Annotated in this window: 38 protein-coding genes and 1 pseudogene (1 of these 39 running past the window's edge); 20 read left to right on the plus strand and 19 right to left on the minus strand. The window is 48.6% G+C overall.

Going from position 1 to position 57,671, the window contains the following annotated elements; translation table 11 throughout:
- The 7 genes from JMW05_RS00005 to JMW05_RS00035 all read left to right on the plus strand — a co-directional run.
- The coding region (locus JMW05_RS00005; RefSeq protein WP_201503390.1) for a beta strand repeat-containing protein at positions 1 to 4,114 on the plus strand (4,114 nt) is incomplete at its 5' end.
- Between the two features lie 123 nt (positions 4,115 to 4,237).
- Complete coding sequence (locus tag JMW05_RS00010) at positions 4,238 to 5,902, plus strand: TolC family protein (protein ID WP_201503391.1); 1,665 nt, start codon at positions 4,238 to 4,240, stop codon at positions 5,900 to 5,902.
- A gap of 75 nt (positions 5,903 to 5,977) precedes the next feature.
- Positions 5,978 to 8,161: a type I secretion system permease/ATPase gene (locus JMW05_RS00015; RefSeq protein ID WP_201503392.1), complete on the plus strand. Its 2,184-nt coding sequence runs from the start codon at positions 5,978 to 5,980 to the stop codon at positions 8,159 to 8,161.
- A 58-nt stretch (positions 8,162 to 8,219) separates the two neighbouring features.
- Complete coding sequence (locus JMW05_RS00020) at positions 8,220 to 9,389, plus strand: HlyD family efflux transporter periplasmic adaptor subunit (protein WP_201503393.1); 1,170 nt, start codon at positions 8,220 to 8,222, stop codon at positions 9,387 to 9,389.
- A 110-nt stretch (positions 9,390 to 9,499) separates the two neighbouring features.
- Positions 9,500 to 10,105 (plus strand): DUF411 domain-containing protein, encoded by a 606-nt coding sequence (locus tag JMW05_RS00025; RefSeq protein WP_201503394.1) that lies wholly within the window; start codon positions 9,500 to 9,502, stop codon positions 10,103 to 10,105.
- Between the two features lie 220 nt (positions 10,106 to 10,325).
- Positions 10,326 to 10,802 carry a DUF305 domain-containing protein gene (locus tag JMW05_RS00030; RefSeq protein WP_227691374.1) on the plus strand — a complete coding sequence of 159 codons (477 nt, stop codon included), beginning with the start codon at positions 10,326 to 10,328 and terminating at the stop codon, positions 10,800 to 10,802.
- A 427-nt stretch (positions 10,803 to 11,229) separates the two neighbouring features.
- Complete coding sequence (locus JMW05_RS00035) at positions 11,230 to 12,093, plus strand: universal stress protein (protein WP_201503395.1); 864 nt, start codon at positions 11,230 to 11,232, stop codon at positions 12,091 to 12,093.
- 65 nt (positions 12,094 to 12,158) lie between these two features.
- On the opposite strand, the gene JMW05_RS00040 is transcribed toward JMW05_RS00035, so the two are convergent.
- Positions 12,159 to 12,707, minus strand: coding sequence for a cysteine hydrolase family protein (locus tag JMW05_RS00040; RefSeq protein ID WP_201503396.1), 549 nt, complete (start codon positions 12,705 to 12,707; stop codon positions 12,159 to 12,161).
- A gap of 206 nt (positions 12,708 to 12,913) precedes the next feature.
- Here JMW05_RS00040 and arfB point away from each other — a divergent pair, with 206 nt between their 5' ends.
- Entirely contained in the window at positions 12,914 to 13,324 is a 411-nt protein-coding gene (gene arfB, locus JMW05_RS00045; RefSeq protein ID WP_265090587.1) for an alternative ribosome rescue aminoacyl-tRNA hydrolase ArfB, read from the plus strand.
- Between the two features lie 615 nt (positions 13,325 to 13,939).
- The gene (locus tag JMW05_RS00050; RefSeq protein WP_201503397.1) at positions 13,940 to 15,436 is read left to right on the plus strand and encodes a SulP family inorganic anion transporter; all 1,497 of its coding nucleotides are present in this window, start codon (positions 13,940 to 13,942) and stop codon (positions 15,434 to 15,436) included.
- Positions 15,437 to 15,475: 39 nt separating this feature from the next.
- On the opposite strand, the gene JMW05_RS00055 is transcribed toward JMW05_RS00050, so the two are convergent.
- Positions 15,476 to 16,624, minus strand: coding sequence for a glycerate kinase (locus JMW05_RS00055; protein WP_201503398.1), 1,149 nt, complete (start codon positions 16,622 to 16,624; stop codon positions 15,476 to 15,478).
- Positions 16,625 to 16,902: 278 nt separating this feature from the next.
- On the opposite strand from JMW05_RS00055, the gene JMW05_RS00060 reads away from it, so the two are divergent.
- Positions 16,903 to 17,775 carry a universal stress protein gene (locus JMW05_RS00060; RefSeq protein ID WP_201503399.1) on the plus strand — a complete coding sequence of 291 codons (873 nt, stop codon included), beginning with the start codon at positions 16,903 to 16,905 and terminating at the stop codon, positions 17,773 to 17,775.
- A gap of 165 nt (positions 17,776 to 17,940) precedes the next feature.
- Here the strand turns inward: JMW05_RS00060 and JMW05_RS00065 are convergent, their stop codons facing one another.
- The 12 genes and pseudogenes from JMW05_RS00065 to JMW05_RS00120 all read right to left on the minus strand — a co-directional run bounded on the left by JMW05_RS00065 (position 17,941) and on the right by JMW05_RS00120 (position 34,228).
- The gene (locus JMW05_RS00065; protein ID WP_201503400.1) at positions 17,941 to 18,390 is read right to left on the minus strand and encodes a GFA family protein; all 450 of its coding nucleotides are present in this window, start codon (positions 18,388 to 18,390) and stop codon (positions 17,941 to 17,943) included.
- Between the two features lie 46 nt (positions 18,391 to 18,436).
- Positions 18,437 to 19,198, minus strand: a complete 762-nt coding sequence (locus JMW05_RS00070; RefSeq protein ID WP_201503401.1) for a glutaredoxin family protein — start codon at positions 19,196 to 19,198, stop codon at positions 18,437 to 18,439.
- 333 nt (positions 19,199 to 19,531) lie between these two features.
- Positions 19,532 to 19,633: pseudogene (locus tag JMW05_RS12125) on the minus strand (CatB-related O-acetyltransferase); the annotation flags it as partial.
- A 543-nt stretch (positions 19,634 to 20,176) separates the two neighbouring features.
- Positions 20,177 to 20,566 carry a hypothetical protein gene (locus tag JMW05_RS00080; protein ID WP_201503403.1) on the minus strand — a complete coding sequence of 130 codons (390 nt, stop codon included), beginning with the start codon at positions 20,564 to 20,566 and terminating at the stop codon, positions 20,177 to 20,179.
- 328 nt (positions 20,567 to 20,894) lie between these two features.
- Entirely contained in the window at positions 20,895 to 21,668 is a 774-nt protein-coding gene (locus JMW05_RS00085; protein ID WP_201503404.1) for a DUF2345 domain-containing protein, read from the minus strand.
- A 1,030-nt stretch (positions 21,669 to 22,698) separates the two neighbouring features.
- On the minus strand, positions 22,699 to 23,196 hold the full coding sequence (locus tag JMW05_RS00090) for a hypothetical protein (protein ID WP_201503405.1): 498 nt from the start codon (positions 23,194 to 23,196) through the stop codon (positions 22,699 to 22,701).
- 9 nt (positions 23,197 to 23,205) lie between these two features.
- Positions 23,206 to 24,309 (minus strand): DUF6402 family protein, encoded by a 1,104-nt coding sequence (locus JMW05_RS00095; RefSeq protein ID WP_201503406.1) that lies wholly within the window; start codon positions 24,307 to 24,309, stop codon positions 23,206 to 23,208.
- Positions 24,310 to 24,313: 4 nt separating this feature from the next.
- A complete protein-coding gene (locus JMW05_RS00100) occupies positions 24,314 to 26,974 on the minus strand; it encodes a DUF2345 domain-containing protein (RefSeq protein WP_201503407.1) in 2,661 nt (886 codons plus the stop codon).
- Between the two features lie 63 nt (positions 26,975 to 27,037).
- A complete protein-coding gene (locus JMW05_RS00105; RefSeq protein ID WP_201503408.1) occupies positions 27,038 to 27,871 on the minus strand; it encodes an OmpA family protein in 834 nt (277 codons plus the stop codon).
- A 59-nt stretch (positions 27,872 to 27,930) separates the two neighbouring features.
- Positions 27,931 to 28,881 (minus strand): type VI secretion system-associated protein TagF, encoded by a 951-nt coding sequence (tagF, locus tag JMW05_RS00110; protein WP_201503409.1) that lies wholly within the window; start codon positions 28,879 to 28,881, stop codon positions 27,931 to 27,933.
- A complete protein-coding gene (tssM, locus tag JMW05_RS00115) occupies positions 28,878 to 32,816 on the minus strand; it encodes a type VI secretion system membrane subunit TssM (RefSeq protein WP_201503410.1) in 3,939 nt (1,312 codons plus the stop codon). The genes tagF and tssM overlap by 4 nt, the downstream gene beginning before the upstream one ends.
- 95 nt (positions 32,817 to 32,911) lie before the next feature.
- A complete protein-coding gene (locus JMW05_RS00120; protein ID WP_201503411.1) occupies positions 32,912 to 34,228 on the minus strand; it encodes a hypothetical protein in 1,317 nt (438 codons plus the stop codon).
- Positions 34,229 to 34,776: 548 nt separating this feature from the next.
- On the opposite strand from JMW05_RS00120, the gene JMW05_RS00125 reads away from it, so the two are divergent.
- From JMW05_RS00125 to betT, 8 genes are all read left to right on the plus strand, one after another.
- Complete coding sequence (locus JMW05_RS00125; RefSeq protein WP_227691375.1) at positions 34,777 to 35,790, plus strand: M15 family metallopeptidase; 1,014 nt, start codon at positions 34,777 to 34,779, stop codon at positions 35,788 to 35,790.
- A 27-nt stretch (positions 35,791 to 35,817) separates the two neighbouring features.
- Positions 35,818 to 36,492: a hypothetical protein gene (locus JMW05_RS00130; protein ID WP_201503412.1), complete on the plus strand. Its 675-nt coding sequence runs from the start codon at positions 35,818 to 35,820 to the stop codon at positions 36,490 to 36,492.
- Between the two features lie 9 nt (positions 36,493 to 36,501).
- Positions 36,502 to 37,842 (plus strand): type VI secretion system baseplate subunit TssK, encoded by a 1,341-nt coding sequence (gene tssK, locus JMW05_RS00135; protein WP_201503413.1) that lies wholly within the window; start codon positions 36,502 to 36,504, stop codon positions 37,840 to 37,842.
- Between the two features lie 44 nt (positions 37,843 to 37,886).
- Positions 37,887 to 38,699, plus strand: a complete 813-nt coding sequence (gene icmH / locus JMW05_RS00140) for a type IVB secretion system protein IcmH/DotU (protein ID WP_201503414.1) — start codon at positions 37,887 to 37,889, stop codon at positions 38,697 to 38,699.
- 425 nt (positions 38,700 to 39,124) lie between these two features.
- Complete coding sequence (locus JMW05_RS00145; RefSeq protein WP_227691376.1) at positions 39,125 to 39,685, plus strand: TetR/AcrR family transcriptional regulator; 561 nt, start codon at positions 39,125 to 39,127, stop codon at positions 39,683 to 39,685.
- Between the two features lie 86 nt (positions 39,686 to 39,771).
- A complete protein-coding gene (betB, locus tag JMW05_RS00150) occupies positions 39,772 to 41,274 on the plus strand; it encodes a betaine-aldehyde dehydrogenase (RefSeq protein WP_201503416.1) in 1,503 nt (500 codons plus the stop codon).
- Positions 41,275 to 41,386: 112 nt separating this feature from the next.
- Entirely contained in the window at positions 41,387 to 43,081 is a 1,695-nt protein-coding gene (gene betA / locus JMW05_RS00155; protein ID WP_201503417.1) for a choline dehydrogenase, read from the plus strand.
- A 316-nt stretch (positions 43,082 to 43,397) separates the two neighbouring features.
- Positions 43,398 to 45,419: a choline BCCT transporter BetT gene (gene betT / locus JMW05_RS00160; RefSeq protein WP_265090588.1), complete on the plus strand. Its 2,022-nt coding sequence runs from the start codon at positions 43,398 to 43,400 to the stop codon at positions 45,417 to 45,419.
- 193 nt (positions 45,420 to 45,612) lie between these two features.
- Here the strand turns inward: betT and cysE are convergent, their stop codons facing one another.
- The 5 genes from cysE to ggt all read right to left on the minus strand — a co-directional run bounded on the left by cysE (position 45,613) and on the right by ggt (position 53,686).
- The gene (gene cysE, locus JMW05_RS00165; protein ID WP_201503419.1) at positions 45,613 to 46,533 is read right to left on the minus strand and encodes a serine O-acetyltransferase; all 921 of its coding nucleotides are present in this window, start codon (positions 46,531 to 46,533) and stop codon (positions 45,613 to 45,615) included.
- A gap of 205 nt (positions 46,534 to 46,738) precedes the next feature.
- A complete protein-coding gene (locus JMW05_RS00170) occupies positions 46,739 to 47,563 on the minus strand; it encodes an RNA methyltransferase (RefSeq protein ID WP_227691377.1) in 825 nt (274 codons plus the stop codon).
- Positions 47,560 to 47,931 carry an Hpt domain-containing protein gene (locus JMW05_RS00175; protein WP_201503420.1) on the minus strand — a complete coding sequence of 124 codons (372 nt, stop codon included), beginning with the start codon at positions 47,929 to 47,931 and terminating at the stop codon, positions 47,560 to 47,562. The genes JMW05_RS00170 and JMW05_RS00175 overlap by 4 nt, the downstream gene beginning before the upstream one ends.
- A 56-nt stretch (positions 47,932 to 47,987) precedes the next feature.
- Entirely contained in the window at positions 47,988 to 51,650 is a 3,663-nt protein-coding gene (gene dnaE / locus JMW05_RS00180) for a DNA polymerase III subunit alpha (RefSeq protein WP_201503421.1), read from the minus strand.
- A gap of 236 nt (positions 51,651 to 51,886) precedes the next feature.
- Complete coding sequence (gene ggt / locus JMW05_RS00185; RefSeq protein WP_227691529.1) at positions 51,887 to 53,686, minus strand: gamma-glutamyltransferase; 1,800 nt, start codon at positions 53,684 to 53,686, stop codon at positions 51,887 to 51,889.
- A gap of 540 nt (positions 53,687 to 54,226) precedes the next feature.
- On the opposite strand from ggt, the gene JMW05_RS00190 reads away from it, so the two are divergent.
- Positions 54,227 to 56,245 (plus strand): hypothetical protein, encoded by a 2,019-nt coding sequence (locus tag JMW05_RS00190; RefSeq protein ID WP_201503423.1) that lies wholly within the window; start codon positions 54,227 to 54,229, stop codon positions 56,243 to 56,245.
- 47 nt (positions 56,246 to 56,292) lie between these two features.
- Positions 56,293 to 57,671, plus strand: partial view of a hypothetical protein gene (locus JMW05_RS00195; protein WP_201503424.1) — the 5' portion only. 391 nt of this gene lie beyond the right edge of the window; only the first 1,379 of its 1,770 coding nucleotides appear in the window; its start codon is at positions 56,293 to 56,295; the stop codon falls past the right edge of the window.

Below are 57,671 nucleotides of genomic sequence, written 5' to 3' on the forward strand. Positions count from 1 at the left end.
AGATACCGTGACCACAGTGACCATCGACACCCCAATTGCTGCTGACGACATCATCAATGCCGATGAAGCGGATGCGGTCAGTATCAGTGGTACTGGCGAAGTCGGTGCAACGGTGGTGCTGAGCGCCAACGGGGTTACCTTAGGCAGTGCGGTGGTTGGCGCTGACGGTAACTGGAGCGCCGTGGTGGATGCCAGCGCTTTGGCAGAAGGCGATGTCACGGTAACCGCAACCGCCACCGATGTGGCAGGTAACGTGGCGGTGGATACGGCTTTAGTCACGGTAGATACCTTAGCACCTGATGTCATCACCCCAGTGGTTACCGACAACGTGGCGAATGATGGCGGTCTGTTAGACCCAGCCGAGCAAGTGTTTAATGGGGACAGCACCAACGATGCCACCCCAACCCTTACTGTCGCTGCTGCCGCTATCGAAGCGGGTGCCACCTTAACCTTACTGGTGGATGGCGCGCCTGTTGCGGCTGACATCATTACCAATGCCGATGGCAGTGTCAGCCTGACGCCAGTCACACCTTTGGCCGATGGGGACTACAGCTTGGGCTACCGCATCACTGACGCTGCAGGGAACAGCACTGACTCACCTGTGGTTGATGTGACGGTAGATACTTCAATTATGGCAAACGACGATTTAGCTTTTGTTGACTTGGGCGCATTACAGACCACAACCTATCCTACAGTCACAGACTCTGACTTCGATCTTGTCGGTCTGGCTGAAGGTACGGGCGGCGTGGAAAACCAGCTCTCTTTTACTATTAATGAAGGCACGACAGGTTCAGTGGATATCGTGGTGTCGCAATCAGCCTTAGTGACGGTCGCCGATGCCATTAACGTTGAGGTATATAATAGTAGTGGCGATCTGGTCTATGTCGGTACAACAGGCAACGACCCCTTGGTCGGTAACGCCCTTAACATTGAACTGCTTGGCTTGACAGGCACGGATACCTTGACTGCCACAGTCGATGGGCTTGCACCAGACACCTATACCATCGTGGTACGTAATGATGAAGGCGCGCTGGCAGCCTTGGTGAATGACTTGACCTTGACAGAGCTTGGCGAAGCGGGCGTCGTGTTGGGTGCGGACAATCAAGCAGCGGTGCTCAATGCCATTGAGACCGCACTGAATGCCGACTCAGGTTTATTACAGCTGGGCACTGCGGTGCGCTTATTACTAGAGCCTGTATTGGATGGCACCACAGACATCGGTGCAGGGGAGCTGACAGGTCTTGTGAGCGATGTCTTGTTAATTGGTGGTCTTGGCAGTCAGCTTGATGTCGTCCTCGATGTGATTGCCACAGAGCTGTTGTCTAACACCTTAACCTTGCTTGAGACGACAGAAGTCAGTGCAACTGTGAGTGAAACAGGCTACGCTGCGGACAGTGAGGCGACAGGCAATGTCATTGATCCAAATGATGCGGTCTATGATGAGCCAGGCGAGGATATCGTGACCTTGGATACAGCGCTGACCGCCATTACCAATGCAGACAACGCAGCTGTGACGGTAACGCAAGTCAATGGTGTACAAACCTATACCATCGAAGGTCAATACGGCGTATTGGTAATAGATGCCAATGGTAACTACACCTACACGCCAAATGGTGCGACCGCGACGCCAGGCGCGACAGACAGCTTTACCTATACCTTGTCCGATGGGGTCACCACCGACAGCGCGGTACTTACCATTACCTTGTCCGGTGAGCCAACGGCGCCGCAAGTGGATGATATTAACAACAACTATTCAGCAGAAGGTGTCTTACTCAGCACCACCATTATTGGTACGGCGCAAGCAGGCATTATTGTCAATGTTGATACCAATAATGACGGCGTGTTTGAAGCCACCACCACCGCAGATGCTGACGGACAGTTTAGTGTCACACTAACGCCCGCACTAGCAAACGCGGCGGACGCTGAGCTGACGGCGACCGATGGTCTGGGTAACACGTCTGTTGCCACACCTGTGGTCGGTGACACTGTCATTGATGTCGCACTAAATAGCGTCATTAATAATGCCGATACCAATGCCGATAATATCGCGGACAGCAGTAGCGTCAGTGGTACGACCGAAGCCAACGCTACCGTTGATGTACTGGTGGACGGCGTTGTGGTCGGTAGTGGGTTGGCGGACAACTTGGGCAACTTTAGCATTACCTTTGCCCCAAGCTTACTTGCTGGTCAAACACTGAGTGTCAGTGCGACCGACAGCTATAACAACAGCGCGACCACCGCACCCGTGGTCGGTACCGGTATTCTTGCCAATCTGGATACAGACCAGCTGGATTTGGGCGCATTGGTCACCACGACGAATGTGGTGGTGGATGCCAACGATGTTCAGCTGCTTGGACTGCTCGAAGGCAATGAGAGCCCAGTCAGTAACACCACCTTTACCGTACCAGAAGGTACAAATGGCGATGTGGTCATCACCGTAGAGCAAACCGCGCTATTGGCAGTCGCTGACGCCGTCAATGTCGAGGTGTATAACAGCAGCGGTGAGCTGGTCTATGTCGGTACGACAGGGGGCAACCCATTGGTCGGTGATGTGCTTGGCATCGACCTATTAGGCGTGACAGGCAATAATACCCTAGTGGCGACCGTCTCTGACCTTGCGCCAGATGATTACACCATTGTGGTACGTAATGATGAAAGCGCACTTGCCGACTTGGTCAATGGCTTGACGCTAGAGCAGCTCAATAACTTAGGCGTGGTTATTGATAGTAGTAATGTCGGTGTTGTGACTGATGCAATAACGGCGACTTTGGTAAGTACGCTTGGTAGCACCCTTGGTAATACGGTTGGTGGTACAGTCGATACTGTATTGACGAACGCTGTTTCAGGCGGCGGTATCCTTAGCGTGAATCAGGCAGTTGCGCTGATTGAAACTGCGATACTACTACCATCACAAGAAACGGCGGCGATCAATGCATTAACCAGTGCCTTGTTATCCAACACCTTAACGCTGCTGGAATCTACTGACATCACGGCGACCCTAACCGCGTCTCAGTACGATGACACCACCCAAATCACAGGCAATGTCATCGACCCTGATGCTGCCGCAACTGGTGAAGCGGGTGAAGACGTGGCGCCAGCAGGTACGGCGGTAACGGAGGTCACGCTCACCACAGCGGATGGCAGTGAGATTGCCGCGACCACCACTGATGTCGGCGGGGTAACGCAATTTACCCTCGTAGGGCGGTACGGTACTTTGGTACTCAATGCCGATGGGACGTATACCTACACGGCGAATGGCGACTTTGACTCACTCGGTCAGACCGATGTCTTTAACTACACCATTGATGATGGGGTCAATCAGTCACAAACTGAGCTGGTGATTAATCTGGGTACCACCACAGCGACGCTCACCACCGATGCCATCGTCCGTAATGACACCGACACCATCAATGTCATCGGTCGCGCAGTCGGCGTCGATGTCGGTACGACGATTGCCATCAGTATTGCCGATACCAATGGCACGACCATCAATGGCGAGGCTGTCGTGCAGTTTGGCGGCAGCTACAGCCTTGCGGTCAATGGCTCGGCGTTAACTGGCAGCATCACCACCACGGCGACTGCTGTCGATGACAATGGCACTCCGCTGCTCGATGTGAATGGCAATACCATCATTGCTCAAGATACGGACTTCAAACAACCAACGGATGCCCTTGGCATTACCATCAATGCAGACGTCGTACTGGGCACAGGTGATGATACCATTGATGTAGAGAGTATCTTGGGTGGTCAAATCAGCGGCGGCGATGGCTTTGATACGCTGGTGTTTACAGGTGCCGACGCCACCATCAGTCTGTCAGACATCATCGAAACCGAAGTCATCGATATCACGGGTAGTGGTGCCAACACCTTGACCATAACGTCAGAAGATGTGATTAATGCCAATGTGGGCGCGACAGGTCTCTATATCCGTGGTGGCTCTGATGATACCGTCGACCTTGGCAACACAGGCAACGACCTTACAGAAGGGGTTGGGGTCTGGACCACCATAGGCACAACGACCGACGGAGATGGCGTGACTTACAACGTCTACTCCTTTAACAATGACCCCGCCAATCAGGTATATATCGACACCAACATTGGCAATGTTATCTAAACAATACAGCAACAAAACGCCTCTGTCACAGAGGCGTTTTTATTTGTGTTTTTACAGCAGACACGGTAACTTATGATAAACAAATGCCAATAAAAAAATCATGGATTTATCGTAACGCGACCTATGAAAACACTGTTTTACCGCCCCCTGTACTTTTATTGCTTAGCGATAGGTCGTGCTATATTGCCATTGATACTCAGTATCACGTGCAGTATCACCGCACACGCTGAATACGAAGATTTACAAGTCAATCAGCTGATTAATGATGCCATTCAGAGCCATCCGCGCATTCAAGCGGCTATGGCGAGTCAGCAAGCGACCACCGAGGGCATTACTGCTGCAAAATTAAACTTACTTCCAGAGCCAAGCATCAGCTCAGGTTATGATAGGGACAATGATTTTGTCTCGCAGGTCAATATTCGTCAGCCACTATGGACAGGCGGACGCTTGAGCGCCAATGTCAATCAAGCCATTTATGATGACAAAGCGGCGGTCGAGACCATCTACGAGCAGCAAAACACTGTCGCCAAGACCACCATTGACGCTTGGCAAAGCTATATCCAAGCCATCGCCCAGCAGCGCATTCATTTGGACAACCTCAATGTACTGGCAGACTTTGAAGCCATGATGCAGCGCCGTGTGGGGCAGGGCGTCTCTGCACGTATTGAGCTGGATTTGGTGACCAACCGTATTTTACAAGAACAAACCGCCTATCAAGGTGCGCTTGAGCAACAGCGCATTGCCGCCGCGCGTTTGTCACAGCTGACAGGGCGCGCGATGCCCACCACAGGCAGCAGCGCCATGCCCAGCATCAAGGCACTGAGCGCCTACGCAAAGCAGCAAGCCGTCAGTCTTGAGCAGCAAGTGTTTGGACAAAACGGCTTAAACAATCCCTCAGTGGTCAAAGCCCAATTTGAGATTGAATCGGCAAAGCAGCAAGTGCTCGCCCAGCGTGCTGCCCGCTATCCAACCCTGTACGCGCAGTACGAGCATGCCTACTACCATGATGATGAAGATACTGACCGCGATAATGATGGCAAGTTTTCAGTAGGGCTAAGCTACAGCCCTGGTGCAGGTCTGTCCAATTTTGCCTTGTCGCGCGCCTCAGAAGCGCAGGTCAGCAGCTTGATTCAAAGTCAAGAGGCCGCGCGCCGTGATGTTATCGAAGACATCCAAGTGCGCTACCAAAAGTTCAGTAGTGCCAAAGACCGTGAGGTGTCCTTGGTCGCTGCCGTTGCGGGTGCGCAAATGGTGGTCAGCTCTTACCGCAGGCAGTTCATTGCAGGGCGCAAGTCGTGGCTCGAAGTCCTAAACGCCGTGCGGGAACACAACGACTACCAAGTGCAGCTGGTACAGACCCGCGCAGAGCTGCTCGGCTCCTTTTATCGGTTGCAAGTGGATTTGGGCTTGATGCCGTGGCAGAGCCAAGCGCGCAATCGCACGGCGACTGAGACTTTTAGCCCCGTCGATAGTGTCAGAACATGGCTACAGAACCAGACAGACACGCTCAAGCGGGTGGCATCATCGGCACGCCCGCGCCAAGATAGCAGCGTACGTGACCGCGTATCAAGCCCATCAGAGACAGTGGCAGAAGCCGCCGCACTTAACCTCGGCGATGGCGATACGATGCGCACCTATGCCTACCCTCAGCTCAGTACCCATGTGGCTGACGATGATGGCGCAGATGGCGAGCTTGCTTTGGGCAGCGCGTCATACGATGCTGACGGCTTGATGAGTGACGATGTCGAAATCATGGACGAGTCGGCGCAAAATAACGAAATAAAATAGCCTAAGCAAAAAATGTAATCAAATCCCCAGCCCATTAGACCGTTTTAACGATGAATAAATGAATAAGCGATGGTTATGAGTATACCGAAAGACGACAGCCCCGCAGTACGCGTTACGCCTGACATGGACGCGCCCGCCAGCCCTTCAGCCCAAACGCAGCTGGTGGAAGCATTGCGTCATCTGTTAAACGAGCAGGGCTATCCGATTGACAACATCCGCCTGCAAGACGTCATCGGTAAGCATCAACATATTGACAACAGCGCAGCACTGCGTCCAGAGCAGGTGTTTGAGATACTCCAAGAGATTGGCGTGTCCGATACGCCCGAAATCCTCAGCGCGCCCGATGCCGCTGTGCTGCCACTGCTTGCCTATCATCGCGATAAGGGCTGGGGCGTGATAGACAGCCAGACTCCGCAGCGCCTGTGGCACTTTCGCCAAGCGGACGCGCAGCATCACATTGCCACGGACAGCTGCACCTTATTATTGCGTATCCGCTTACAGCACACGCCGAGCAGCCAGCAGCGCCGCTCCTTCTCCGACTTGCTAAAAACCGATTTAAAGTCTTATAAAGGCATTTTGTTCGAAGCGGTCATTGCCACCTTTTTGATTAATCTGTTGGCGCTTGCGGTGTCGCTGTTTTCGATGCAGGTGTACGACCGCGTGATTCCAACGCGCAGCGAATATACGCTCATCATTCTTGCCAGTGGCGTGTTGCTGGTGATTGTGTTCGAAGCGTTTATGAAGTTTTCACGCGCCAAGATTATGGACAAGGTGGTCGTGGGTCTGGACCAATACCTGTCCCGCGAGGTATTTCAGCGCTTATTAAAGGTGCGTATGGACCAGATGCCCGCATCGGTCGGCTCGATGGCGGCGCAGCTGCGCGGTTATGAGCAAGTGCGCAGCTTTTTTACCGCAAGTACCTTGTTTGGCATGGTCGATTTACCGATGACCATTATTTTTGTGGCACTGATTGCGGTGATTGGCTCGCCGCTTGTGGCGCTGGTGCCCGTAGTGGCGGCGGTTATTGCACTGATTATGGGTCTTTTTGCGCGGCGACGCATTGACGCACTGGCGGAGGAAGGGGCGAGCGCGTCGTATTATAAGACAGGCTTGCTGGTCGAGGCGGTCGAAGGCGTGGAAACCATCAAAGCAGGGGCGGGCAGCTGGAAGTTTTTATCGCTCTGGCTGGATGTGATGAATGTCACGCTCAAGAATGATTTGGACATGCGCCATGCCAATGACAATTTGACTTTTTTTACCCAGATGCTTCAGCAGGTCAGCTATGTGGGCATTGTGATTGTCGGCTCGTTTGTGGTCATGCAAGGCGATATGACTATGGGCGGGCTGATTGCCTGCTCGATTTTGGGCGGGCGGATTTTAGCGCCCGTGATGGGCATTCCCAATTTGCTGGTACAGCACTCACACGCCCGCGCGGCACAAAAAAACATCGAGTCGTTATTTGAGCTGCCGCAAGACAATGATGGCGTCAGCTATCCATTATCACCAAGCCGCATTATCGGGGCATATGACTGCCGCAATGTTAGTTTTAACTATCAAGACAATGAGCGTCCTGCCGTCAGTGTGCCCTCATTGTCAATCAAAGCAGGCGAGCGCATTGCCATTCTAGGGGCGATTGGCTCAGGCAAATCGACCTTGCTCAAAATGCTGGCAGGGCTGTATGCACCAACCAAAGGACAAGTATTGCTCGATGGCTTGGACATTCAGCAGGTCAGCCGCGAAACGCTTGCCGAGCGCATCGGTTATCTGCAACAAGACCACCGCCTGTTTCAAGGGACACTGCGCGAAAACTTACTTATCGGTATGCCAGCACCTAGTGATGATGTGCTGCGCGACGTGCTGACCAAGACAGGGCTGATGCAACTGGTGTCAAGCCACTCAAGCGGGCTTGAGCTGCCCATCAGCGAGGGCGGGCGCGGGCTATCAGGCGGACAAAAACAGCTGGTGGCGTTCACCCGCTTGCTACTTACCAAGCCCAATGTGTTCTTGCTCGATGAGCCGACCGCCTCGATGGACAACCGTCAAGAACAGCGCTGCTTACAAGTCTTAGCCGAAGAGCTGGACGCGCAGCAGACCCTAATAATCTCCACCCATAAGACTGCATTACTCAACCTCGTGGACAGAATCATCATCATGGACAATCAGCGCATTGTCATGGATGGTGCCAAGGCGGAAGTGCTCAAAGCCTTAACCCAGAATGAGCGCCAAAAAACCAAAGCCAGCGCCGCCGCCAGCGCATAACGGTCGCGCCGCCGAACCCTGAGTACCGCTTTTATATTGTCAATAAGGTAACCCAAGCATGTCCGAGCACAGCTACACGCCCATAAATCCAAAAATCAACCGTGCCAGATGGAGCATTTGGACGGCGCTGATTGGTATTGTTTTGCTGCTGGTGTGGGCATCGTTTGCCAAGATTGACCAAGTCACCCGCGCCAGTGCCACTGTGATTGCCAGCGCGCGCACCCAAGAGATTCAAGCCTCAGAAGGTGGCGTGCTGACCGAAATTGCCGTCAAAGAAGGCGAAGAGGTCAAGCGCGGTCAGCTGCTCGTAGTACTCGAAGAAGAGCGCGCCAAAGCCGCCCTTGACAACAGCGCCAGCAAAATCGCCGCCCTACAAGCCAAACTTGCCCGCCTAGAGGCAGAGATTTTTCAGACGCCGCTAAAATTTTCTGAGTCGGTCAAGGGTTATCCTGAATATGTCCAAAACCAAACCGCGCTCTACAACCGCCGCCGCCAAGCGATTAACGAAGAAGTGTCGTCACTTGAAAACATGCTGGTATTGGCAAAACGTGAGCTTGGCATGAATGAGCCGCTGCTCGCCTATGGTGATGTGAGTCAAGCCGATGTGATTAAGCTGCGGCGACAAGTGGCAGATATCGAAGCGCAGATTAACAACAAGCGCAACGAATACTTCGAAGAAGCACAAGCGGAGATGACCAAGGCGCAAGAAGAGCTGGACACGCAAATCGAAGAGCTGCGCGACCGCGCCCAAGTGCTCGAAGAAAAGCGCTTGATGGCACCGACAGAAGGCAAAGTCAATAACATCAAGGTCACCACCATCGGCGGTGTGGTCAAGCCAGGCGAGGTCATCATGCAAATACTGCCGACCAGCAGTGACTTGGTGGTCGAAGCGGAGGTCAGCCCTGCCGATATCGCCTATGTCAAAGAAGGGCAGGACGCCACCGTCAAGCTCGATGCCTATGACTATTCGATATTCGGTGCGATGACAGGTACGGTCGAATACATCAGCCCCGATACATTGCTTGAGCAGACGCCTGAAGGGGAGCGCGCCTATTATCGCGTACTGATTGTCATCACGGGTGCAGAATTTGCAGGGCGCAGTGATGAGATAGTCATTCGCCCTGGTATGACCGCCTCGGTGGACATCAAAGCGATGGAGCGTACCGTATTGTCCTACTTGACCAAACCCATCACCAAGACACTCTCTGAGGGGCTTGGCGAGCGCTAAAGTCACGCATCAGCAAGACAAGGCACTTAAAAAGGGTTATAGTGTTTGATACCATAACCCTTTATTTTTTTTCATGTTTTTATGAAAACAACACCGATAAGGAGTGCGCTATGTCGCCACGTAAGATTCTCCTCTCGATGCTCTTGCCTGCAACCTTGCTGATGAGCGCTTGCGACCAAGCTGAAACACCAAAAACGGATGATAGCGCGAGTACCACTGAAGCCAGCAGCAACAGCGCTGAACCTGTACAAGCGGCTGATACCACGGCAGTCAGCACGCCTGCGCCCAGCAGCAGCGATGCGCCGCAAGACCTTGCAGGGCTAAACGCCACGGTATACAAAGATGCCAACTGCGGTTGCTGTGGTCAATGGGTGGACTACGCTGGCGCGCACGGAATGACCACGCAAGTGCAGCATCCTGTTGACTTGAGCGCTGCCAAAGACAAGTACGGCGTCCCGCAATCGGCGCGCTCGTGCCATACCACCGTCACTGATGATGGCTATGTGTTTGAAGGACACATTCCTGCCAAGTACGTGGCGCAGTTCTTAGCCAACCCACCAAAAGATGCCAAAGGTCTGGCGGTTGCAGGTATGCCAATGGGTAGCCCTGGTATGGAATATCAAAACAAATTTGACCCTTATGATGTCCTGCAAATCAATAACGACGGCAGCACCGAGGTTTATGCCCATGTTGAGAATACCAGCCAGCAAATGTAGCCTGCCAAATGCACTATAAACATGAATAAGAAAAAGCCCCAACCCTTGTCAGGTCGGGGCTTTTGTCTGTTGTACTGCGGTAGTTTTTAGGTTGCGGTTTTGCTGATATTGCCCGCGCGTCTTGCTCCTTTGTATTAGGATACAGTCAAGGCGATAGCGGTGAGGCTATGTCAATAACAATACCAGTAGCAATAATAATAAAAAACAATAGGAGCAGCATATGCAACACGACAATACCAGCAGCCACGGCATGAACCCTTACGTCAAGTTTACCTTGATGATTGTCACCTCAACGCTCGTCATGTATATCATGATGTATTTTAATACCTATGCATGGGATCACATTTATTTTAGCGAAACCCGTGCTTATATGGCGCTCTATATGGGCGCGGGCATGGCGGTGATTATGCTTGCCTTTATGGGCAATATGTATAAAAAAACCAAGCTCAACCTTGCTGTCTACGGCATCAGTGTCGTGCTTTTTGCCGTGGGTATTTGGGGCGTGCGCTCACAAGCAACGGTTGACCAAGTCGATTGGATGCAGGCGATGATACCGCATCATTCTATTGCGATTTTGACCAGCTCGCGTGCCGATATTGAAGACCCGCGCGTACGCAAACTTGCTGATGACATCATCAGCGCCCAAGAGCGCGAGATTAAAGAGATGCAAGCCTTAATAGAAGAATTGGATAAATAAGCGATATATCAAGGGTGCGTTGATGCGTGCAGGCAAGTGCCGTGCTTTATGCGTGCTGGCTTTACCTTTGACAGCTCATCTTATGCGTATTTGATAGAAATCAAGTTCGCTATTCTACGCCATAAATTTTGTCTGGTTAAAAAGAGTAATACAAACTGGACATACTCAGTATGAAGAATAGAAAAAAGCGCTTGGCGAGTCACATAAATATAGCAAACATTTGTCATCTATGTGCGTGACAGCATCGATAGCCATTGCTACAGTGGGGGCAAGTCAGACAACGTAAGTCAGACAAGGTAAGCCAGACAACTTGCAAATGATGCGCAGATGGTACGTTTATTAACATTATCAATGCGCTATTTGCTACCTATCGTCTGACGTGCCATGCCTCAACATAATCCCTATCGACAGACAGCAAGGATGAGCAATGACAATAGAACAGCATATTTTAGCCTGTATTGATGGCTCAAAAGCAACGGATTCGGTATGCGATTATGCCGCGTGGTACGCGCGCAAACTTGCCTTACCTATCAGCCTTTTACACGTCAGCGACCTCTCAGCATCAAAAATTAGCGAGCTGTCAGACGCGCTGGGCATCGATAACAGCAATGCTTTGTTACGGTTACTGATAGAGCGTGACGCGAACACGATAAGTCCTGCCGCTAACGATAGTGACGACTTAACCGCCAACGCAAAGCGTCATTTAGAGTCGCAGTCTTATGATGCTAAAGTATACATTCATCAGCACGATGGAAAGCTGCTGCCTGCTATCGAGTATCTAAGCGACCGTACCCGCGCTATCGTCATGGCACGACGCGAAGAAGGGCGTGATGCCAACGATGCTACGATTGGCGACCACATTGAGCGTGTGGTACGCAAAGCAGATGTCCCCGTGCTGATTTGCTCTGAGCCATTTGCTGAACCAAACGCTTATTTGATTGCGTTTGATGCCAGTGACATCGCTATCAAAACGACGGACATGATTGCCAACAGTCCACTGCTAAAATCGATGCAAGGGCATATTGTCATGGTGGGCGACCCTGGCAGCGCCGCCAATGCTCGATTGGCTGACGCGACAGACAAACTGCGCGCGGCAGGCTTTCAGATTGAGCCGCACAATGTGCCAGAAGCGCCCGCAGTCGATGGTTTGCTTGATTTTCAAGAAAAGCATGACATTGACATCATCGTGGTGGGCGCGTATAGCCGCCCAAAACTACAGCAGTGGCTGCTCGGCAGTACCACGACAGACATCATTGCCAATACCTCATGCCCTGTGCTATTGGTGCATTAATACCGATTAAAATGCCTCTAGCATCGATTGCTATCAGAATAGGAGTCATGGCGTTTTAATGACCATTACCGCGCCAGCCAATCTTTTGTCGTCACCAAGTCAATATTCAAAAAGTCAAACGCCGCCATGATGGTGGCGTGTGCTTGTGCCGCAGGAACGTCTGTACCATTAAAGCTCAAGTCCATCGTCGTGCAAGCATCGTGCACCACCGTCACCGCATAGCCATAATCAAAGCCCGCACGCACAGTCGCATCGATACACATATGACTCATCGCACCGATGATTGTAAGGGTTTTGATACCGTTGTCTTCTAAGAGTTGCTTTAATGGCGTATCACGAAAGGCGTTGGGGTAGTGCTTGGTAATGACCGTTTCGCCATCTTTTGGGGCGACGATGTCATTGATTTGCGCGCCCTTGCTGTCAGGGGTGAAGCGCTCGGCATCTTTTGATGCGCCCTCATGACGGATATGAATGATGGTATCGTCGGTGCCGCGTGTGGCATCAAGGATGGCAGCAGCATTGTTTGCGGTATCATGAATGTGTGATAACGGCAATTTGCCGTCGGGGAAGTATTCGTTTTGGATGTCTACGATGATGAGGGCGTGTGTGCTCATAGTGATGCCTTATAATTATAAAAAAATAAAAGTAGAAAAAGGACTTACCAGTCTATAAGTTTTATCGCCTCTGCACGTGGCGTTATCGAGTAGACTTCGTACGCCGTGAGTTACGATGACGCTCGCGCATCTTGCAAAACACGCAACCGCCTTGTTACGCTCATCTCAAGTGCATTACACAACCGATTTACTATGGACAACATATAATGATTATTAACGAGAGTATTCACTTGCCTGAACACGAGATTGAGCTGCATGCCACACGCTCGCAAGGGGCGGGCGGGCAAAATGTCAACAAGGTCGCGACTGCGATTCATTTGCGCTTTGATATTGCCGCCTCAAGTCTGAGCGATACAATTAAGGCGCGTTTACTGGCAAGTAAAGACAAGCGTATCACTAAAGAGGGCGTACTGATTATCAAGGCGCAGCAATACCGCACCCAAGAGCAAAACAAGGCGGATGCCTATGAGCGCCTACGTGCCTTTATTCTCGCGGCGACACGGGTCAATAAGACGCGTCGACCGACCAAACCCAGCCGCAACGCGCGCCGCCGCCGTACGGACGACAAGACCCAACGCGGCAAAATAAAAGCCCTGCGCGGTAAAGTAGAGGTGTAAGTTATTCTTATTATTCGCTTGATGAGCTAACGGCTACCCAAGTGGCAAAATCCCCCTACGGTGTACTTCTTTTGCCTGTTGTGATACTATGTTTTTGCTTTAAGCAGTCGCGGTATTGCGTTATTGACTTAAAGAAAACCACGGATGGGCGCAACGATGCCCGTTTGTCTTAGTGTTACTTTCCCCTTATTTTCCTATCAAAAAGGATGCCTATACAGATGACGATGCCAATCTAGCTGTCGATCACAAGTCCTAAGACTGTCTTTATAAGCAGTCGTTATTGTGCGTTTATGCCGTTTTTTATATAACGCACTGGTCTATGGTCGCAATGCGGCATATCATCTGCTACTTTGCCTGTATCCGAAAGATTCAATCAATCAAACTTGTGTGTGGCTGCGCTTATTAGGCGCTGTCTGTATATGCGCGATAGCGTGTGTCTGCAATTTATCGAAGCAACACATTTGCGTGTACTAACACTGGCGCGCCGCGTTTTTTGCCTTTGGTGGCGGTGTAAAAGCCGTTTATAAGGCGTTTGATTTTTGGAAGCAGTCAAGGTCATGGGCGTATCTTTCTTGCCGTTTTGACCATCACCAGTGCTTTGCTGACTGAGTGATTATGTTACTGACTTTAAAACAACAATGGTTTTCTAATATTAAAGGCGATGTCCTATCGGGCATGGTCGTGGCGCTGGCGCTCATTCCTGAGGCCATCGCGTTTTCAATCATCGCGGGTGTCGATCCGCAAGTGGGGCTGTACGCGTCTTTTTGTATCGCGGTGGTCATCAGTATTGTGGGCGGTCGACCAGCGATGATATCGGCTGCCACAGGCGCGATGGCGCTACTGATGGTGACCTTGGTCAAAGAGCATGGCTTGCAATACTTGCTGGCAGCGAGTGTGCTCACAGGCGCGTTGCAGCTCGTCTTTGGTCTGCTCAAATTGGGCAACCTGATGAAATACGTGTCGCAATCGGTGATACTGGGCTTTATCAATGCGCTGGCGATTTTGATATTCATGTCGCAGCTGCCTGAGCTGATGCCGCAGGCGGGCACGAGCTTATGGCACGTGTATGCGCTGGTGCTGCTTGGGTTGGTGGTGATTTATGGCTATCCGTATGTGCCCAAAATTGGTCGCTGGATACCGTCGCCTTTGGTGTCGATTGTCTTGGTGACGGCGGTAGCCATTGGCTTTGGTGCTGAGGTACGGACGATTGGTGACATGGGTCAGCTGCCCGATACCTTGCCGATATTTTTATTGCCCAGCATCCCGCTGACGTGGGCGACGCTGATGATTATTTTGCCTTATGCGCTCAGTATGGCAATCGTTGGTTTGCTTGAGTCGATGATGACGATGAGCATTGTCGATGAGCTGACCGATACCCAAGGCAACCGCACGCGCGAGTGTACAGGGCAGGGCATTGCCAATATGGTCAGTGGTCTGTTTGGGGGTATGGCGGGCTGTGCGATGATTGGTCAGTCGATTATCAATGTCAAATCAGGCGGCTATACGCGGCTGTCGTCACTGGTCGCAGGCGTGTTTTTGCTGATGATGGTGGTGTTTTTGAGCGATTGGTTAAAGATTATTCCGATGGCAGCACTGGTTGCGGTGATGATTATGGTGGCGGTTGGGACGTTTGACTGGCGCTCATTTCAGGGACTGCGCACCAAGCCGCTACAGAGCAATATCGTGATGCTCAGTACGGTCGCCGTGGTGGTTGCGACGCACAACTTGGCGTATGGGGTCTTGCTTGGGGTGCTGCTCTCAGCGCTGTTTTTTGCCAGCAAAATTGAGCGTGCGATGACGGTAGAGAGTACGCTGGATGCCGCCACGCAAACCCGTCATTACCGTGTATACGGGCAGGTGTTTTTTTCATCGTCCGAGCGTTTGATAGGGGCGTTTGATACCAAAGAGACCTTAACCTCGGTCATCATTGATGTCTCGGCAGCGCATTTTTGGGACGTCACGGCGGTGGCCGCGATAGACAAAGTGGTGCTGCGCTTTCGCCGCGAAGGGGTGCAAGTAGAGGTGGCGGGACTGAACGCCGCCAGCGCGACTATGGTAGAAAAGTTCGGCATCCATGACAAGGCAGATGCCGTGCAGCCAAGTTTGCATTAAGGGCTATACCGCCAGTCGCCACAGGCAATGGCGGGCACATCATATTGATGACGTTGGCACCTGCTGCCCAAGCTTTATCGCGGCGGCAAGGCTGGCGGCGGTTTTTTCAATATTGTCATAGCCCTGCGCTAAGACGTCCTCAATGGGCGCGAGCGTTTGAATGCTGGGCACAACGCAGGTAAACGGCTCAGGCAAGACAGAAACCGCCGTATCTACGCTGCCACAAATGGCAAGTACGGGCGTGCCATGCGCCTTTGCCAACTGGCTGATACCGCCTGCCACCTTACCCATTTGCGTTTGCGCGTCAAACTTGCCCTCACCTGTGATGACCACGTCAGCGGCGATAATATGCGCCTCCAAATCAAGCCTACCTGCAATGGTGTCAAAGCCTGATTGCAATCTTGCCCCGCAAAAGCTCATGAGCGCAAAGCCCAAACCACCCGCCGCACCAGCGCCCGCCACGTTTTGATAATCACCATAGCCTTGCTGCGTACAGATATTAGCGAAGTGTTGTAAGTTGGCGTCCAGCGTCTGCACCTGCTGCGCGTTTGCGCCTTTTTGCGGGGCAAAGACGGCGGACGCACCCGACTCGCCGCATAAAGGATTGGTCACATCACACGCCACTTCAAAGATTGCCTTAGCAACCAGCGGTGCAAACTGTGCCGCATCTATCTTCTGCAAATCTGCCAACTGTCCGCCGCCTTGCTCGAGAACCGTGCCCTTAGCATCCAAAAAACGCATACCCAGTGCCGTCAGCATGCCCATGCCCGCATCATTGGTCGCGCTGCCGCCCAGCCCCAATACAATACGCGTCGCCCCTTTATCCAGCGCATCGTTAATCAGCTCGCCTGCACCATAGCTGCTGGTTTTTAGCGGATTGCGCTCGTTGACAGCGAGCTGCTGCAGTCCGCAGGCTTCGGCGGTTTCAATCACCGCTGTACCATCGGGCAATAGTAGATACTTCGCCGCAATCGGTCGCATTAGGGCATCGTGTACCGTCAGGTGCTGCCAACTGCCACCCAAGGCGTAAGACAAAACCGCCGCTGTGCCTTCGCCGCCATCTGCCATCGGCAGCAAGGTATAGCGCGCCTCAGGAAAACTGCGCGCAAAGCCTGCACGAATGGCGCGGCACACCGCTTGCGCCTCTAAGCTTTCTTTAAACGAATCGGGAGCGATTAAGACATTCATGGTGGACTCGATAATAGGGGCAGCGGAGGAAAGTAGAAGAATAATATAACGCCATGATTCAATGTAGCGCATTTTGTCATGCAGTCAATATCTCTGTGATAAATAGTTAAACATAAGTTTGTATCATACAGGTGTGCTGCCTTGCTTTTTACGCGTGTCACTTTTATCCTAAAAATAAGCGGCTGCTGGCAGGTCAAAAAACCGCTAATATAAAAGTGAAGCCCACCGCATTATGCTAAGCAAAGACAATAATAATAGTTGATAACAAAGGAGCGACCATGACGATTCATACCCACAAACAGCACATCCTTGCCTGTATCGATGGCTCAGCCACCACCGAATCGGTCTGTGACCACGCCGCATGGTATGCCAATCAGCTGTCGCTACCTGTCGCGCTACTGCACACCAGCGAGTTGCCCAGCAGCACGCGCCATGACTGGTCGGGCGCGATTGGGGTCAATAGCCGCGAGTTTTTGTTAGAGGAATTGACCGAGATTGACGAACAGCGCGCCAAGGTCATCAACCGCTATAGCAATGCCCTTATCGATGATGCCAAGCAATACATCAAAACCAACCACCCTGAAACAGAGGTACTGGTCTATCAGCGGCACGGCAAATTGCTGCCCGCCATTGAGCACTTTGGCGATACCAATCGTGTTATTGTCATGGGCAGACGCGGCGAAGACCACAAAAACAGCCGCCTAAACATCGGCAGCCAAATCGAAACCGTCGCCCGAGCCGTGCATGTGCCTGTATTTATCTGCTCCGAAACCTTCCATATCCCGCAGTCATATATGATTGCCTTTGATGCTGGCGAGAATGCGCAAAAAATCATCAAAGTCATCCAAGACAGTCCGCTACTGCGCGAGCTGTCAGGGCATATCGTGATGATAGGGCGACACAATAAAGTGGCAGAAGAGCGTCTCGAAGAGGCGGGGCGGCTACTGAAAATGTCAGGCTTTACCGTACAGACGCACCATCTGCCCGATGGCGTGGTGGTCGATGGTTTGCTGTCGTTTCAAGTCGAGCACGGCATAGATATTCTCGTCATCGGCGCGTATGGGCACAGCAAGTGGCAACAGTTCTTTTTGGGCAGCAGTACCACCGAGATTATCGCCAGCACCTTTGCCTCGGTGATTTTGGTGCGTTAGTTTTCAATGGATACAAAGCCAAAAAACATACAAAGCCAAAAAACATACAAAGCCAAAAAACACACAAAGCCAAAAAAGCGAGATAGGTGACTGTCTCGCTTTTTTCATAAAATACGTTTTTTAGTCTGCTCAGATGCTTTTCTTCTAAAGACTACCTGCCGATGATTACTGCTGGGAAAACGCTTGAAGAAGCTCGGGGAACGTCTCTTGCGGTGGAAATTTAGGAAAGCTGTGCTGTGCGCCAGTAGTCGCCCATGCTAATTTCTCGTCTGTGTACGTCTCAATAAAAGGCTGGTAGGTCGCAAAATCCTCAAGCAGGGCTGAGCGCACATTGACAAAGTCATCCATGCCTTCAGGTCGGGTAAACAGCCAGCTTTTACAATGGGCACAAAAGTAGTGGCGAGTGTCTCCATGCAATCCGCCAAGCACAGGTTCTCCAGAGGTGACGGAGAATGCTGTGCTAGAAAATAATGAGCTTAAACTAAACGCGCTTGCTGTCATTTGCTGACAGCCAGTGCAGTGACATGCCATGGTCACCATTGGCTGCGAGTAAACCTCAAAGGTCACCTGCCCGCACCGACAATGACCTTTGGTTTTATCTGTTGTATTGTCCATAAAAACGCATCTCCGAATGAAAAACCAGTTAATTTACAGTACTTAATCACGCCAACGCATAGCGCCAGAGCATAAACAAGCCCATTGCCACCATCATGATGTTTTCGGTCAAGGACACAAAGCCCAAGGGTACGTTTGAGCCGCCACCCACGCAGGCGCATTTTAGCTCGCGCTTATCAATATACACTGCCTTGAACACCGATACACCATTGATGCTGCCAATAAATATCGCCACCAGCGCGCCGATGACCATCAGCCACGGCACCCGCGTCACCATCGCAATACCCGCGAATGCCTCAGCGAACGGGTAGACATAAGCGTAACGCACCACGCGCTGCGCCAGTAAATCATATCCCAAAAACTGATTGCTAAAGCTCTCGACATCGCGCAGCTTTTGAATGGCGAGCACCACCATAGAAAAGGCAATGAACCAAATCAGCGCCTGTAAATCAAACAATACACCATTCACGCCCCAATTCATCGCAAGACTTAACAGCGCCGTCGTCGCAAAAATCGCAATCACAGGCGTATAGGTCACGCCCTCAGGCTTTGCTTTTGGCATATCAAAGTAGGCGCGCAAATCATCATAGCCGCCGATACGCTTGCCATCAATGATGGTCTGCGGCGTGGTCTCCACATCAAACCTTTCTTTAATGGCATCGGTCTCTTCTCTGGTGGTCAGATGCTTGTCATCTACTTCGTAGCCGTGGCGTTTTAACAAATCTAAAGATTTCAGCCCAAAGGGACACAGGTGCTTTTCCATCACCATGCGATACAGTGTGGCATGTTTATTATTATGTGCTGACATAAGACCTCCCAAGTCGGTTGGCATTTTTTATTATGAATCGTTTTTTATGACTAATAGTAAGGGGTAAAGCGCTGTAGCTAGTAAGGGGTAAAGCGCTGTAGCGCGTTGTATTAGCATAAAAAAACAACCGTAAGCTGTCAGCTGACAAAATACTACGGTTGGTATGGGTGATGTAAAAAAGGTCGCTATCTTAGCCAAATTAGTCCTGATGCTCCCGCCAATCATCATACAGACATTCGATGTTAAACGCGCATAACAGCGGCTGGCGGCTTTGATATCGTCTAGTGAACAATGCCATCACGCTGTCTTAAGCAGCATCGCAATCTATGCGTCAGAAAAGCGTTGTTTAATCACCTTGGCAGAATTGCCACCAACAACGGTGTAGGGCGCGACGTCTTTGGTTGCCAAGGCACGGCTGCTGATAACTGCGCCACTGTCTTGATGACGATAGTCGCTTTCAATGGCTTGTTCATTCTCAGTAGCAAAGAGGCTAGGGCGCGTCTCAGACAAGAGACTGCCTGTATTGATTAAATGCTCACCATCACCAATCGACTGTATAAGGGTTTGGTCATTAGCACGGTGGGTGAAGTGTGTGCCATAGCTTGCACCCGCCTGTGCTTCTAAACGGTGGATGGGCTGGGTGCTGGTATCCACAACTACCATGCTAATTGGGATTTATGTGGTTACGGCTATCACTGTCATCTTGTGGCTTTATGAGTCCTGTCATTGCAGGGACGTACGGTCTGGTGTATAGCGCGCCAACCCACGGTGTGTCTGTGGTAATGAGACGTAGTTGGGTTAAGTGGCTACCCGCGTCAAGCATGGAAGCGCGACATCAGAAGTTAACAGCCTAAATTATTAAATACTTTGTGCTAACTTATAATTAGGATAAGTTCACCACCTTGTATGAAATTAAAATATAGTAAGTTAATACTAATCGGTTTATATTATTACTTGTAGCGGTACTTGAATAATTATTTATAGATCGCTTTCTGTTATATATTTATCAAAAGACTCTATAAATAATTTATATTTTTGACTATTATATAGTTCTAGACAAGAGTATGTTATATTGTTGCCATTAAACTCTTTGAAATTATTTTTTTCTATATTTTCTTTTATATATGATTGTGTTTTCTCATATACATCTGGATCGTTGTGGTTGCCATTCTCAAAGTAGATTCCTTGAGCCCTAGCGTAGTCCAAATGCGAAATATTATTCTCTTGAGCTATTATTTTCATACAGTAAGAAAAACCATAGTTTTGTAAGGATAGTCTTGATGAACTTATATAGTTGTTATCTTGAGAATAGCAAGATTGGCAGAGTAGAGATAGAATCATAATTATTGAGTAGCTAAATATTTTCATTATTTTATTTCCCAAAATAAGATTTTTTCTGTTTTAGCAGGTGCGTGAGGAGTAAAATAGCAACTATCACCACATGTATTTTCATTCCATAAAGTTTATTGCTTATATTAGCTATGGATGTGTTGGTATAATCAATGTCTAAATCGTCTGAAATTTAAACTGCGCCTTATATATCGCTTCTGCTAATATAGTCAAGTCTAAATAAAAGAGATACAGGACAAGAAATTCATTTGATTCAACACTATTTTCCTTGCTTGCTGTGATTACGTCTCCAGAGGCTAAGAAAAATAACGTTGAATCTCATTGTATCGATTTTATGGTGAACCGACTATAAGCTAGGCAACCCCGCCAACCCAAGCCCATCCATTCCGCCACCCGCTTTACTGTGCTTACCAGCCTTTTCCGTAAACTGATTGGCACTGATCGTAATATTCGCGCCCTCTAAGACGATGCTGGCACCGCCTACTGTCAGTGTGATCTTATCATTCGCTACCACCTCAATAGCTTGCGTTGATGAGGCAATATTGACATCCTGCTTTGCCGTTGCCTCAAGCTTACCCGTATGGGCGGAGAGTAAGATATTGTCTTTTGCATTGGTCATACTGACGCTGCCATCAGCGACTATAGTCATGGCTTGGTTACTGACTTGGCTATAGCTGTCACCGCTGGTGAGGATATAGTCACCTTGGGTTGTACTGAGCATCTCACCCATAGTACGGGTAATGAGGGTCTCTGTACTGCTGTAGCTGATATCGGCAGCACTGTCTATCAAGGTAAAAGGCGTCTCTTGACGCGTCTTGGTTCGCTGCGCCTCACTGATAGTCTCTAACTGGGTTTTGATGTCGTTATGGTCATTGACGGTTTTAACGAGACCTTTTGCCAGTTGCGTTAGACGCCCGGTCAGATGTTGACCACCGAGGGCGGTTTGAGTAAGGGTCGGGGTGTGGTGCTGATAGTCATGCTCCCCAGATTGCAGATGCGTTTGTGGATACGTTGATAGTGACAGCGCTTCGCCTGTCTTAACGCTGATTTGTGCGTCTGTCGATAGCTGTATGCCATCACGCTTGGCAGTGGTGTCTGTAGCGAGGTCAATGATGCCCATTTTTACCTGTGACGCGGTGCTGCTTTTGACTAGTAATTGATAACTACTACTATAAATTGGCTGAATAAAAATTTTTATATAATTTTCGAATACTATTTTTTATTAGGCTCTAATGTCACTGTATACCCTATAAACAAAGCAAATTAATCATTATAGTATTTTCGCTTTGGCAAAAATCTTGTATTGACAACGGTATCTTCTTTCCAAAAAATATAAGGTTTTTTTGCTCTAGTACATAAGTATCCTCGGTGTTATAATTGTATATAGAGAACTTTATTGCATCCATACCGTATTCTTTTTCATATATACTTGTAGGTATAGTAATGTTTATCTTATCTTGATATTCTCCATCATAAATAGTATGGCTCAAAGAATTGGAGTACAAACTTATATGAGAGTTTTTAGGAGGGTTGATTCCATGGAAGCCAATTTGTACGACTTATTTTTTTTATTTGATATAACTTTTACATACTCAAGATTATCAGAATTCTGGTGTTTTTCTGTTTTTAAAATTTCTTCATAACTTTCTTTACTGTGATTAAATACTTTCATATTAACTGTACTTTTGTATAAGATTACTGCAAAAATAATAAATAATACTGAGGCTAAAGATATTAAAATAGTCTTTTTTTCATAATTAGCTCTATTATAGAACCTTAATAGGTTGCTATTTTTTACGAAATATTGCCATATGTGAGGGTAGCTCTGTAGGCGTGTCAGCAGCTGTTGGTAAATATTGACCACCATCATTACGCCAAAGCGCATATCCGTTTGTCTCTTCACCTCGAGCCCCAGAAACGAAAGGAATACCATTTTCTGTTAATCCATCATGTTTTATTATGAGAGCTTGATCATTGGTGCGGTGGGCAAGGTGCGTACCGTAGCTTGCGTTTCTAACCGATGGATAGGCTGGACGCTGGCATCCATGACCGTCATTCGAGTTGAAGTCATGTGGTTACGTCTATCACTATTTTTAAATATGTCTTCTCTAACCTATATGCCATTAAATAAATATTAGCTAAGTCAATGATTAATTTTGATAAACTATGCTATCTATTGTATTTTCTCTTAAATCTTTTCTTGTAGTATCTATGTTGCGGACTCTTATTGGAGTGCTGAAAAAGAATTCTTTTCTAAATCCAAATATATTCTCATAATTTATTAAAATATAACATATTTCATATATATTTTTATTATCAGCTTCTATAGCTCCAATTTCGCACACTCTCGGAGAAGCTCCTTCTATAGATTCATAATCAGTGTTTATTATTTTTGAGTAAACCGCCTCATTTGTTTTTGCGTCAGCATATATATATAATGTTCTAATATTTGGATTTATTCTACATCGATAAAGAATATACTCTTTTTCAATACTATTCCCGTTTCTAAATTCTCTTGTCGATGACTTATTGCAATTTTCTGAATTTATAAAATTGCTCTCTATTTTTTTTGCCTTTAAGGTTGTAATAAAAAAAATAGAAATTGTAACAGATATTATAAATCCAAAAGTTATTAGTAATAGCTTCACTATAAATCCTTATTTACTTATAAAAAACTCTCTATATTTTCTTTCCATATTACGCATAGTTATTTCAGTTATTTCAGTCCAAACTACCATATCTTGACCTTTATTGTATAATTTTCTATATTCTTGATAATGTCTATTGAATACTGGATATAATATTTTCTCCGGAATAAATGTACTATAATATTCACCTGTTCTTGAATGTCTATGAGTGTTTATATTATTTTCTTTATCCTTTATTAAAACATTAAAGTCAAAATTTTCTTTGTTCCAATGACCTAGATAGTCGTCCGGATTACCACCCTTGATAATAAAATCGTAACTATCGATTGCATAGCATATAAAAGAATCAATAATAACTCTATAGCCATTGGTTTCTGGTATTATTGTGTAGTCTCCTATAGCAGCATAAATAGCAAAAGAGCCAAAAGTAGCCCAAAGATCATCAATTTCATAATTATTTGATATATAAGTATTGGTTTGTGAAATAATTCCTTTATCTATAGTATAAAATTGAAATTGATATTTCTTATGAAATTTTTTAAGAAGTCTTGAATTATTTTCAGAACTTTTTGTTATTTTTTTTAATTCATCGTAGTTGCTCCTATATGTATATTTTTTCCCAATAGACACTGATTGTATTATGTTTTTTTTGTCAATTGCTAGTTCAAATTGCTTGCTTGCAGCTGCACTTGTTAATGTTTTTCCTAGTGCATTTACACCATCTCTATATCTTTGAAATTTTTTAAGCCATTGATGATTAAATATCTTAGGTTCATACAAAATAAGACTAGATCTTACTTCTGACCATTGACCTTTTTCTTCAGGATTCATCGATAGATTTACACCATTTAACCATTTTTCATTAAGATATGCAGCTTTATTCCATTGCTTTTTACGCATTACTGAAGGTATATCTGTAAGCTTAAATAGATTTGAGTTAATAGTTTTTTTGTTGTTTTTATTGTTGGGCGTTAACGTAGTTTGGCAAAGCTGTTCGGCAGTGCATTTTAAAGTAAATTTTTTTTTGGTATTTTTTTCTATACCGGTTAAATATATGGTTCCATCTAGATTCTTCTTAAAAGATATTAATGATATTTCATGACTATTTGACATATGGTTATCCAATAAATACTTCTAACTGAGGGGGGGTTAATAAAATAATATCTTCTTGTTTATCTTCGATGATTTGTGGAGTTTTGCCTTCTCGATCGGTTCTAATGAATTCCATATCACCGTTGGCTCTTTTAATCCATAGGTCTTGATCTGCTATAGGTTGTTTGCTTTCTTCTTCTAACAGTTGAAAACCTTCGCCATATATAAGACTTAACAAGCTGTCGGTAGTTTTTAGTAGCTCTTTAGGCAACCCCGCCAACCCAAGCCCATCCATTCCGCCACCCGCTTTACTGTGCTTACCTGCCTTTTCCGTAAACTGATTGGCACTGATGGTAATATTTGCGCCCTCTAAGACGATGCTGGCACCGCCTGCGGTAAGCGTGATCTTATCATTCGCCACCACCTCGACCGCTTGGGTCGAGGAGGCAATATTGACATCCTGTTTTGCCGTTGCTTCAAGCTTACCTGTATGTGCGGAGAGTAGGATATTATCCTTAGCATTCGTCATACTGATGCTGCCATCAGCGACAGTGGTCATGGCTTCGTTACTCACTTGGCTGTAGCTGTCACCGCTGGTCAGTATATAGTCACCTTGGGTTGTACTGAGCATCTCACCCATAGTACGGGTAATGAGGGTCTCTGTACTGCTGTAGCTGATATCGGCAGCGCTGTCTATCAGGGTAAAGGGCGTCTCTTGATGCGTCTTGGTTTGCTGCTCCTCACTGATAGTCTCTAGCTGGGTTTTAATGTCGTTATGGTCATTGACGGCTTTACCCAGTCCCTTTGCCAGTTGTGTTAAGCGTTCAGCCAAGTGTTGTCCACCAAGGGCAGTTTGGGTAAGGGTCGGGGTGTGGTGCTGATAGTCATGCTCTCCAGATTGCAGATGCGTTTGTGGGTATGTTGAGAGTGACAGTGCTTTGCCTGTTTTGATGCTAATTTGTGCGTCTGTCGATAGCTGTATGCCGTCACGCTTGGCAGTGGTGTCTGTAGCGGGGTCAATGATGCCCATTTTTACCTGTGACGTGGTGCTGCCTTTGACTTGCCATTGAGAGTGCGCTTGCATGTCTCGATGGTCAGTGACCCATTCCGTGAGTGCGCCACTCTCTTGATGACGATAGCCGCTTTCAATGGCTTGCTCGTTCTCAGTAGCAAAGAGGCTAGGACGCATCTCAGACAGTAGGCTGCCTGCATTGATTAAATGCTCGCCATCACCAATCGACTGTATAAGGGTTTGATCCTCAGCGCGGTGGGTAAAGTGCGTGCCATAACTTGCGCCTGCCTGTGCTTCTAACCGATGGATAGGCTGGGCGCTGGTATCCATGACCGCCATGCGAGTTGGAGTCATGTGGTTGCGGCTATCACTGTCATCTTGCGACTCGGTGAGTCCTGTCATTGCAGGAACGTATGGTCTGGTGTATAGCGTTCCAACCCACGGTGTGTCGGCGGTAATAAGACGCAGCTGGGTTAAGTGGCTACCCGCGTCGAGCATGGAAGCATGGCGCTGTTGATGCCGCGTGCTTAGTGTCAATCCTGTAATGTGCGCTAGGCTATTGCGCGCTAGATGGGTGATATGGGTTACGCGATAATGCTGATTAAGACTGTCATGTCCTGTTAAGTGAAAGGTGTCTGCAACTCCCAAGTCATTCACCACAGATAAAGCATCATAGTGATGGTGCTGAGTATGAATGGCGTCGGTCAATATCTGCGCGTCATCCACGCTATGGGTATCAATCACGGGCGCAAATGCCGCAGGAGTATCGATGGTCAGTCCCGATGAGACGACTGAGGCATCGTAGACAGGCGCACTCATCGTTTGTTGTCTGCTGTGCGTCACGCCTGTCACATCAAAGCGATCGGCATACACATGCGCAGGTATCACATGAACGGATTGGTTTAGGCTCAAGACGGGTGCTTGTACGCGGTCATGCAACGCTTGATGATAGCGAATTGCACCGAGATTACGACTGATAGTATCGTCTTCAGTAGGTTGGGCATTGGTAATCACGAGGGTCGGCGGACTGTGCTCAGGCGTATTCTCATGCCGCAGATAAGCGCTTAGACCTTGACGCGATAAACGCTCGCAAATATGCGCCCAGTCGCTTTGTTGCCACTGCGTCATACGTGCAGGCGTCCAGGTTTGATTGGCGTCATCAATTATACTGACATCTACTACTGATAGGCGCTCTGCGGTCATGATGATAACATCGGTTTGTATATCCACATGTGCGCGCTGATGCGTGTGTAATTGATGAGTGATAGGCTGCGCCAGTAGACGGTAATAGCCATAGCTGCCTTCGTGATCAATCTGTCTGATGGCAATGAGATGCAAATGACGATATGCCATACCATTTGGCGTCTCGTAGCTGATGGTCAGTGGCGAGCCAATGAGTGGTGCTACCGAGGTAAACGGCGTATGGTGCTGCTCATGGATATAGGCATGGATAACATAGGTGTCTATGCCATGCTGCTCGGCGTTGTCTGCCTCGTTTGCATTAAGCAGTTGTAATATTTTCGCTTCATTGTGCGCTTCGATTAATGACTGCTGCCACTGCTGATGTGAAGTAACTTCTAACACACTACTGGCATAAGCTGCCTGTGTGCTGCGCTCACTGGTATACAGCCTATCACCATGCATGGGCAAAACAGTATTGATAAGACGAAACATAACAAGTGTCCCTGTAACTTGTTGGTATATCTTGAAAAAAGTGCGCTGCTAAGTAGAGATTATTTAATCGTTAACCGTAAATTCAATACGGCGATTGCGCGTGCGCCCAGCTTCGGTATCATTGGTAGCGATGGGATCGGTATCCCCTTTGCCTGCCGTGCTCAGCCTTGACGTATCGATATTTCGACCGATAAGATATTGTTTAACTGCTTCAGCGCGCTGATTGGACAGCAGCAAGTTGGCATTGGCGTTACCCGTATTGTCCGTATGACCTGTAATAGTAACCGACTTATCACCGACACGACCCAGCGCGTCTGCCATGTCATCTAAAATACCCAAACCAAGCGGTGTCAGATTGGCACTGCCTGACTCAAACTCTACAATGCGGTCGCCAAGCGTCTCATCAATCAAGCGTTGCTCGCCCTCAACCACCACTAAATTATTTTCAAGCTGGTACAAATCGGTCAAGCGCGTATGGATACGATTTTGAATGGCTTGTTTGTGTTCATGGCTATTGACTTTGCCATGTAGGCTGATGGTCGTACCGTTGATATCAATACGACCCTGACGGATGTTAGCAATATCGCTATCAATGATAGAAGTCGTCACTTGCTGCCAATTGGTCGGCAAGTTAATACTAGAGCGTACTTCCACCTCATCGGTGACGGTGCGGTTGGGATACTGTTTTTGTAGCTTGTCAATCAGTTGTTGCTTGTCTGACTGTGTGGCGACCACCCCTTTGATAACCACAGGAATACTGCTGTTGTCCACGGTTTCATGCTGGTCGGCGAGCACCAACATACTGACAGAGACACTGGTCGCTATCAGCGCACAGATGCCTTTTTTGTAGCATCTGGTTTTGCTGCTACGTGAAGGGATTAAATTAGAAATCAACATAACGACATCTCTTTTATCAGTAGTGACCAAAGGCATAATAAACAATGAAAGAGCAAAACTTATTGCGCCAAAAATACAGTTTTAAACAGCTGGCGTACGTCATACAAAAAGCTGTCTTCACGTAGTAGCATATGACTAAAGCGGGTCAGTCCAATATCTTCATCAATATATTCTTGTGTCCATTGACTGTCGTCTATCATGACCCAGTCTTCATGAAACACGGTGTCTGTATCGGTAATTTGTGCCAACAAATGACTGTCTGGCTGTCCAAAGCTGATAAACAGCTGATAAATACCCTGGCGTTTATAAAAATAGGTATTTAGATGCAGTTCGTGTGGCTGATAAAAGCCATGTATCAGGTCATGCCAAAACGTGGCTAAGCCAACAGCGGTGTCTTTGTCATGTCCCAATGTCCAGCACAAGGTCTTGTTCAGTCCATGAAAGCCTTTGGTATAAGTTGGTAAAAACAAGAGACCAGTTGCAATGATTTGCTGCGCAATAGCTTGCTTGTCACTATCTTTATAAGCAGCGATATCATTTAGTGTTGTGCTATTAATAAAGTCATAATAATGAGGGCTGCTACTGCTATGAATCAAAACGGTGTGTTTGCTCAGTAGGTCTGTCACATGCTCGCTTGGGCTGCTGACAACCTGATTAAGAGCGGTATCTATATCTGTCCAAATGGGCAGTGCTTTTGTGGGTAAGTAATTCATCCACTGTTTGGGTTTTTCCAAGTACAGTACGCAAAAGCCGATCAGTGGATACTTGCGCCCACTGCTGTCGTGGCTGGCAAGCATACTTCCTGTAATGACCTGCTGTGCTGTCGTATCGATGTGGCTAAAACTCAATGTATTCAAAGTTTCTGTGAGTGTGCCTGATAGTCGTATGGCATCACTGACCCAACGATCAATGTTTTCGATATCGGCCACATTGTGCCGCGCGCGCACAAAGTCGCCACGCGCAGGCAATTTGCCGAAGTAACTCAAGGGCAGCTGAGTGTCGGACATCATGGTGCGGTCTCCTCAGGCGTTGTCGACGCCGCTGCTGGACGGCTGGTAGTTTCTGTGGAGGTGGCATTTGTTGTGCTATTGGTTGCAGAGGTGTCACTCGTCTCTGTTACAGGCGCGGCGCTATTGCTGTTTGCTGCGCCTGCATTGGTGGTTGTCGTAGATGCATTTTTAGCATTGCTATTGTCACCAATAGGATTTGCTGTACGAGTAACACCCAGACCAATGACTTCTTCAGGCAGTTTAAGTCCAGTAAAAGGGTTGCCCGATTGACCTTGGCTTGAAGTGCTATCGCTGCCGCTAATAATTCTAAAACGTACAGGAATACTAATACCATCACCTGTCCACGTCATTTCAACCACATCATTTTCAAGCTTGGTGCGACGTGCTGTATTGATAAAGCGCTCTACGCCAAAGCTACCTGCTTCTTCTAATACGGTGTAGTCTTTGCCATCATAGTCTTTTGCACGGATGCTAGCACCAGGCTGACTGCTGGGATTTGGCCAGACAAAGGTTGTCCATGCTTGCGCACCCATACGATAGCGGAGCTGTTGACCGTCCAAGATGATGGTGTATTCTGTCAGACCACTGACAGGTAACGGCATGATTTGAAATGTGGTCTGTTTGGCAGCACTTGTGTTGCCTGCGCCGCTATCACTGCGACCACCACCTGTATAATTGATAAAATAACGACCAAAATCGGCAACAAATTTAGGATTCAGACCCAAACCAGCACCGTTCCAAATTTTGCTGGATATTTGGTCGCCGCGGCGGATAATAAACGGTGATAAAGTGCCTTCAACAAATTTCGACACATAGCCATCTTGACCAAAAAATTGACCAATCTCTGCAGGCGTGGCTTCTAAGTTAGCGTTTTTGGTAAAGGGATATTTTTTGGCAAGATTTTCCGTAAACGGCAACTGTACTTGTGCTTGCCATACCTTGTTGATTTCTGCTTTGGTTGGCGTCAATAGCATATTAAACGAGCGTGTGAGCGGCTCACTCAGTAGTGGTCTGACTCTCGGTTTTATCTCAGAATTGGCTTGGCTTAGAATTTGCTCATCTAATATTTGTAGTGACTTGGTCAGCTCAGAGCCCTCACTACTTAGTGTTTGTGAGGCAAATAAGAGCGCATCAGGTCCAATGTCATCACTACGCGCGATGTTGTTAAAGCGCGTACGAATATCTCCCAAGCTGGTCAAGTAGCGATGTAGTAAAGATGCATTTTGATTGTCTTCACGTTTGACCACGAGGGCATGGATAAACGAAAACTCCTGAGAGATAGCACCTGATGCCTGTGCTGGCGCTGAGCCTGCCGCTGAAGAACGGTTGGCAGACAATGCAGTTTCAGCCTGTTGCACCTCAGAGGGCGCTTGACGCAAAATGGTTTGTTTAAACCAGTCTAAAAAAGAGCGCTTTAAAGGCTGGTTACTTTCATCTACTGCACTCGCGACACCATCCCAATGGGTTTGTTCATCCAAGGTCTTAAAAAACACCATCAGGGGCGAATCTTTCGGGTCAGAGAGCTGGCTTAGTAATACCGCATGGTCTTGAAAATCTTTGCTATCACGGATGTATACTTGTGACAAAAAGCGTTGCCATTCGCTGATGTATTCTTGTTTGTAGCGTGTGACCAGATATTTTCTAATCTGCTCAGGACTGCCTGTAAGTGTCAAATCATCCTGTCCACTGGTCGCAAGCACCCAATCGTCTGCCACAACTTTTGTGGTTGCCGCTTTATCAATCTCATCACTAATAAAATCGGTCCATGCGCTTTTGGTAAATGTGCCCGATACGGCATAACTCCCAAGCAAAACGTTCGTGACTGAGTCTTTGGTGATTTGCGCAACTGTGACCGACGGAAAACGTGCTGAGGCACGCATTTTAATCTCAGCATACACGCGTTCACGCGCAGGCTGCCCTTTACTGACCTTGGTTAAGGTCGCCCGCGCACTGTCTACCAGTCCTAAATCATTGTCAATCAAGGGGAAGTTGTCATCATGAGTATGGGATAGGGTAAAGCTTAGGATGCGTTCTGCTTGACGAATCATCTTGTCTTCAGGCATATCTGCACGATTGGTTTCAAGCCAGCTGCGCCAAAAGCGGGTCATTTGATCACTTAAATGGCTGGTCTCTAAGTGCTCATGATTGGCAAGCATGAGATAAGCTTTTAAAGCGTTATAAGCGTCTTCAACATTGGTTGGATCAGACTCGGTATACCGTTTCCCCGTATTTTCAGTAGGCGCAGTTTCTGCTGCGGCTTGAGCCGTGCTTTTATTCTCCAGCTGGTCGGCATTGTTGTTTACTTGGGTTAAAAACTGCTCAATGCTTTGCTTGGTGGGCTTGAGCAAAATAATATTGATACCGTTGTAATACTCTTCAAGCAGTTTTTGCTTGAGTGTATCGCCTTGATAAAGACCAAAGCCCAGTGACAAAGGGGTGTCTTCATCATAGCGCTCTAACTGCTCAATACGGCTTTGCAAAATAATCAAAGATGCCAGTTGTTCTTGCAAGCTACCATTAGCAGTACTTTGGATATCTTCAACTTGCTGTAAATCTGCCAAGACACGCTCAGTCAGCTGCTTATTATTGGCATAAGACCACGTCCACAAGGATGAGGCAGCACATAGTACCACGACAGCGCCCAATGTGGCGCCAGCGCGATAACTGCGCTTACTGCGATTTTTGTGCTGCTTTACCAGATGTTTGTCTTTTAAAATCACTTTTGAGAATAAGTGATGTAAAAAGTAGGGTTGATTGTTCTTCGGTTGTGCACTGCTTAAAGGAACAGCAGGCGGCAATAAGTTGTAATTTTTAACCATTTGCGCGGTCATTTGGCTATTGACTTGACCTTTTTGCAAAGCACTGGTGAAATAAAATCCACGTAAAATAGGCTTAAATTGAAACGGATTGTCTTCAAACAAAGCATGAATGAGCGTGCGAATCATAGGTCGCAGCGACTGGAATTCCATGGGAAAGGTCATCAAACTTGGGGATACGGTACGCTGGTGACGTAAAGAAAGTTTGGTAGTGCTCAAATCTTTTAGACCGTCGACAAGCGTATTAAAATGCGTCTCGAAGATGTCGGTAATATTGATTTCATCGGGGTTTTCAGGGTAGGGAATGGTAGCTCCCCAAACTTGGTCGCGCTCTTCTTGTTCGTAGTCATTGAAAAAGTCGCGAAACCCAGAGATAAGATCCATCTTCGTAAACAAAACGTAAACAGGTGCATGTACCTCCAGATGCTCCGTGACATCTTGGACGCGGCTACGTAAATTTTTTGCCAGATCCAGCGCGTAGTTGGGATCATTTTGAGTAAGGTCAGCAATACTCACGGTAATAATGATGCCGTTAATAGGGGCTTTTGGACGATTTTTTCTTAATAATCCCAAAAAAGACAGCCACTCAGAACGGTCGTCTTCATAAACAGAATAACGCCCTGCTGTGTCTAACAAAATGCCCTCGGTAGAAAAAAACCAGTCGCAGTTACGCGTTCCGCCAATACCCTTGACAGATAAGGTGTCGGTTTTTTCCATAAAAGGAAATTTCAATCCTGAATGCAGTACCGCTGAGCTCTTGCCTGCCGCTGGATTGCCGATGACCATATACCATGGCAGCTCGTACAACGCAGCATTTCCAGTACGATCTCCCATTTTAGACTTACGAATGGTTTTAATCGCATCTTGCATTTGCTCGCGTAGTGATTGTATTTCTTGATTGTTAGCGTCTTTAGCAGCCGTATCTGGATTGTTGTCTGCCTCGCCACCTTCAATTAAATCAGCGAGTTGCTCACCAGCAGCCTGTTTTTTTTGCCACCAACGATAAGCAAAAAAAGCAATAGCCGCAGTTGCGACTACAGCGACTAAAATGACAATGAATGTCGTCAAGCCAACGTAGTCATACAATAAGACGAGAGCAACAATGGCAGCTAAAGCCATCAATACTTTAGGGTGATATATAAGATGAAAAAAGCCTGAAAACATATCAACTACCTAGTGAGTGTATGAAAAGTAAAGTCGTTATGGGATATGGATTAATGTGCATTGGCTTGCCAAAGGCTGCAGCAAGTTGGATGCCTTATAACAGCAAGCAAGGTTTCTTCAGTATTTGCGAAGTCATTGGCATATTGCGTCAATAAGCAGATGGGCATAAAGCAGGTGAGCCAAGGATTGGTTGGCATATGGTGTCCCAGATGATGAGCGTTAACCGTAAAGCTCTGCTGCGCTAAATCATCTGTAAATTTAAAAAAGGCGTCCATATCACCCGCCTGCTGTACTACGTTTAGATCAGAAATAAGTACGAGAGGCTGCTCTGTATCATCGCGCTCATGATGTTCAACGTCTGCTGTGGTTTGTGGCAGCATATTTTGCTGCAACAAAGTTTGCTTGGCTTTTGGCAATAGCTGCTTGTATCGCAATCTTTGATCATCCGCTGTATTCACCTGCATAGGCAATGCGGTGGTGGCGGTGAAGTGAATAGGCACAAACGCATCAAACGCCAGTAACTGCGCCGCTGATGGATTGCAAAACATCAGTGTACTGGCAGCCTCCGTGGGTATCATCCCCTCACTGAGGATCCTATCGCTCTCATTATCCAGCCAGTCTTGGTCAATCTGCGTATCTGCTATCAATAGCATCCCTACGCGTGGTTGGTTGCTATCTGCAACTGAGCACAGCACATCACTGATAAAAGCCAATGGAGTATTGTCAACAGGCTCAGCGCTCAGCAGCTGTAGCTTGAGTGCTTCTGCATGGATACCATATTCTGTCATTAATGACTGGATAGTAGTGCGTAAAAACTCTTTATCACTATCAGCAGGCAGACATAGGTATAACTCAAGAATAGCGATGGCAGGCTCTGTCGCTTCGGCTGATGACTCTTGCTGCATGTGCAAACTGTCTGTCTGTTGCCATTCGGGGTGGATACTGGTTGTGGTTTGGGTATCGATGTGCTGTTCTGTTTGTATCAGTAGATGCTCACCGATAACCTGTAGTGCTTCGTCATGCTGTGACAGCTGGGTATAAATCAGCGCCCACAGACGCTCAGTCAAAGTATCGCTAGGCACTACACCGTCAACGGTCTGCAAGGGCAAAGCCTCTTCAATCTCAGTAATAGGTTTCGTGAGTAACGGGAGCCCAAAAGTGTCTGTAATACTTCGATTCAGCTGTGTGACATCATCTGTATTGTCGATTATCTCAGACCAATGATTACCTTCTGGCAATAACACTTGACTAGACATCAGCAAATGGCGGTTGGGTTGGGCTTTTTGTTGGGGTAGTGGCGCTTTGGCAGGCGCGTCCGAGGTCATGTCATTGTTTGGGGCAGGTTTATTCTGATACCAATGAGTCAAACCTACGCTTATCAATATGAGCAATGGAAACAGCATAAACCATATAACAATACCTGCTAATGTCAGCTCAGATGCATTGTCTTTAAAGTACATCCAAGCAACAGCGAAATACAGAACCAGTACCGCTATCAAAGAATAGCGTACATAAGTTAGTGTTTTTTTTAAAAGCACCTACTATTCCTTTTGCTAAAATAAGCCATTTGTTCGTAAAAAAAGGGTATTCTATGGTATTTTAGTTACTTTTTCTACTAAAAATAATTAACTTATTTTATAAGAAATCCATGATAGTGAACTGGAGTTATATTTTTTGTAAAAAGAGATTTGCAGCTTTTTAGAGAAAATTGATGTAAAACAGGTATTTTTGTTGGAATTTGGTCTTTTTTTATCTATAATTGCCAACTTGTGTATGATGGCTTGTAGTTAAAAGCGTAATTTTGTCTATATCCATTAATGATATAAATGTTGATTGTTTATGTGTGTTGCCTAGGTCTTTTTACATAATATTTTAACTTTAATCGACTATGAACTGGGTAAAAGTGCTGTGAGATATGGTCTATTTGGTTATCTGTGGTTTGGTACTGGTTGCTATGGTGCTGACAGCATTACTGTATGATGGTCACTATATCAAGTCATCGCTCTATAGGTTTGGCGGTAAGCTGCAGCAGCAAATAGCAGTGGGTATGAGTCATGCATCGCCGAAGTCGTTTAAATGGACATCTGGCACTTTGTGGACACCACGAATACCCAAAGCACAGACCGCCTTGCCATTATTTTCATTCGGTTTGATTGTGGTGACACTTGGGCTGTGCTATCGCTTGGTTACCAGTCACTCGCTTGAGGTATATCACCATTATGGTGACGACACAGTCACCACGGATGCTCAGATAGGTCAGCTTTTGGCTGGTGAGCAATTACAGCCACCACCAGCACCACCAGAAGAAGCATTCGCTGAGCTTGATGCAGAAATTGCAAGCTATCAAGCAGCGATAATTCAAGAGGGAGACTGGTCACCATTTGGCACGCCAAGCGCGACTGATAACGTGCAGACGCCGCCAGACTTATCTGCTTTAAGCCATTCAGAAACCATGCCGACAAATACGGCACTAAGTACACATATCAGCACAGGTCAGATTAATATTAAAAACGCTGACCGTAACTGGAACAAAATGAATTCAGAGTTTGTGCAGCGTCTGCTGACGGTTTATAAAGTGATGCACGACCAGTATGGTTACGACATGGTCTTACTTGAGGGGTATCGCAGCCCAGAACGACAAGCTCGCTTGTTAAGCCAAGGCACGCACGTGACCAAAGCAGGCTCGTATAAGAGCTACCACCAGTTTGGGTTGGCCGCTGACAGTGCTTTTATCCGTAATGGTAAAATCGTCATCTCCGAAAAAGACCCTTGGGCGATGCAAGGCTATCGGCTCTATGGACAAGTGGCCAAATCAGCAGGGCTGGTTTGGGGCGGCGATTGGAAAATGATGGATCTAGGTCATGTTGAGCTGCGTAAAAAAGGTGTGCTGGGACGCCCAGAAATGGCAGAGATCTTAACGAAGCAGTGACAACCAAACAGGTAAAACAAAATATATATGAAAGCATTTATTAAGCACGCCACCACTATATCGATGCTGAGTAGCATGTGTGCCTTTGGGCTGGCTGGTTGTTCAACCATGGAAGCGGCCACGGAAAAACCTTCTAACGACTCTGTGACAACAATAGATAAAATCAAAGATTTAGTGGGCGCCAGAGGAGAGAACAGTGAGCTAGAAGCACTCAAAGCGCAGCTTGCTAAGCAGCAAGAACAGCTCGCTGAGATGAATGCTCAGCAGCAGGCCTTACAAGAGAAAATGAAACAGCAGCAAGTACTATTGAAACTCAATCCTACTGCGAGCGCCAATGCAGGACGTACTAAAGTAGGCACAGCAAGTACTGCATACATCGCTTTTCTAGAAGAAAAAGAGCAGTTTTCTGAGCTTGAGTCTTTAGCACAAAAAGAGATGGTGTTAATTCCAAAGCGACCAAGTGAACAAACGCTGGCTATACCCCGTGACGCCAAGTTCATAGCGGTAAAAGTTGGACTAAGATATACCAAAAAGCGCTCGCAATTTTTGATTCCGCTTGACAGTCTCGATTTCGATACGCCGCTAGAAATTAATGTTGGGGCATGTGATGTCAATATCGTATCGGGTATTCAACCGAATAAAAATACAACGTTTGAGCAAAAACTTAACGATTATCAACAGCCACTTGTACGGTGTTCATAGGAGAAGGACTTGATAAAGAATCAGGTATTGTGGGGTGAGGGTCTGTTTCTAAGACCACAGCATTTTCAAGTTCAAGACAACTACCATAATATGCAGCGTGCGCAAAGTATGCAGCTCACGCATCCCTATCTTTATGGCATTGTGGACGTAAAAATTGATGAGCAGCTATTAGACAGTGGAATGCTCAGTTTTGAGTACATTCATGCGGTGCTGCCTGATGGTGCGCTGTATCGAGCACCACATACCGACGTTTTACCAAAAGCGCTGACACTCGATATTAAAGACAACCGAGACGATATTTTTGTGTTTTTGCACTTAGATATGCTGCACCATAATGGTCATAATATTAAAGACGATACCAAAGACAGCGCTCGGTATTTAAGAGTGTCTACTGAGGCTCAAGATTTATACAGCCAAGCGGCTGATGCAATCATCGATACCATGAAACTTGCACCGCAAATACAGCTCAGTCATAGCAGCACACCTGCGCATGATGACAACGCTGTTGTGCTACTTGCGAAGTTGACTCGTACCACTCAAGGCGGTTATGCATTAGATAATGACTATACTGTGCCCAGCTTACAAGTACAGAGCAATCCAAGTTTGGTCAATCAATTGCATCGCTTGATTACCATGATTTCGACCAAATCAAGCTCACTGTATGATCATCACCGTCAATCCAACAGCGAGCTTTTGGAGTTCCGCTCCTCTGATATTGCCTCGTTTTGGCTGTTACATACATTGAATACGGCTTGTGCGCAGCTCAACCATATCTACCATCATCCTAAGCTGCATCCTGAACGCTTGTTTGAAGCATTTTTAAGCGTCGCCAGTCAGCTGGCAACATTTAGCACACTGTATAAAGTCTCTGACTTGCCCCATTACCGACATGACACTGTTAATGAGTGCTTTGGTAGTATTATTACCATCATACGAGAGCTTTTAAATACTGTGATTGCCAGCAACTTTATCTCTATTGCACTGCGTCAAATCAAACCGTCTTATTATTTGGGAGATTTGAATACTGATAAAATCACTCGCAGCTCTCAGTTGTATCTGTCTGTCAGCTCAAGTCTGCCAATGCATGAGTTGGTTGATTTGGTTCCACGTCGTTTCAAGATTGGCGCGCCAGATGCGGTAGAAAAACGTGTTTTAGCGGCGCTACCAGGGTGCTCTATTTCTCACGTTTCTCAGGTACCAAGTGCAATACCTGTTCGACCTGGGTTTGCTTATTTCATGATTGAGCAAATTGGAGAGATGTATGATGAGATGATGAAGCTAGAATCCATCTGTGTCTACGTACCAAGTGGCTTTGATGATCTTAAAATCGAGCTGATGGCTATTGCATAATCTGAGTAATTAAGACATTCATTATATAAGTAGCTGGAATCTTTATGTCGATCAACAGTACCAATACTGCAACGCCTTCTCTTTTAGATTCAGGGGAGGTGGCTTCTAGCATCTCTATGGATGGACTAGAAAAGCGCCTAGGCAGCCGTTCGCTTGTCGATATCATGTACGATGGGTTTTATCTCGTTTTTTTACTGCGTAATTACTACTTTAGTCAAAGCCCCAGTGACTTTCGACAAAAAATATATGACTTTTTATATAAATTCGAGGTTGATGCGCGTAAAAAAGGTTTCATGTCAGAAGATGTACATGAGGCTAAATACGCCTATTGTGCGTTGGTAGATGAGACCATCATGACGGCGCAAGAGGCAAATTTTCAGACATTAAAAGACACTTGGGAGTTAAATCCGCTACAGCTTGATTTGTTTGGGTCACAGATTGCGGGTAATGAGTTTTTTGAGCGCTTGGATACTTTGCGGGAGCAAGGTGAAAAGCGTTTGCCTGCACTTGAAGTGTATCATTATGCAATGCTCCTCGGTTTTCAAGGTAAATATCGACTGGAAGCGCCTGAAAAAATTCGCTACCTGATTGCGCGTCTTGGCGATGAAATTGAGCATCTGCGCGGCAATAAGCATGAGTTTGCACCGTTTTGGGCCATTCCTGATCAAATCAAACATACGCTGACACGGCAAACGCCATTATGGGTGATCATATTGGTAATCGCGCTGCTGTTGAGTACCATTTTTGGGGTTATGTATTATTTCACCAATCACAATACCGACTCTCAGCTGACCGCATATAACCAGATCATTCAAGAAAACAAAGAACAAGCACACATTTCTATATTTTTACCATAGCTGCGCATTCATAGCTTGTCTTAAAAAAGCGTTAGGCGTCATGTCTAATGCTTTTTTTATAACTATGATTTCTCCATTAACAATTTGTTACTTACCATTTTTTGCATATTATGCAGCGAGCTGCTAGCGGTGCGGCATTTCTCTATAGCTATAGTGCCATCTAGGCTACGCGGTAATCGACTAGGCGCTATAACAAAGTAAATACCTGATTCTTATCACAAATAAATGAACAAAATAGCGGGTCGTTGGGCGCGCTCATTTGCAATATCTGTCTACATGTGTAAAATACCGACCGTGTGGTATCTTTTATTTGGTAAGAATACATTCATGGTGATTAACCAAAACCACACAATCACGCAAAAAATCGTCCCAATCAGACGACGGTTTTTGTGCCATGTACCGACCGATTTAGGGTTTTGATGACTATGGAAAATGCTTACAAACGCAAAAAGCAACCCGAGCTGATTCGTCGAGCGCTCATTGAACAGGCGGCGCGCATCACTTTAGAAGAAGGGCTGTCTAAAGTGACGTTTCAGGCCGTTGCCGATGCTGTCGGTGTGACAAAAGGTGGCGTGATGCATCACTTCTCGACCAAAGACGCGCTGATTTTGGCGGTTTTTGATGATGCGGTGGCAAAGTTCGAAGCAGAGGTCGATGAGGCAATGCGTCAAGACCCTGTTGCCTATGGTGCATTTACCCGCGCTTATATCAACGCGACCATCAGCTTGAGCGAAAAAGGGCAGGTCGAGATGAATCATCAGGCGACCTTGTATGTGTTGATGCTGGGTGACAGTCATCTGCGCGAGCTGTGGTCAGAGTGGTTTTATGCCCGTCTTGCCCGCCATCAGGATACAGACGATGCCGAAGATTTGTGCTTGGCGCGTCTGGCGGCTGACGGCATTTGGTTATCAGATTTTTCAGGCATTCAAAACTTTAACAAAGCTGCCTTGTACCAGCGCCTCATTGCGCTGACGCAGCCACGCTAACGTTGAACGAGCCAGCACCGTAGAGCCAATGTAAAAGAGTGACCACAAATTTTAAGTCAATAAGCAAACCAATAAAGAGTGTATTTATGACAAATTTTAATGACATTAATGACGTAATCAACTTCGATAGCGTACAGACCGCCTTTATTAACGGTCAATACGTCGCTGAATCGGCAGACGCCGAGCGCTTTGACAGTATCAATCCTGCAACAGGCGACGTGCTTGCCGTGGTACAACAAAGTAGCCAAGCTGAGATTGACCATGCCGTAACATCAGCGCTGGCAGGTCAAAAGGTGTGGGCGGCGATGACGTCGATTGAGCGCGGACGTGTGCTGCTAAAAGCCGTGGCCAAATTGCGTGAGTACAATGACGTGTTGGCGGTACTTGAGACCAAAGATACGGGCAAGGCCTTGTCTGAGACCAAATATGTAGACATCGTGACGGGTGCAGATGTGATTGAGTACTATGCAGGGCTTGCACCTGCTATCGAAGGGCGTCAGATTCCGCTACGTGACACCAGCTTTGTCTATACCCGTGAAGAGCCGCTCGGTGTGGTCGCAGGCATCGCCGCGTGGAACTATCCAATTCAGATTGCCATGTGGAAAGCAGCACCCGCACTTGCGGCAGGCAACGCGATGATTCTTAAGCCATCAGAGATGACGCCATTATCTGCGCTTAAATTGGCTGAAATCCTCAGCGAAGCTGGCTTGCCTGACGGTGTGTTTAACGTGGTGCAAGGCGATTACCGCGTGGGTGAGGCGCTAAGCCAGCAACCAGACATTGCCAAAATCTCCTTTACCGGCAGTGTGCCCACGGGCAAAAAAGTGATGGCAGACGCCGCTTCGTCGTCACTAAAAGATGCCACCATGGAGCTGGGCGGCAAGTCACCACTGATTGTCTGTGACGATGCGGATATTAATAAAGCCGCTGACATCGCGATGATGGCGAACTTTTATAGCACAGGTCAGGTCTGCACCAATGGCACGCGTGTCTTCGTGCCTAAAACCATGCAGGCAGACTTTGAAGCAGCAATCGTCACCCGCGTACAGCGCATTAAGCTTGGCGACCCCATGGATGAGTCGGTCACGATGGGACCGCTCGTGAGCAGCACGCATCAGCACAAAGTCTTGGACTATATTGAGCAAGGCAAGGCGTCTGCCGCGCGTCTATTGATTGGTGGTGAGCCTATTACTGACAGTAATTTGGCAAACGGCGCGTTCGTTACGCCGACCGTATTTACCGATTGCACCGATGATATGAGCATTGTGAAAGATGAAATCTTTGGTCCTGTGATGTCGATTTTGACCTATGAGACCGAAGAAGAAGTGATTAATCGTGCCAATGATACCGAATACGGCTTGGCCGCAGGGGTTGTCACCAATGACATCAACCGCGCGCACCGCATCATCGGTCAGATTGAGGCGGGTATTTGCTGGATTAATACGTGGGGTGAGTCTGCCGCGCAAATGCCTGTTGGTGGCTATAAGCATTCAGGCATTGGTCGTGAAAATGGCGTACAGACGCTGGCGCATTATACCCAAACCAAGTCAGTACAAATCGAGATGGGCGACTTTGAATCGGTATTCTAAGCCGTAGCGTTTCTTGATTTTTCGTTTGCTGGGCAGGCGGGCAGTCATGTGCTGCCGCTTGCTGTTACGGCATATCGCTTACTGAATTGTTAGATAACTTGTGGAGTGTGTTATGTCATCAAGTATGACTGAGTTTGATTATATTATTGTCGGTGCAGGGTCAGCGGGCAACGTGCTTGCCACGCGCTTGACCGAAAATGCGGATGTCAAAGTCTTGCTACTTGAGGCGGGGCGTCCTGATTATCGCTTGGATTTTCGCACGCAGATGCCTGCGGCGCTGGCGATGCCACTACAAGGCAAAACCTACAACTGGGGCTACAAGACCGACCCCGAACCCTATATGAATAACCGCGTCATGGACTGTGGTCGCGGCAAGGGCTTGGGCGGCTCATCGCTGATTAATGGCATGTGCTATATCCGTGGTAATGCGCTCGATTATGACGGCTGGGCACAGCTTGACGGGCTGACCGACTGGACGTATCTCGACTGCTTGCCATATTTTAAAAAGTCAGAAAACCGTGACGTGGGCGAAAACGACTATCACGGCGCAGGCGGTCCTGTCGAGATGACCACCTCAAAACCTGGGGTCAATCCGCTGTTTCAGGCGATGATTGAAGCGGGCGTGCAGGCAGGCTATCCACGTACCGAGGACTTGAACGGGTATCAGCAAGAAGGCTTTGGTCCGATGGATCGCTTTGTCACGCCGAACGGTCGCCGCGCCTCTACGGCACGCGGTTATCTTGACCGTGCCAAGCCAAGAGACAACATCACCATCTTGACAGGCGCATTAACCGACGTGATTTTGTTTGATAACAAACGCGCGGTCGGCGTCAAAGTCCATCATGAAGGGCAAGCCAAAAACTTTTATGCCCAGCGCGAAGTCATCGTGTCATCAGGTGCGATTGCCTCACCGCAGCTGCTCCAGCGCTCAGGCATCGGTCCTGGTCAATGGCTCAAAGAAGTGGGCGTTAAAGAGGTGCTTGATTTACAAGGCGTGGGCAATAACTTACAAGACCATCTCGAGCTGTACATGCAGTATGAATGTAAGCTGCCTGTGTCTATTGCCCCTGCCAATAAATGGTGGAACAAGCCTGCCATTGGCGCTGAGTGGCTGTTCAACGGTACAGGCTTGGGCGCGTCCAACCAGTTTGAGGGTGGCGGCTTTATCCGTACGCATGAAGAGTTCACGCATCCCAATGTGCAGTATCACTTTTTGCCGCTCGCCGTGCGTTATGACGGACGCAGTGCCAGTGACGCGCACAGCTTTCAGGCGCACGTTGGCTCGTTGCGCTCGCCCAGCCGTGGTCGCGTCAAACTGACGTCAAAAGACCCAAGCGCGCACCCAAGCATCTTGTTTAACTACATGTCGCACGACCAAGATTGGCGCGAGTTCCGCGAGGCGATGCGCATCACCCGCGAGATTATGCACCAGCCAGCGCTCGACCCATATCGCGGCGCGGCCATCTCGCCGAGTGAAGATTTGGTCACCGACCAACAGCTTGATGACTACGTGCGCGAGCATGGCGAAACCGCTTATCACCCCTCATGCACCTGCGCGATGGGCGAGCATAACAATGCGGTGGTCAATGGTGAAGGCTTGGTGCATGGTATTGATGGTTTGCGCGTCGTTGATGCGTCGATTATGCCGAACATCATCAGCGGCAACCTAAATGCCACAACCATCATGATCGCCGAAAAAATCGCCGATAAGATGAAAGGCGTGCAGCTGCCACGTTCGACGGCGGATTATTATGTTGCCAATGGCGCGCTACTACGCAGTGAGCCGATGCGCCGCTATATGCCATAAGTGCTTTATCTTTGCTTGACGCGCCTTGTTTTACCGTTATTTTAATTTCGGCGCTCGCGCAATACGGGCACTGATAACGACAAGGCGCGTACGACACTGACGAGAGCGAGACAGCGTGGCGGTTTTTGCCTGCGCTGTACTCGGTTTTTTAATCGGTATGACCTACCTTAGCAGCGTTTGCCCACAGGCGTGATAATCCCTTTGGGCAGCCGCACCCTGCGAACGCGATTAAGCTAGGTGATATCAGACCGTAATTTATTTTACTTATTTGAGGTCTTTTATGCACAGTTCGCCATCAGCGAATGCAACAAAACCCTTGAGTCTAAATAGAACCGTCTTTTTAGGCTCAGCCATTATTTCTATTTTATTAATCATTTGGACGATTGCCTTTCCCACTTATAGTGAAGGGCTATTAAACGCAGGCATGGCGTGGGTATCAGAAAGTTTTGGCTGGTATTACATGCTGGTGGTCGCTGCGTACAGTATTTTTGCGCTGTTTGTCGGTTTTTCTAAATATGGCGATATCAAGCTCGGTCAAGATCACGAAAAGGCGCAGTTTCCCTTTTTAGCGTGGGCGGCGATGCTGTTCTCGGCAGGTATCGGTATTGACTTGCTGTTCTTTGGCGCTTCCGAGCCATTGACCCACTATCTGATGCCGCACGCAGGACTCACGCCTGCCAGCGCCGAGGCGATGCAACAAGCCGTGGCGCAGACCTTTTTACATTGGGGTCTACACGGCTGGGGCATTTATGCCTTGATTGGCATGGCGCTCGCGTACTTTGCCTACCGCAAAAACATGCCGTTGGCTTTGCGCTCGCCGCTCACGCCCATCTTTGGTGAGCGTTTGATTAAAGGCTGGGTCGGCGATGGGGTCGATACCTTTGGCGTGGTCTGTACCTTGATGGGCATTGCCACCAGTTTGGGTATTGGCGTCTTGCAAGCCAACGCAGGCTTGACGCACGTCTTTGGCATTGAATCGAGCAAGATGGTACAGTCCATCATCATTATCGTGGTGGTCGTGGCTGCGGGCATCTCGGCGATGACGGGCGTGGAAAAAGGCGTTCGCCGCTTGTCTGAATTTAACATGCTGGCGGCAATTTTACTGTTGGTTGCGATTTTGGTGATGGGCAACACGGTCTATCTACTGAACACCTTTACCCAAAATATCGGGCAGTATTTCCAGACCATCGTGGCAAAAACCTTTGACGTATATGCCTACGATGGCGCAGAAGGCGCGGCGTGGAAATCGTCATGGACGATATTTTTCTGGGCATGGTGGGTTGCGTGGGCACCCTTTGTCGGCTTGTTTATCGCACGTATCAGCCGTGGACGCACGCTACGTGAGTTCGTCTTTGGCGTGATGTTTATCCCGCTGGGCTTTATTTTTGCGTGGTTCTCTATCTTTGGTAACTCAGCGATTGATTTGGTCGCTAATGGTGCAACGGCACTGGGTGAGGTGGCGACCGCTGACCCTGCCATGGGACTGTTTGCGCTGTTTGAATACTACTCTTATAGCGATATCTTATCGTTTGCAGGCGTGCTGATTGGCTTGATTTTCTTTATCACTTCAGCGGATTCAGGCGCACTGGTACTGGCGAACCTTAGCTCAAAAGGCATGACCAATGACACCGATGCGCCCGTATGGCTGCGTCTGTTTTGGGCAGCAGCAACAGGCTTGATTACGCTGGGTCTACTGTTTGCAGGTGGTTTTTCCTCGCTACAGTCGGTCTCGGTCATCGCAGGCTTGCCATTTTCTATCGTGCTTGTGATGTATATGATGTCGATGTGGAAGTCGCTCAAAGAAGAGGGCAACAAGCGCAAAGCGACCACCATCGGTACCGCGAACGTCTTGGACAATGGTAAAGGCTGGCGCGCGCGCTTGCAGCGTATTGTCAGCTTCCCAAGCCATACGCAGGTTGAGCGCTTTTTACAAAACGTGGTCAAGCCTGCCATGATTGAGGTCGAGCGTGAGCTGGCCGCTGGTGGCTTAAAGACGGTGCTCGATATTCATAACCTTGAGCATATCGGTGATGATATCAATAACAGCAGCGCTGATGACAATGGGCAAATCAATGGTCTAAAACTGCGCGTCGGTCATGGGGATGAAGACGACTTTGTGTATGAAGTGCATTTGATTCGCGCCGAGCGTCCGAACTTTACGCTCAGCACCGCGACCAAAAATGCAGAATACTATTACCGCGCCGAAGTGTTCTTGAGTGAAGGCTCGCAAGAATACGACTTGGTCGGCTATACCAAAGAGCAGGTGCTCGTGGATATCTTGAACCAATACGAATACCACTTGCAGTACTTGCACTTAGAGCGTCAGCCAAACAGCTAAGTAGGACAACTATTCTTATGACACAAAAAAGCCACCTTAATGTAGGTGGCTTTTTTATGGTCTGTGGGTTTGTGTTTGATGGAATAGGTTTAATAAAATAGCCTAAGCAAAATATGCGATATTAAACAGCATAGCTAATGGCATGATTAACGGGATATTTGAAAACCACATTAAGAAACCACGCAGCTGTGTATCACTTGTCATCACTTGGCGTGTTTTGCTGATTTTTGTCTTTGGTGCCAATCACGCCCAAGTCTTCTGCAGAGAGTTTGTCGTACTCTTTTTTGCAAAAATCGGGATCCATTTTGCACATTGCCGCTTGCATTTGGTCAAGGCGTGTTTCTGATTGGCGAATGTGCTCAAGCATCTTGGCAAAGGCATCGGCGACAGGGTCGGTCGAGCTTGGGCTGATACCATAGGCTTGGAAGGTGCTTTCGCGAACGCTTTTTGGGCGCTCGTCACGGCTTTGGCTATCGAGGTTCAGCTCGGTGGCTTGGGCGGCTTTTTCTTGTTGCTTGGCATCATCGACTTGTTTGGTCAATGGGTTGCCTTTTTCATCGTGGTACGCTGATATCATGCGCGCCGCGCTGCCGACCATAGTGGCGTTTTCGGGGACGGCTTTGACCACCACGGCGTTAGAGCCGATTTTGGCATTTTTACCGACCGTGAAAGGTCCGAGCACTTTTGCGCCTGCGCCGACGATGACGCCGTCTTCAAGGGTAGGGTGGCGCTTGCCATTGTTCCAAGACACCCCGCCCAAGGTCACGCCGTGATACAAGGTTACGTCGTTACCAATCTCAGCGGTTTCGCCAATCACCACGCCAACGCCATGGTCAATAAAAAAGCGTCTGCCAATCTTGGCAGCAGGGTGAATCTCGATGCCCGTCATGATGCGCGCACCATAGGACACCGCACGCGCGGCAAACTTATGGTCATGCTGCCACAGACAGTGCGCCCCGCGATGCAAAATCAGCGCATGGATGCCAGGATAGGTCAGCAGCACTTCCATGCTGTTACGCGCGGCAGGGTCGCGATTGAATACCGCTTCGATGTCTTCTTGTAGGTGATTTTTAATAGTGGTCAGAGATTTGAACAAGGTCTTTGGCGATGGCATAAAGTGTCCTATCGGGTCTTATCCATACGGAAAGGGTAAAATAAAATAACTGGCACGGCATCGATGACGTGCAGTGACGCCTGAATGCATCAGTTATAGCAGTTTTGCACAAAAAAATACAGCCATCAGCAGCATCGTCGTCCCATCGCTTATCAGCAGTGTGAGACGCCATGCCGCTTTTGGCTGTAGTGGCACTGCTTTGGCGTTATTTTAATTTGGCGATTAATGCGCTGAGCAGTTGATATTCTTTTTTGTCCAGTTGCAGGCGCGCGCTTAAACGTGACAGGCGGGCGGGTAGGGATTTTAACTGTCCTGCATCGGCAAGGTTTTTATCAACCATAAGGTCAATCACTCGATTGACCAGCTGCGCTTGCTCGGCGTGCGTGATGGCAGGCTCGTCCCACTGCTGGCGGATATGCATCGTCAGACCAGATTCTGTGTCGTCTGCGTTATCAGGCGTGTCGGTATGGCTGACGTGCGCTTGCGTGCGTGCAAAGATAAAGCTGGCAATGACCTGAATCGCCGAGGCGACATTCAATACAGGGTACTCAGGATTGGCATCAATCTGAATATGATAGTCGGCGAGCGCCAACTCATCATTAGTCAGACCACGGTCTTCGCGCCCAAACAAAATGGCGATATTGGGCGTACTGCCCTGAGCATTTTGCGCGTCAATAAACGACAGCATAATGTCCGCCGCCTCGGTCGGATTGACCACAGGGCGCGGCATATGACGACTGCGACTGCTTGCTGCAAACACCAGCTGACAGTCGGCAACAGCCGCATCGAGCGTGGGCGTGATGCTCGCGGCTTCTAATACCGCGATACCACCCGCCGCGTGTGACACGCTGGTGTCATCAATCGGATGCTTGGGGTCAACCACTGTAAGCCGTGATAAGCCCATGGTATGCATGGCGCGCGCAGCAGAGCCAATATTGGCAGGCAAGGTGGTATTGACCATAATGACTTGCAAGTGCGCCAGATACTCGCCAATGCTGCGAGGATTCATAGGGTCTACACTTTGGCTCATGATTGTCCCAGATGCTTATGGATATCTGTCTCTAGACGCTGTATGGCGTGTTGCATCTCGGTGACGGTGTCTGCGTGCTGGCTGATGTGGTTGTCGCGGCAGGCTTCTTGTAGCGTACCACTCAGCGCCATCATTTGCGCTGCGCCAAGATTGGCACTGGCACCTTTGAGCGCGTGCGCAATCTCAAAGCCATTGGCATTGTCGTTGTCAGCGACGGCTGTGGCTAATGCATCGATACGGCGGCGACTGTCAACCAGATAGGTGCTGACCAAGTCTTGAAAATCGTCTTCGAGCAAGTCGCGCATCTCGTCAAACTGCTCATAATCAATAACGATGTCAGTTAAGGTGTTGTCGTGGGTTTGGCTCATGAGGGCATCCAATTCAATCAAATATAAGACAATGGGTCAACGGTCGATACACAGGCTCAGCGGTAGTGAAAGTGCAAATGTGTATCGCCAACCAAGGTTTTTAAATGCTGCAGGTTATCATCATTGGGGTAAACGCGCCAGTGCTGAGAGAGCGCAACGTTGGCTATCGCGTAATTGTTATAAATACTCAAACCGAGTGCAATACAATTATCGTTAATCGTCTGTGCGCCCGTTGTCGCAGCAGTTACGGGCATTTGTAACAAGTCATTACCCATCTCGTCATACAGGCTACCAAGCGCATCATCAGAAAAATAGTCCTGCTCGTCTTGCTCATCCCCGTCTTCCTGATAAGGAGCGATGGGCGGCGGAATTTGTGCCGACTGTGCCGACTTTAAAAGCGGCTGCAAGCGCTCAAGCAAAGTCACATCTTCAGCATACAGCTTAATGCTGATTTTGTTAAGCCAGCGCAGTCGCGCCTCAACCATGCTAAAAGCGTGGGTCAGACGCGCAAACAAGCGCCCATCGCGCTCGCGGATGCTGCCTTTAATCACCACCACTTCATCGATTTTAATCACGTCTTTGACGCGGTTAAAGCGCTCGGCGTAGCAGCTGACCTCAAGGCGTGCCGTGCCGTCATCAAGCGTAATCACGTGGCGGTTGCCAAAGTTGGCGACATCCATGACCAAGCCTGCAAAGTAGCAGCTGCCATTAAATCCGGTGTCATTTAGGCTATCAAGACGTGCGCCTGCCGTATAGCGTTTGAGCTCGGCGCGGTACTCATCAATCGGGTGCCCAGTTAAATACAGCCCAAGGGTGCTTTTTTCTGCCTTTAAGCGGTGCTTGTCACCCCAAATCAAATCACTTGAGACAGGCAGCGGTGGGGCGCTGACGATGCCGCTATCCACATCGCCAAACAAGTCCATCATACCGATTTCGCGGTTTTGGCGGTCTTGCTCAGCGGCTTGTACGGCGCTGGCAAGCTGGCTCATCAAGGCGCCGCGTATCTCAAAGGCACGCTCACTTGGCAAGTCAGGGCGCAAGGTCGCGGCAAAGTCATCAAAACAGCCTGCCTTTACCAAGGCTTCAAGCGTACGCTTATTGACTTTTTTGATGTCTACGCGGCGGCAAAAATCGTATAAGTCGCTAAACGCGCCGCCCTCACGTCTTGCCGTCACAATCGACTCGACCGCGCCTTCGCCCACGCCTTTAATTGCGCCTAGACCATAAATGATATTGCTCGGGGTGTCGGCGACAAAGTGCCACTCACTGCGGTTGACCGATGGATTGGCAACGGTTAAGCCGAAGTTTTCGCGGCAATCATTGATAAAGAACACCACGTTGTCCGTGTTGTTCATATCAGAGGTCAGTACCGCCGCCATAAATTCGGCAGGGTAGTAGTGCTTGAGATAGGCAGTTTGGTAGGCGAGTACGCCATACGCCGCCGAGTGCGACTTGTTAAAGCCGTAGCCTGCAAACTTTTCCATCAAGTCGAACACGCCGCCTGAGGTCGTCTCGTCAATACCTTGTGCGGTCGCCCCTGTGACAAAAATATCGCGCTGTTTTGCCATCTCTTCAGGTTTTTTCTTACCCATGGCACGGCGCAGCATGTCCGCCCCGCCAAGGCTGTAGCCTGCCATCACCTGCGAGATTTGCATCACCTGTTCTTGATAGACAATAACGCCGTTGGTGTTGTTCAATATCGGCTCAAGGTTGGGATGGTCATAGATGACCTCTTCGCGGCCGTGTTTGCGGTCGATATACATCTCGACCATGCCTGCATCGAGCGGACCTGGGCGATACAGCGCACACATCGCGATGACGTCTTCGATATTGGTCGGTTGCAGCTTAGCGAGGTATTTTTTCATACCCATGCTCTCAAGCTGAAACACCGCTGTGGTTTTAGCCTCTTGCAATAAGGTGTAAGCGTGGCCGTCATCGAGCGGCAAGTCTTCGAGTATCAGTGCTGGCTGCTGCTCCCGCGCGCGGCGGGCATTGATGTTTTGCACGGCAGCGTTAATGACCGTTAAGTTACGCAGGCCCAAAAAGTCAAACTTCACCAGCCCGACCGCCTCGACATCGTCTTTATCAAACTGCGAGACGCGGTGACCCTCGTCATCACAATAAATGGCGCTAAAGTCGGTGATTTTATTCGGTGCAATCAACACGCCGCCCGCGTGCTTACCGACGTTTCGGCACACGCCCTCAAGCTTAATCGCCATCTCCCAGATTTCAATGGCGTCTTCATAGTCCATATTGTCAGGGTTGCTGATTAAGTCTTTGAGCTGCGGCTCTTCGTTCAGCGCTTGGGTGAGGGTGATGCCAGGGGTTTTGGGAATCAGCTTGGACATTTTATTGGCAAGACCGTACGATTTGCCTTGTACCCGCGCCACATCGCGCACCACCGCTTTTGCCGCCATCGTACCAAAGGTGATAATCTGCGACACCGCCTCGCGTCCATAGGTGTTGGCGACGTATTCAATGACCCTATCGCGCCCCTCGATACAAAAGTCGATATCAAAGTCGGGCATTGAGACACGCTCAGGGTTCAAAAAGCGCTCGAATAGCAAGTCATAATGCAGCGGGTCAAGGTCGGTGATGTTCAGCGCATAGGCGACCAGCGAGCCTGCACCCGAGCCACGACCAGGCCCTACGGGTACGCCATTGTTTTTCGCCCAGCGGATAAAGTCCATCACAATCAAAAAGTAACCTGGGAAACCCATGGACAAGATGATGTTCAGCTCATATTCCAAGCGCTCATCATACGGCGCACGTATCGCGTCCCAATCCTCGCCGCGTGCGTCTACAGGATAGAGTTTATCCAGACGTCTATCGAGACCGCGCTTTGACTCGGCGCGGAAAAAGGACTCGATGGTCTCGCCCTCAGGCACGGGAAATTCGGGCAAAACGTTTTCGCCAAGGGTTAAGGTCACGTTACAGCGGGTCGCCAAGTGCATGGTGTTGTCAATGACCTGCGGAATATCGGCAAACAGCTGTTGCATCTCACTTTGCGTCTTTAGATACTGCTCATCTGAGTAGAGGCGCGGGCGGTTGGGGTCGGCAAGGACATAAGAGGTGGCGATACACACGCGCGCTTCGTGCGCATCAAAGTCGTCTTGCTGTAAAAAGCGCACGTCATTGTGCGCGACAATCGGAATCTGATGCCGCGCCCCTGCATAAATCGCCTGCTCAATAAAGGCATCTTCGCCCGCACGATTGGTGCGCTTAATCGCAAAATACAAGCGATCGCCAAACGCTGCCTGCCACGAGGTCAATAAATCATCGGCTTTTTCAGATACGGCACTGATAAGCGCTTGCCCGACATCAGACTTTTCGGTAAATAAGACAATGACGCCCTCAGCATGCGCCAGTATCTGCTCACGCGTCACCACAGGCGTACCGTGGTTGTCAGGATTGGCGCGCCCTTCGGTATAGCCCAAAGACACGATACGCGTGATGTTTTGATAACCCGTATTGTCCATGGCGAGCAAAATGAGGCGCGTGTCTTCATTGTCCATGATGACTTCACTACCGATAATCGGCTTGATACCCGCGCCAAGACACGCCCGATAAAACTTCACCGTGGCATACAGGTTAGACAAATCCGTCAGCGCAAGCGCCCGCTGACCATCCGCCGCCGCCGCCTTAATCAGCGGTTTGATGCGGACGATAGAGTCTGTAATTGAATATTCACTATGAATGCCAAGGTGTACAAATGCCATAAACGACTCTTCATTATGCTCAAAAAAACCAAACGCCAACGCCGGATATGGGTATAAACAATAACATTATCAATCATTTAATGAATGTTTATACCGCACAAAGCCGCGCTTGCACAGCGCATTATCATAGCATTTTTCTGTCTTTATCACCACTTGTCACGCACGCAAAAACGCCCAAACCTTAGGAGGCTTGGGCGTTAGAGTGGGGGTGCTTATATTGAGGAATGGCTTATTGGTTAATACCCAACCACCGCGCCATCAGGGGTGCGCGGGTCGGAGGCGCCGTACAGACCTTTTGGCGTGACCATAATCGACTGCGCCGAGCCCATGGTCGTGTTTGGGCTGACGGTGTGCCCCATCGATTCAAGCTTGTCAGTGGTGTCTTTATTCAGTGCCTTTTCGATGCGGATTTCATCAGGCAACCACTGGTCGTGGATACGCGGTGCGTGCGTCGCCTCAGCGATATTCATATCATAGTCGATGACATTGGTCAGTATTTGGGTCACGGTGGTGATGATGCGGCTGCCACCTGGTGTGCCTGTCACGATAAAGGGGCGCTTGTCTTTAAAGACGATGGTCGGACTCATGGAGGACAATGGGCGCTTATTTGCCTCGATGGCATTGGCATCGCCACCGAGCAGACCGTAGGCATTGGGTACGCCAACTTTGGCCGAAAAGTCGTCCATTTCATTGTTTAGTAAAATACCTGTGCCCGCCGCGACCAAGCCTGTGCCGTAAGAGAAGTTTAAGGTATAGGTGTTGGACACCACATTGCCCATCTTATCAACCACAGAAAAATGCGTCGTCTGGTCGCTCTCATACGGCATGGGCTTGCCTGCTTTAATCAAGTGCGCGGGCGTGGCTTTGTGTGGGTCGATTTTGTCTGCCAGTACCTTGGCGTATTTTTTACTGGTCAAGCCAGCAATCGGCACATCGACAAAATCGCTGTCGCCGAGATATTCTGAGCGGTCAGCGTAAGCGAGCTGCATGGCTTCGGACAATAAATGAATGCTTTGCGCGCTGTTATGTCCATAGTCGCGCATCGGATAGTTTTCAAGAATGTTCAAAATCTCGATAATGTGCGCGCCGCCTGAGGAAGGCGGGGGCATCGACACCACCTCATAACCGCGATACGTGCCTTTTACGGGCTGGCGTGCAATGGCTTGGTAATTGGCCAAGTCCTCAAGGCTCATCGCGCCGCCTGCGTCATTGACTGCCTTGACCAGTTTTTGCGCGGTCTCGCCTTTATAAAAGCCATCAGCGCCTTGCTTGGCAATCAAGCTTAACGACTGCGCCAGTTCAGGCTGTTTTAGGCGCTCGCCCGCCTGATAGCTGCTGCCATCGGGTTTAAAAAATATCGCCTGCGTACTCGGCCAGCGCGTCAAGCGAGAGCGCAGCGCTTCGAGTGAGTCGGACAGCTCAGGGGTGACGGTAAAGCCATCTTTTGCCAGTGCAATCGCGGGTGCCATGACATCCTCGCGGCTCATTGTGCCGTGGGCTTCTAGCGCATCGAGCAAGCCTGCGACCGTGCCAGGCACGCCGACCGCCAGACCATGATAGCGTGAGCGCTCGCTGACTGCATTGCCGTCTTTGTCTAGATACATATCACGAAAGGCGCTGCTGGGCGCTTTTTCGCGGTAATCGAGCGCAATGGTTTTGTCTTGCTTGGCATCATAAATCATCATAAAACCGCCGCCGCCAATATTGCCCGCACGCGGCAGGGTCACAGCGAGCGCAAAGCCAACCGCGACAGCGGCATCAACGGCATTACCGCCATTTTGTAGCATTTTTAAGCCCGCTTGTGAGGCGAGCATTTCTTGGCTTGCGACCATGCCATTTTTTGCCCATAGCGGGTGCTCAATGGCGTAACCAGAATAGATGGCAGGGGTACTGCTGTCACTGGTAGCGGTGGTGCTTTGCGGCAGGCGAGGGGTCGTCGATGCTGGGTTCACGGTGATACGCTGGGTCTCTGATAACTGTAGGGGCGCGTCTTTAATCGGCGTCTCGGCATGCGCGAGCGCGGCAAAAGACACCATAGCACCCCATAGTAAAGAGCGTGACAGATAATGACAAGCGTCCGTAGAAAAATATGCCATAAACCTTCCTTAGTCGTTGTAATCCTTGAATTTTTTAATGAATGATGCACTGATGATGTGCATTGATAACGAGTCTTTTGTCGAAATAAAAAGCCGTGTAATAACTGACTGCCAGCGCAGTAAGATTTTGTTTGGCATTATTACCATACAAGGCAAAAATCTACTGCCCGCCTCAAACAAGACTCAGCGGTAAATATAGCGAATAAAAGGACATTGATGCTAAAAAATTTATAATAGATACAAAAATACTTAATAATCATGGACAGATAAACGGTCTGTATTTAACAGCGACCATCGGCAAAGCCATCTGTTTGACTAAACAAAGCCTTTTGATTGATAAGCGTTCTTATTAAATCCAAACAAATGATAACTTTTTACTACTTATTTGTAACTTTTTGTGCTATAAGTAAGCCTATTATTACAATATATGTCTGTTTCTTTTATTGGTCTGTCTGTTTATCCGTTTGGAGGATTGTTCCTATGCCATTGCACCAGTCAAAGCGCGCCCTGATGGGGTCGGCGCATCGTTCACTTGTCCCGCATGACAGCGCCCCGCAGCGTATACGCCATCATCGGGCATGGCTGCTCGGTGGTATAGGGCTTGTGTTAAGTGGCTGTCAATCCTTGTCCGCACCTGTGACGCCAAGCCCGCAGCAGAACGGCGCGATACTGGACTTTAACCAAACCAGCCCGCAAGCCAAGCAACGACAAAGTGAGCAATTTGCCGCAGCAATGGCGAATCATGTCGCCGAGCAGCGCCTTATGTTTGATAAAGAGGGTCAGCTGGCAGCGGAGAGTGCGGCAAAAGCGCGTTTGGTCACGGCCATTCGTCAGCATATGCACACCCCAAGTACCGCTGTCAGTAATGCGCGTTATGTAGAAATGCCTGCTGTTGCCGATGGCAGTATCGATAAAGGCGCGGACAGCTTGCTTGAGAGTTTTATTAAAACCATTGGTTATCAAAATGAGCAGGCTACTGCCGATGACGACGATTATGATTACGACAGTGATTATGATGGATATGATTACGATGCAGCCATAGATGCTGAAGTCGCGGCGGCTGATGAAGACTATTATCACGACCACGACCATGACCATGACCATGGTGATGACGCATGTGGTTGTACGTCTGATAACGATGCTGAGTATGAATATGAGGATGAGCTGGCGCTTGCTCAAGCTGAAGTTGCCGAGGCTCAAGCTGAGCTTGACGCGTCAGGTGACTACGACGAAGACGACTATGATTATGACGACTACGATGACTATGACGATTACGACTATGATGACGAAGAAGACAGTTATGAGCGTCTAAAAACAGGCGTCACCACGGACTACATCGAGATGAAGCGCGCCGAAAAAGCGGCTGCGAGTACGGGTGATGAGGCGGGCATGATGACCATGATGCTCGATATGATAAAGCGCACTGATGAGCAAGTTGCTGCCGACAATGCCTATCAAAACCAATACTTGACCTTTAGCAGCGTCAGTGAGCACAACCCACAATCACGTACCCTGCGCAGTGTCTACAGCTACGACTATTTGGCACCAACGATTCAGTCCTCTATCCAGCTGCCATTGATGCTTGATTTTAATCGTCAGCGCATGACGGTTGATGCTTCTGCCATCAAGCCATTGTTTGTCAAGGCGAGCGCCTATATGGAGCAAAAAAGCGCCAACGTTGATAAAGCGCTGAGCAAAGAGGCCTTTGTTGTCAGCTTTGGCTTGCCCAAAACGCTGGCAGAAAGCCTGCCCACCGAGGTGCTGTATGATTCGTTTGTCAATGCGCTTGATGCCAGCTTTGCAGAGATTCCTGCAAGTGCGGTGAGTGATGTCAGCGCACAAAAAGATGCGTTTGCCAGCCAGCTTGGGGCAAGTCAAGTGCTCAAGGTCAATTTTGATGCCAAGCAAACAGGCGCGATGATGGGGCGTATCGTCAAGCACATGACACACGACTTGCAGCAGCATATCGACGCGCACCCTGAAAAATACGCGGACAAAACGGCGCTTAAAGAACGTCTGGAGCGCCTGTCTTTATACAATGAAGGCTATCACAGCACCGATATGGGCGCGCTCATGCAACTGGTCGAGGCGATTGCGCCCTTGTCACTCAACCAAGACAACTACTACTACCTAGACGCTAAGGGCGCGCTCCTTGGCAAGCAGCAGCGCATGCATTTGTACAGCCCGTTCTTAAACGTGCAGCAAACGGCAGTCAACCAAATCCGCTATAACGCCAAAGACTTTGGCAAACACCCATTGACCCCGCTGTTGGCATCCTCATTTGATACGACCAAAGGCGCACCCACGCCCATTGATGGCAATCAGTTGCTCGCTGATGTTAAAAAAGAGAAAAGCTATGCAGAGACCGCGCGTTATGCCCGCTATGACTATGATAGCTACGTAGAGGTGGAGGACGATGGCGAATATGGCGAGGCGTACCTTGAATACGATAATGATAATGAAGACGTGTATCGCGATGACGCCTATTTGGGTGAGTAATCTGTGCGTTTGACTGTGCCTTATTTTCTATATTTAGGATATTTTTTATGAACACTTCTTTTTTCGCTTTATGGTCCAGTGCGCCTTATCGTGTCGGGGCCATGCTGGTGGCAGGCTCGCTGGTCATCACAGGCTGCCAAACCACCCGTAGTATGCAGCCAAGCCAAACCACCGCAATACCTGCGCAGGCAAAAGACCGCGTGAATGCGGCGCTAAAAGCCCAATATCGCAAGTCAATGAGCTATCACAGCAACATTGAGTTTAACAACCGCGCCAAGTTCACCGCGATTGACCCCAAAACAATCAGCACCGTCAGCAGTGTCTACAGCTACTGCGAAGAGACGCACGACGCGGCGTATATCAAGCTGTTAAAACAAGCTGAAGCGGCAGGGCTTGAGATTGATGACGCCCGCTACGATACCCCGCGCCAAAGCCTTGAGCAGACCTATGTGGCGTGCGAGCGCAACTACAGCGCATGGCAACAAAATCAGTATGACGACTACGCCGCCGATGAAAAGCAAGCGGTCAGCCCGTACTATCAAGACCTGTTCGATCGCATGGAAGCGCGCGAGGATATGCTGTCCAAAGAAGAGATTGAGAGCGCAAAAGCCACCTATGAGCAGTGGTACAAGCCCTTGTCCGTCAATGTGCAAGGCGTATATCAGCCGCTGGCAGGCAAGCTGACCGTACTTCCAAGTGCGCAATATGACACGCGCAACCATCACACCAGTATCAGCCAGCCCCTATATCTCGATGCCAAATCAGGCAATCTGTACCTCTGGGCGGACAACGTTGCTATATTAAATTCTAAATTTATGGACAAAAAGCTGGGCACGCAGTGGCAAAACAAATGGCTCAAACTGTCATTGAATGATGGCAGCTTGCCCAAAGGCTTTGGTCGTACATTAATCAAAAGTCATCTGAGCGTATCAGAGCGCATGAATGCCCGCGCCGACAGTGCGAGCTTTAAAACCTTGCCCACCACAGCGCTCGCAGCCTTGACCCCAAAAATTCCTGCGCATCAGCTGAGCGTCATGCAGCACAGTGATTATGTGATAGCGCAGACCCAAAGCGTGGATGCCTATCGTCAAACAGGCAAGGAGATGTCGGCATTATTGTTTAACGAATTAAAAGCCGCGTATCCTGAGCTGGTCGCCGAAGCATTAGCAGAAGCGGACAGCTATGATTATGATGATGAGGGCGCGGTAGCGGAAGCCATCGCTTTCGATGATAGCGAATCAGCCATGGCGACACTAGAGGCGACCGCTGATGCGGAAGCAGAGGGCAGTGACAGCGACGATGAGGCGTACCGTGCGTACGATGCGGATGCTGAGCGCGACGCGTACAACGATGACGACAGCGACTATACAGAAAAGACAGCCGCAACTTATATTGCTGAAAAGCTCGATGGCGCCTATCTTGCCAA

This window comes from Psychrobacter aestuarii (genome assembly GCF_904846035.1).
Lineage (GTDB): Bacteria > Pseudomonadota > Gammaproteobacteria > Pseudomonadales > Moraxellaceae > Psychrobacter > Psychrobacter aestuarii.

What these genes read in the sequence shown, in the direction of transcription:
- JMW05_RS00010 (WP_201503391.1), top strand. Translation starts at nt 4,238, where the DNA reads ATGAAAACACTGTTTTACCGCCCCCTGTACTTTTATTGCTTAGCGATA.
- JMW05_RS00015 (WP_201503392.1), top strand. Translation starts at nt 5,978, where the DNA reads ATGAGTATACCGAAAGACGACAGCCCCGCAGTACGCGTTACGCCTGAC.
- JMW05_RS00020 (WP_201503393.1), top strand. Translation starts at nt 8,220, where the DNA reads ATGTCCGAGCACAGCTACACGCCCATAAATCCAAAAATCAACCGTGCC.
- JMW05_RS00025 (WP_201503394.1), top strand. Translation starts at nt 9,500, where the DNA reads ATGTCGCCACGTAAGATTCTCCTCTCGATGCTCTTGCCTGCAACCTTG.
- JMW05_RS00030 (WP_227691374.1), top strand. Translation starts at nt 10,326, where the DNA reads ATGCAACACGACAATACCAGCAGCCACGGCATGAACCCTTACGTCAAG.
- JMW05_RS00035 (WP_201503395.1), top strand. Translation starts at nt 11,230, where the DNA reads ATGACAATAGAACAGCATATTTTAGCCTGTATTGATGGCTCAAAAGCA.
- JMW05_RS00040 (WP_201503396.1), bottom strand. Translation starts at nt 12,707, where the DNA reads ATGAGCACACACGCCCTCATCATCGTAGACATCCAAAACGAATACTTC.
- arfB (WP_265090587.1), top strand. Translation starts at nt 12,914, where the DNA reads ATGATTATTAACGAGAGTATTCACTTGCCTGAACACGAGATTGAGCTG.
- JMW05_RS00050 (WP_201503397.1), top strand. Translation starts at nt 13,940, where the DNA reads ATGTTACTGACTTTAAAACAACAATGGTTTTCTAATATTAAAGGCGAT.
- JMW05_RS00055 (WP_201503398.1), bottom strand. Translation starts at nt 16,624, where the DNA reads ATGAATGTCTTAATCGCTCCCGATTCGTTTAAAGAAAGCTTAGAGGCG.
- JMW05_RS00060 (WP_201503399.1), top strand. Translation starts at nt 16,903, where the DNA reads ATGACGATTCATACCCACAAACAGCACATCCTTGCCTGTATCGATGGC.
- JMW05_RS00065 (WP_201503400.1), bottom strand. Translation starts at nt 18,390, where the DNA reads ATGGACAATACAACAGATAAAACCAAAGGTCATTGTCGGTGCGGGCAG.
- JMW05_RS00070 (WP_201503401.1), bottom strand. Translation starts at nt 19,198, where the DNA reads ATGTCAGCACATAATAATAAACATGCCACACTGTATCGCATGGTGATG.
- JMW05_RS00080 (WP_201503403.1), bottom strand. Translation starts at nt 20,566, where the DNA reads ATGAAAATATTTAGCTACTCAATAATTATGATTCTATCTCTACTCTGC.
- JMW05_RS00085 (WP_201503404.1), bottom strand. Translation starts at nt 21,668, where the DNA reads ATGGGCATCATTGACCTCGCTACAGACACCACTGCCAAGCGTGATGGC.
- JMW05_RS00095 (WP_201503406.1), bottom strand. Translation starts at nt 24,309, where the DNA reads ATGTCAAATAGTCATGAAATATCATTAATATCTTTTAAGAAGAATCTA.
- JMW05_RS00100 (WP_201503407.1), bottom strand. Translation starts at nt 26,974, where the DNA reads ATGTTTCGTCTTATCAATACTGTTTTGCCCATGCATGGTGATAGGCTG.
- JMW05_RS00105 (WP_201503408.1), bottom strand. Translation starts at nt 27,871, where the DNA reads ATGTTGATTTCTAATTTAATCCCTTCACGTAGCAGCAAAACCAGATGC.
- tagF (WP_201503409.1), bottom strand. Translation starts at nt 28,881, where the DNA reads ATGATGTCCGACACTCAGCTGCCCTTGAGTTACTTCGGCAAATTGCCT.
- tssM (WP_201503410.1), bottom strand. Translation starts at nt 32,816, where the DNA reads ATGGCTTTAGCTGCCATTGTTGCTCTCGTCTTATTGTATGACTACGTT.
- JMW05_RS00125 (WP_227691375.1), top strand. Translation starts at nt 34,777, where the DNA reads ATGGTCTATTTGGTTATCTGTGGTTTGGTACTGGTTGCTATGGTGCTG.
- JMW05_RS00130 (WP_201503412.1), top strand. Translation starts at nt 35,818, where the DNA reads ATGAAAGCATTTATTAAGCACGCCACCACTATATCGATGCTGAGTAGC.
- icmH (WP_201503414.1), top strand. Translation starts at nt 37,887, where the DNA reads ATGTCGATCAACAGTACCAATACTGCAACGCCTTCTCTTTTAGATTCA.
- JMW05_RS00145 (WP_227691376.1), top strand. Translation starts at nt 39,125, where the DNA reads ATGGAAAATGCTTACAAACGCAAAAAGCAACCCGAGCTGATTCGTCGA.
- betB (WP_201503416.1), top strand. Translation starts at nt 39,772, where the DNA reads ATGACAAATTTTAATGACATTAATGACGTAATCAACTTCGATAGCGTA.
- betA (WP_201503417.1), top strand. Translation starts at nt 41,387, where the DNA reads ATGTCATCAAGTATGACTGAGTTTGATTATATTATTGTCGGTGCAGGG.
- cysE (WP_201503419.1), bottom strand. Translation starts at nt 46,533, where the DNA reads ATGCCATCGCCAAAGACCTTGTTCAAATCTCTGACCACTATTAAAAAT.
- JMW05_RS00170 (WP_227691377.1), bottom strand. Translation starts at nt 47,563, where the DNA reads ATGAGCCAAAGTGTAGACCCTATGAATCCTCGCAGCATTGGCGAGTAT.
- JMW05_RS00175 (WP_201503420.1), bottom strand. Translation starts at nt 47,931, where the DNA reads ATGAGCCAAACCCACGACAACACCTTAACTGACATCGTTATTGATTAT.
- dnaE (WP_201503421.1), bottom strand. Translation starts at nt 51,650, where the DNA reads ATGGCATTTGTACACCTTGGCATTCATAGTGAATATTCAATTACAGAC.
- ggt (WP_227691529.1), bottom strand. Translation starts at nt 53,686, where the DNA reads ATGGTGTCTTTTGCCGCGCTCGCGCATGCCGAGACGCCGATTAAAGAC.
- JMW05_RS00190 (WP_201503423.1), top strand. Translation starts at nt 54,227, where the DNA reads ATGCCATTGCACCAGTCAAAGCGCGCCCTGATGGGGTCGGCGCATCGT.